Origin of the sequence: Xenophilus azovorans DSM 13620, from assembly GCF_000745855.1 — a bacterium.
Taxonomy (GTDB): Bacteria; Pseudomonadota; Gammaproteobacteria; order Burkholderiales; family Burkholderiaceae_C; genus Xenophilus; species Xenophilus azovorans.
The window spans coordinates 1-54795 of sequence record NZ_JQKD01000017.1; the positions used below are offsets into that span (position 1 = coordinate 1).

Annotated in this window: 58 protein-coding genes and 1 pseudogene (1 of these 59 only partly in view); 20 read left to right on the forward strand and 39 right to left on the reverse strand. The window is 67.7% G+C overall.

What is annotated here, in order from left to right; translation table 11 throughout:
* The 4 genes from Q392_RS32740 to Q392_RS34040 form a co-directional block, all read right to left on the reverse strand.
* A partial coding sequence (locus tag Q392_RS32740; protein ID WP_038206561.1) for a transposase occupies positions 1-269 on the reverse strand: 269 nt, incomplete at its 3' end.
* Between the two features lie 37 nt (positions 270-306).
* A complete protein-coding gene (locus tag Q392_RS31860) occupies positions 307-663 on the reverse strand; it encodes a CcdB family protein (protein ID WP_084216993.1) in 357 nt (118 codons plus the stop codon).
* A 2-nt stretch (positions 664-665) separates the two neighbouring features.
* Positions 666-935 (reverse strand): type II toxin-antitoxin system Phd/YefM family antitoxin, encoded by a 270-nt coding sequence (locus tag Q392_RS31275; protein ID WP_051953266.1) that lies wholly within the window; start codon positions 933-935, stop codon positions 666-668.
* Between the two features lie 243 nt (positions 936-1178).
* Positions 1179-1307 (reverse strand): hypothetical protein, encoded by a 129-nt coding sequence (locus Q392_RS34040; protein WP_281173405.1) that lies wholly within the window; start codon positions 1305-1307, stop codon positions 1179-1181.
* 58 nt (positions 1308-1365) lie between these two features.
* On the opposite strand from Q392_RS34040, the pseudogene Q392_RS10805 reads away from it, so the two are divergent.
* Positions 1366-1737: pseudogene (locus Q392_RS10805) on the forward strand (GTP-binding protein); the annotation flags it as partial.
* A gap of 80 nt (positions 1738-1817) precedes the next feature.
* On the opposite strand, the gene Q392_RS31865 reads toward Q392_RS10805, so the two are convergent.
* The 14 genes from Q392_RS31865 to Q392_RS10860 form a co-directional block, all read right to left on the reverse strand.
* The gene (locus Q392_RS31865) at positions 1818-2396 is read right to left on the reverse strand and encodes a class I SAM-dependent methyltransferase (RefSeq protein WP_281173407.1); all 579 of its coding nucleotides are present in this window, start codon (positions 2394-2396) and stop codon (positions 1818-1820) included.
* Between the two features lie 37 nt (positions 2397-2433).
* Positions 2434-3540, reverse strand: a complete 1107-nt coding sequence (locus tag Q392_RS10810; RefSeq protein ID WP_211260226.1) for a glycosyltransferase family 4 protein — start codon at positions 3538-3540, stop codon at positions 2434-2436.
* A 42-nt stretch (positions 3541-3582) separates the two neighbouring features.
* Positions 3583-4683, reverse strand: coding sequence for a UDP-galactopyranose mutase (gene glf, locus Q392_RS10815; protein ID WP_038206359.1), 1101 nt, complete (start codon positions 4681-4683; stop codon positions 3583-3585).
* A complete protein-coding gene (locus Q392_RS33875) occupies positions 4680-5588 on the reverse strand; it encodes a glycosyltransferase (protein ID WP_051953271.1) in 909 nt (302 codons plus the stop codon). The genes glf and Q392_RS33875 overlap by 4 nt, the downstream gene beginning before the upstream one ends.
* A gap of 32 nt (positions 5589-5620) precedes the next feature.
* The gene (locus Q392_RS31870; protein WP_084216995.1) at positions 5621-6628 is read right to left on the reverse strand and encodes a glycosyltransferase family 2 protein; all 1008 of its coding nucleotides are present in this window, start codon (positions 6626-6628) and stop codon (positions 5621-5623) included.
* Positions 6629-7621: a glycosyltransferase family 2 protein gene (locus Q392_RS31875; protein ID WP_084216996.1), complete on the reverse strand. Its 993-nt coding sequence runs from the start codon at positions 7619-7621 to the stop codon at positions 6629-6631.
* Between the two features lie 5 nt (positions 7622-7626).
* Positions 7627-8214: a class I SAM-dependent methyltransferase gene (locus Q392_RS31880; protein WP_211260228.1), complete on the reverse strand. Its 588-nt coding sequence runs from the start codon at positions 8212-8214 to the stop codon at positions 7627-7629.
* A gap of 56 nt (positions 8215-8270) precedes the next feature.
* Entirely contained in the window at positions 8271-9989 is a 1719-nt protein-coding gene (locus Q392_RS10830) for an ABC transporter ATP-binding protein (RefSeq protein WP_038206366.1), read from the reverse strand.
* 12 nt (positions 9990-10001) lie between these two features.
* Positions 10002-11309, reverse strand: coding sequence for a nucleotide sugar dehydrogenase (locus Q392_RS10835; RefSeq protein ID WP_038206579.1), 1308 nt, complete (start codon positions 11307-11309; stop codon positions 10002-10004).
* Positions 11310-11384: 75 nt separating this feature from the next.
* Positions 11385-12548: a glycosyltransferase gene (locus Q392_RS10840; RefSeq protein ID WP_245610694.1), complete on the reverse strand. Its 1164-nt coding sequence runs from the start codon at positions 12546-12548 to the stop codon at positions 11385-11387.
* 95 nt (positions 12549-12643) lie between these two features.
* Positions 12644-14596: an acyltransferase family protein gene (locus Q392_RS10845; RefSeq protein WP_084216998.1), complete on the reverse strand. Its 1953-nt coding sequence runs from the start codon at positions 14594-14596 to the stop codon at positions 12644-12646.
* 15 nt (positions 14597-14611) lie between these two features.
* Positions 14612-15487 (reverse strand): glycosyltransferase family 2 protein, encoded by an 876-nt coding sequence (locus tag Q392_RS10850; protein ID WP_038206372.1) that lies wholly within the window; start codon positions 15485-15487, stop codon positions 14612-14614.
* Positions 15484-17439: a hypothetical protein gene (locus Q392_RS10855; RefSeq protein WP_038206374.1), complete on the reverse strand. Its 1956-nt coding sequence runs from the start codon at positions 17437-17439 to the stop codon at positions 15484-15486. The genes Q392_RS10850 and Q392_RS10855 overlap by 4 nt, the downstream gene beginning before the upstream one ends.
* Before the next feature lie 118 nt (positions 17440-17557).
* On the reverse strand, positions 17558-18007 hold the full coding sequence (locus Q392_RS10860) for a pilin (protein WP_038206377.1): 450 nt from the start codon (positions 18005-18007) through the stop codon (positions 17558-17560).
* A gap of 311 nt (positions 18008-18318) precedes the next feature.
* On the opposite strand from Q392_RS10860, the gene Q392_RS10865 reads away from it, so the two are divergent.
* On the forward strand, positions 18319-18570 hold the full coding sequence (locus Q392_RS10865; RefSeq protein ID WP_038206381.1) for a hypothetical protein: 252 nt from the start codon (positions 18319-18321) through the stop codon (positions 18568-18570).
* Entirely contained in the window at positions 18567-18986 is a 420-nt protein-coding gene (locus Q392_RS10870; protein WP_038206391.1) for a TA system VapC family ribonuclease toxin, read from the forward strand. The genes Q392_RS10865 and Q392_RS10870 overlap by 4 nt, the downstream gene beginning before the upstream one ends.
* Positions 18987-19131: 145 nt before the next feature.
* On the opposite strand, the gene Q392_RS10875 is transcribed toward Q392_RS10870, so the two are convergent.
* The 11 genes from Q392_RS10875 to sucC form a co-directional block, all read right to left on the reverse strand.
* Positions 19132-20361 (reverse strand): type II toxin-antitoxin system HipA family toxin, encoded by a 1230-nt coding sequence (locus Q392_RS10875; protein ID WP_038206394.1) that lies wholly within the window; start codon positions 20359-20361, stop codon positions 19132-19134.
* Complete coding sequence (locus Q392_RS10880; protein ID WP_169748299.1) at positions 20358-20663, reverse strand: helix-turn-helix transcriptional regulator; 306 nt, start codon at positions 20661-20663, stop codon at positions 20358-20360. Before Q392_RS10880 ends, Q392_RS10875 begins: the two co-directional genes overlap by 4 nt.
* Positions 20664-20754: 91 nt before the next feature.
* Positions 20755-22050: a type II toxin-antitoxin system HipA family toxin gene (locus tag Q392_RS10885; protein ID WP_038206401.1), complete on the reverse strand. Its 1296-nt coding sequence runs from the start codon at positions 22048-22050 to the stop codon at positions 20755-20757.
* The gene (locus tag Q392_RS10890; RefSeq protein WP_245610695.1) at positions 22050-22379 is read right to left on the reverse strand and encodes a helix-turn-helix domain-containing protein; all 330 of its coding nucleotides are present in this window, start codon (positions 22377-22379) and stop codon (positions 22050-22052) included. The genes Q392_RS10885 and Q392_RS10890 overlap by 1 nt, the downstream gene beginning before the upstream one ends.
* A 103-nt stretch (positions 22380-22482) precedes the next feature.
* A complete protein-coding gene (locus Q392_RS10895; protein WP_038206404.1) occupies positions 22483-23298 on the reverse strand; it encodes an MBL fold metallo-hydrolase in 816 nt (271 codons plus the stop codon).
* Between the two features lie 40 nt (positions 23299-23338).
* Positions 23339-25603, reverse strand: a complete 2265-nt coding sequence (locus Q392_RS10900) for a CHASE2 domain-containing protein (protein ID WP_038206411.1) — start codon at positions 25601-25603, stop codon at positions 23339-23341.
* Positions 25604-25612: 9 nt separating this feature from the next.
* Positions 25613-26272, reverse strand: a complete 660-nt coding sequence (locus Q392_RS10905) for an FHA domain-containing protein (RefSeq protein ID WP_038206414.1) — start codon at positions 26270-26272, stop codon at positions 25613-25615.
* Between the two features lie 74 nt (positions 26273-26346).
* Positions 26347-27144, reverse strand: a complete 798-nt coding sequence (locus Q392_RS10910; protein WP_051953278.1) for a Stp1/IreP family PP2C-type Ser/Thr phosphatase — start codon at positions 27142-27144, stop codon at positions 26347-26349.
* A gap of 23 nt (positions 27145-27167) precedes the next feature.
* Positions 27168-27851, reverse strand: a complete 684-nt coding sequence (locus Q392_RS10915) for a TerC family protein (protein WP_038206429.1) — start codon at positions 27849-27851, stop codon at positions 27168-27170.
* A 107-nt stretch (positions 27852-27958) separates the two neighbouring features.
* Complete coding sequence (gene sucD / locus Q392_RS10920; RefSeq protein ID WP_038206431.1) at positions 27959-28852, reverse strand: succinate--CoA ligase subunit alpha; 894 nt, start codon at positions 28850-28852, stop codon at positions 27959-27961.
* Positions 28853-28865: 13 nt separating this feature from the next.
* Entirely contained in the window at positions 28866-30026 is a 1161-nt protein-coding gene (gene sucC, locus Q392_RS10925) for an ADP-forming succinate--CoA ligase subunit beta (RefSeq protein ID WP_038206432.1), read from the reverse strand.
* 195 nt (positions 30027-30221) lie between these two features.
* Here sucC and argC point away from each other — a divergent pair, with 195 nt between their 5' ends.
* A complete protein-coding gene (argC, locus tag Q392_RS10930; protein ID WP_038206433.1) occupies positions 30222-31145 on the forward strand; it encodes an N-acetyl-gamma-glutamyl-phosphate reductase in 924 nt (307 codons plus the stop codon).
* Between the two features lie 28 nt (positions 31146-31173).
* On the opposite strand, the gene Q392_RS10935 is transcribed toward argC, so the two are convergent.
* On the reverse strand, positions 31174-31488 hold the full coding sequence (locus Q392_RS10935; protein WP_038206435.1) for a hypothetical protein: 315 nt from the start codon (positions 31486-31488) through the stop codon (positions 31174-31176).
* Between the two features lie 228 nt (positions 31489-31716).
* Between Q392_RS10935 and Q392_RS10940 the strand changes: the two genes are divergently transcribed.
* Positions 31717-32154: a hypothetical protein gene (locus Q392_RS10940; protein ID WP_038206437.1), complete on the forward strand. Its 438-nt coding sequence runs from the start codon at positions 31717-31719 to the stop codon at positions 32152-32154.
* 18 nt (positions 32155-32172) lie between these two features.
* Here Q392_RS10940 and Q392_RS10945 read toward each other — a convergent pair whose 3' ends face one another.
* The 3 genes from Q392_RS10945 to recA form a co-directional block, all read right to left on the reverse strand.
* Entirely contained in the window at positions 32173-32898 is a 726-nt protein-coding gene (locus tag Q392_RS10945; RefSeq protein ID WP_038206439.1) for a hypothetical protein, read from the reverse strand.
* Between the two features lie 164 nt (positions 32899-33062).
* Positions 33063-33521 carry a recombination regulator RecX gene (gene recX, locus Q392_RS10950; protein ID WP_038206441.1) on the reverse strand — a complete coding sequence of 153 codons (459 nt, stop codon included), beginning with the start codon at positions 33519-33521 and terminating at the stop codon, positions 33063-33065.
* Between the two features lie 16 nt (positions 33522-33537).
* Positions 33538-34605, reverse strand: a complete 1068-nt coding sequence (recA, locus tag Q392_RS10955) for a recombinase RecA (protein WP_038206592.1) — start codon at positions 34603-34605, stop codon at positions 33538-33540.
* A 143-nt stretch (positions 34606-34748) separates the two neighbouring features.
* Here recA and Q392_RS10960 point away from each other — a divergent pair, with 143 nt between their 5' ends.
* The 3 genes from Q392_RS10960 to Q392_RS10970 are packed head-to-tail and all read left to right on the forward strand — an operon-like array spanning position 34749 to position 37543.
* Positions 34749-35219, forward strand: a complete 471-nt coding sequence (locus Q392_RS10960; RefSeq protein ID WP_038206442.1) for a MarR family winged helix-turn-helix transcriptional regulator — start codon at positions 34749-34751, stop codon at positions 35217-35219.
* Between the two features lie 34 nt (positions 35220-35253).
* On the forward strand, positions 35254-35934 hold the full coding sequence (locus Q392_RS10965; protein ID WP_038206445.1) for a response regulator: 681 nt from the start codon (positions 35254-35256) through the stop codon (positions 35932-35934).
* 46 nt (positions 35935-35980) lie between these two features.
* The gene (locus Q392_RS10970; protein ID WP_038206448.1) at positions 35981-37543 is read left to right on the forward strand and encodes a sensor histidine kinase; all 1563 of its coding nucleotides are present in this window, start codon (positions 35981-35983) and stop codon (positions 37541-37543) included.
* Positions 37544-37563: 20 nt separating this feature from the next.
* Here the strand turns inward: Q392_RS10970 and Q392_RS31285 are convergent, their stop codons facing one another.
* From Q392_RS31285 to Q392_RS10990, 5 genes are read right to left on the reverse strand one after another with little or no spacing between them, the layout of a single operon-like run.
* Positions 37564-37800, reverse strand: coding sequence for a hypothetical protein (locus tag Q392_RS31285; RefSeq protein ID WP_051953280.1), 237 nt, complete (start codon positions 37798-37800; stop codon positions 37564-37566).
* Positions 37801-37812: 12 nt separating this feature from the next.
* Positions 37813-38415: a Fic/DOC family protein gene (locus Q392_RS10980; RefSeq protein WP_245610696.1), complete on the reverse strand. Its 603-nt coding sequence runs from the start codon at positions 38413-38415 to the stop codon at positions 37813-37815.
* Complete coding sequence (locus Q392_RS31885; RefSeq protein ID WP_425425176.1) at positions 38412-38597, reverse strand: YhfG family protein; 186 nt, start codon at positions 38595-38597, stop codon at positions 38412-38414. Before Q392_RS31885 ends, Q392_RS10980 begins: the two co-directional genes overlap by 4 nt.
* A 29-nt stretch (positions 38598-38626) precedes the next feature.
* Positions 38627-39436 (reverse strand): biotin--[acetyl-CoA-carboxylase] ligase, encoded by an 810-nt coding sequence (locus Q392_RS10985; protein WP_051953282.1) that lies wholly within the window; start codon positions 39434-39436, stop codon positions 38627-38629.
* Positions 39433-40050: an SET domain-containing protein gene (locus tag Q392_RS10990; protein ID WP_038206451.1), complete on the reverse strand. Its 618-nt coding sequence runs from the start codon at positions 40048-40050 to the stop codon at positions 39433-39435. The genes Q392_RS10985 and Q392_RS10990 overlap by 4 nt, the downstream gene beginning before the upstream one ends.
* Before the next feature lie 103 nt (positions 40051-40153).
* On the opposite strand from Q392_RS10990, the gene Q392_RS10995 reads away from it, so the two are divergent.
* The 5 genes from Q392_RS10995 to Q392_RS32745 are packed head-to-tail and all read left to right on the forward strand — an operon-like array spanning position 40154 to position 45257.
* Positions 40154-43102, forward strand: a complete 2949-nt coding sequence (locus Q392_RS10995) for a DNA topoisomerase III (protein WP_038206454.1) — start codon at positions 40154-40156, stop codon at positions 43100-43102.
* A 55-nt stretch (positions 43103-43157) separates the two neighbouring features.
* Positions 43158-44231, forward strand: a complete 1074-nt coding sequence (locus tag Q392_RS11000) for a trypsin-like peptidase domain-containing protein (RefSeq protein WP_157007906.1) — start codon at positions 43158-43160, stop codon at positions 44229-44231.
* A gap of 55 nt (positions 44232-44286) precedes the next feature.
* Positions 44287-44523 carry a hypothetical protein gene (locus Q392_RS11005; RefSeq protein ID WP_038206455.1) on the forward strand — a complete coding sequence of 79 codons (237 nt, stop codon included), beginning with the start codon at positions 44287-44289 and terminating at the stop codon, positions 44521-44523.
* A gap of 51 nt (positions 44524-44574) precedes the next feature.
* Positions 44575-45078, forward strand: a complete 504-nt coding sequence (locus tag Q392_RS11010; protein WP_038206607.1) for a YbhB/YbcL family Raf kinase inhibitor-like protein — start codon at positions 44575-44577, stop codon at positions 45076-45078.
* The gene (locus tag Q392_RS32745; protein WP_157007908.1) at positions 45075-45257 is read left to right on the forward strand and encodes a hypothetical protein; all 183 of its coding nucleotides are present in this window, start codon (positions 45075-45077) and stop codon (positions 45255-45257) included. Before Q392_RS11010 ends, Q392_RS32745 begins: the two co-directional genes overlap by 4 nt.
* A gap of 25 nt (positions 45258-45282) precedes the next feature.
* Here Q392_RS32745 and Q392_RS11015 read toward each other — a convergent pair whose 3' ends face one another.
* Positions 45283-46173, reverse strand: coding sequence for a LysR substrate-binding domain-containing protein (locus Q392_RS11015; RefSeq protein WP_038206456.1), 891 nt, complete (start codon positions 46171-46173; stop codon positions 45283-45285).
* Between the two features lie 198 nt (positions 46174-46371).
* Between Q392_RS11015 and Q392_RS11020 the strand changes: the two genes are divergently transcribed.
* The 7 genes in view from Q392_RS11020 to Q392_RS11050 are tightly spaced (at most 51 nt apart) and all read left to right on the forward strand, a layout consistent with a single transcriptional unit that may run on beyond the window.
* Complete coding sequence (locus tag Q392_RS11020) at positions 46372-47940, forward strand: ABC transporter substrate-binding protein (protein ID WP_038206457.1); 1569 nt, start codon at positions 46372-46374, stop codon at positions 47938-47940.
* 10 nt (positions 47941-47950) lie between these two features.
* Positions 47951-48907 (forward strand): ABC transporter permease, encoded by a 957-nt coding sequence (locus Q392_RS11025; RefSeq protein ID WP_038206458.1) that lies wholly within the window; start codon positions 47951-47953, stop codon positions 48905-48907.
* A gap of 3 nt (positions 48908-48910) precedes the next feature.
* The gene (locus Q392_RS11030) at positions 48911-49756 is read left to right on the forward strand and encodes an ABC transporter permease (protein ID WP_051953287.1); all 846 of its coding nucleotides are present in this window, start codon (positions 48911-48913) and stop codon (positions 49754-49756) included.
* Positions 49753-51504 carry a dipeptide ABC transporter ATP-binding protein gene (locus Q392_RS11035; RefSeq protein WP_051953289.1) on the forward strand — a complete coding sequence of 584 codons (1752 nt, stop codon included), beginning with the start codon at positions 49753-49755 and terminating at the stop codon, positions 51502-51504. Before Q392_RS11030 ends, Q392_RS11035 begins: the two co-directional genes overlap by 4 nt.
* A complete protein-coding gene (locus Q392_RS11040; RefSeq protein WP_051953291.1) occupies positions 51501-52304 on the forward strand; it encodes a phosphodiesterase in 804 nt (267 codons plus the stop codon). Before Q392_RS11035 ends, Q392_RS11040 begins: the two co-directional genes overlap by 4 nt.
* Positions 52301-53560, forward strand: coding sequence for an alkaline phosphatase family protein (locus Q392_RS11045; RefSeq protein ID WP_038206459.1), 1260 nt, complete (start codon positions 52301-52303; stop codon positions 53558-53560). The genes Q392_RS11040 and Q392_RS11045 overlap by 4 nt, the downstream gene beginning before the upstream one ends.
* 51 nt (positions 53561-53611) lie before the next feature.
* On the forward strand, positions 53612-54795 hold the 5' portion of the coding sequence (locus Q392_RS11050; protein WP_038206461.1) for an alkaline phosphatase D family protein. Its footprint extends 424 nt past the window's final position; 1184 of the gene's 1608 nt are visible here — the first part of the coding sequence; it begins with the start codon at positions 53612-53614; its stop codon lies off the right edge, out of view.

A 54795-nucleotide genomic window follows, 5' to 3' on the forward strand; every position in this document is an offset into this window, starting at 1 on the left:
TGGACCGGCACAAAGGCTGGTGCAGCGCCCTCGGGCTCGACGGCTGCCGGCGCGGCCAGCACTACCGTCTTGCGTTCGTGCTTGCGCACCCAGGTGTTCAGCAGGTTGGCGTTGATGCCGCAGTCGCGCGCCAGCTTGGCCATCGAGATGCCTGGCCGACCGCAGGCCTCGATCAGTTCCTGCTTGGCCTGCGCGTCATAGACACACCGGCCATCGCGCTTGCGGCCAACGATCAGCCGCCCGGCCAACTCCGAAACCCACTCTGACATTACGTTCCCATCTACATGTACGTGGGCACGTAGGCTCTCAGGTCAGCGGGCTGGCGAGAAGGACGTGGTTAATTGCCCGCTTACGTTCATCCATCGCGTCGGCGATCTGCTGGCCTGACTCGGCCAGGGAGCCCACGCGGTCGCCCAGTTGATCCAGCGCCACCGACACCACATCCAGAGGGTGCAGCACCAGCGCCTCGCCCTCGATGGTGAAGACGGGATTCATGCGCGTGCCCGCCAGCGCCGCCGTGGCGCCGGGCATGGCCGCGCGGCGCACCAGCGGCACCACCACGCGGCGCCGATAACGGTCGAACTGGGCCGACTGGACGCTCACCACGAAGGGAATGGCCTCGCGCTGTGCGCCCTTGTTGCGATGCACGTCGAACTGGGCCATGCCTACAGTGTCGAGTGCTCGTCGGCGAAAGAGCCCAGCTCCGCATGCACCGCATTCCAGCCTTCCGCGCAGGCCTGGGCCCATTGCCGATGCTGCCGCTCCAGGGCGCCGCCCTGCGCGCTGCGCGCACGCTGCAGTTCGGCCATCTCCTGCGGGGAAATGACATAGGCGACCGTGCGCCCCCGCCGCGTGACCGACACCGATTCGCGCTGCACGGTATCCAGCAACTGGCCGAAGCGGTTCTGCGCTTCGACGGACGTCATGCTCAGCATGGGCCTTCCTTCCAGGATTTCTGAATTGGCTAAATTGTACAGTTTGAAGGGGCACCGTCGGCGGTGCTTCCGCCCCAGCGGATTCCTCGACACAGCCGGCACGGGTTCTGGGGGCAGGCCGCTCTTCCACGAACGGGAAGGCTGCCGCCAGCATGCCGTCGAGGATCCGCGCCGTCGGCGCATCGGCCTGGGCGGTCAGCAGGCCGGCCACGACGACGTCGGTATCGATGATGGCTGGCGCCTTCATCCGAGATGCGCCCGCACTTCCTTCTGCGCCAGTTCCACCGCGCCGGCTTCGCCCAGGCTGCTGCGCTTGCGCGCGCGCCGCACCAGGTCGCGCGGTTCGCTCAGGGTGATGGTCAGCCGGCTCATGATGGCGGGGGCAGGATGCGCCTTGATGCTTTGACGCCATAGCCATGTGATTGACCATCGCATGCTGGCCGACTCCCCGGACGCGGACATCGTCTTCGTCGAGAGCGGCGGCGACAACCTGGCCGCCACCTTCAGCCCCGAGCTCTCGGACCTGACCATCTACGTGATCGACGTCGCCGCCGGCGAGAAGATCCCGCGCAAGGGCGGCCCCGGCATCACCAAGAGCGACCTGTTCGTCATCAACAAGACCGACCTGGCCCCGCACGTGGGCGCCAGCCTGGAGGTGATGCGCGCCGACACCGAGCGCATGCGGCGCGGCAAGCCCTTCGTGATGACCAACCTCAAGACGCTGGCGGGGTTGGATGAGGTGGTGGCGCTGATCGAGCGGCAGGGGTTGCTGCGGGCGGATCAAAAGGCAGTCACCGCTTGACCGCGCGGGCGACATTGCCATCGCCCCAATCCACCCCATAGAACCAGCGTCGCACTACACAGAACGGGCGAAACAGCCGCTCATCGACCCAGGACAGCATGCGTGCAATGCCCGAGTTTGGCCTGAGCGTTGCGGATGCTACGCTCCTTAGCGCTCATGCTGTCGTAACTCTTGTCCTTGGCCACGATTCGATTCGAAACGCGACGTGTCAGTTCTGTGAGGGGAAAGCCATAGCTGATGATCCAAATCTCGCCGAAACCCGCCCGCTCCAGCAGTTCGTGCAGTTCTTTCTTCTCGTACCGACGCACATGCCCCACCAGTTCATCGGATCGCCCGAATTTGCGCTGATGCGCGGGCACTGAAAAGACAGCACGCCCTCCAGGACGCAAATAGGCCGCCCATTCGGTCAAGACAGCCAGGTCCGGTTCGATGTGTTCGAGCACTTCGAATGCGGCGAGATAGTCGAAGGATGCCGGCAGCAGTTCCGCCACCGAATCGAAAACCCGAACTCGATCACCGGCGAATGCCAGGTTGCGGCGCATCATGGCACGGCTGTCCTCACCCAGGTCCGATGCGGCACCTGTGTGCCCTCGCTCGAGCAGGAAGCGTGTCATGTAGCCGGTGCCCGCCCCATTTCCAGGAAGCGGCCGGGCAGCCAGTCGCCGATGAGGTCGTCAATGGCGCTTTCGCGAAGAATCAGTTTGGGTTGTTTGCCTGGCATCGTTCAGCGGCAGCGGGATCAGGTAGATGGCGCGCCATGTCTTCAACCAGCGCACGCCAGTCGCGAATGGGCAACGCCGGTTGCTCTGCACGATCGAGTTGGGCAAGCACTGCCTTCGCCAGCGCATCGGCATCGCCCGGTTTGAACAGCAGATTCGGATAGCCGGCAAACAGTTCGCCCGTCGCACCCACATTCGCCGCAATGAGGGGAAGCCGGCAGGCCAGCATTTCATACGCCTTCTGGGGAAAGCAGTACCGGCCGAACGGCGTGTCGAGCACAGAGATCACCCCCACGTCCAGTGCACAGAACAGTCGAGCCACTTGGTCGTGAGGCAGCATGCCCAAGTGATGCACACGATCTCCGACGGGCGGCTGACACTGCGGCTCCGTGGGGCCGGCCAAGACCAGATGCGCGTCGGGCCGCGCCGCCGCGATCTGCGGCCACGCGGCGTAAAGCGGCTCGATGCCCTTCTCCCGGTACAAGCCACCGGCCGTGCCGATCAGCCGGGCATCGGCCGGCAGCCCCAACGCAGCCCGACATGCCTGCCTGTCGCGCGGCTTGAAGACCGAAAGATCCACGCTGCTGGGCATGGCCAACACTGCGCCGCGCGGCCGGCATACGGCCTGTACGTGCTCACGCAGCAATGCGCTCGTGGTCGTCACCAGGTCGGCTCGCCGCACGCCCCAGCGCAACGCCGGCACGAAACCCGGGATGCGCGCCTGCCCGAAGCCTTCGAAGTTGTCGTAGAGGTCGGCGGCGTAAAAGCAACCCAGCCTGTGCGCCAGCCAGGCGCCTAGCGCCACATGCGGAATGTCGGACGCACCGATCAGCACGTCCGGTTTGAAAGCACGTAGCGCTGTCAATGCCTCCCAGCCATAGGCCGCCCTCGGCAGGCGCCCACGAGGCCGCAGGGCATGCGATTGCCAGCGTAGGCGACCGGGCATGGCCTCATGCGTCCACGCGCCATCTTCACGGCCCTGATAGTCCAAACACAGGCCCAGCACATCGTGCCCCAGCAAGGCCAGTTGATGAGGAATCTCGTACAGGCGTGCATAGCGATCAAGGACCACATCCTTGCTCATGTACCGGCGCTTGCACAGAAAGGCGATTCGCATCGGACCCGCTCAACGCCACGCCTCGATCAGCCGCCGCGCCGCCGCCAGCGATGCGGCCACCACCTGGTCCATGTTGTAGTAGCGGTACTCCGCCAGCCGCCCCACGAAGGTCACGCCCGGCTCCGCCTCTGCAAGCGCCTGATAGCGCTTGAACAGCGCCTCGTTCTCGTCGCTGGGAATGGGGTAATACGGATCACCCTCGGCCTGCGGGTACTCGCGCACGATGGACGTACCCGGATGCGGCTGGCCGGTCAGGTGCTTGAACTCCGTGATGCGCGTGTAGGCGTGGTCGTTGGGATAGTTGACGGTGCCCACGGGCTGGTACTGCTGCACGCCCGCCAGGTGCTCGTGCTCGAAGCGCAGCGAGCGGTAAGGCAGAGGGCCGTAGCAGTGGTTGAAGTAGGCGTCGATGGGCCCCGTGTAGACCACGTGGTCGAAACCGCCGCGCCCGCGTACGTCAGCGAAATCCACGCCCAGTTCGACCGTGATGTTGGGGTGATCGAGCATGCGCTCGAACATCTTCGTGTAGCCATGCAGCGGCATGGCCTGGAAGGTGTCGGTGAAATAGCGGTCATCGGTGTTGGTGCGCACCGGAATGCGCGCCGCCACGCCCGCTTTCAGCTGCGAGGGCTCCATGCCCCATTGCTTGCGCGTGTAGTTGAGGAAGAACTTCTCGTATAGATCGCGGCCCACGCTGTTGAGCACCACGTCTTCGCTCGTTCTCACCGGATCGCGCGGCTCGCGCACGCGCTCGAAGAAGGCCGCCGCACCAGCCTCGTCAAGTTGCAGGCCGTACAGTTGGTTGAGCGTGTCGCGGTTGATGGGAAAGGGATGGGGCTTGCCGTCCACCACGCCCAGCACGCGATGCTCATAGGGGCGCCATTCAGTGAAACGCGAAAGAAACGCCCACACCTTCTCGCTATTGGTGTGGAAGATGTGCGGCCCATAACGGTGCACCAGCACGGCGTGCGTGTCCGCTTCGTCGAAGGCATTGCCGGCGATGTGCGGGCGGCGGTCGATGATGTGGACCTTGCTGCCCGCGTCGGCCAGTTCGCGGGCGACCACGGAACCGGCGAAACCGGCGCCGACAATGAAGGTGCTTGAACTCACTGGATTCTCCAGAACGTGTGCCTCTTGCCACTGATGCCTAGCAGGCCGTCGATGAAGCCGGCGGTGAAGGCGTGCAGTTGGGCCAGCTTGCGCGGTTCCTTGAACAAAGCCGCAGCAAGGCGCACCAGCGAGCCTGGGATGGTTTGTGTAAACAGCCGCAGGCCGTAGTGCCTGCGGGCGATCAGCAGCCGATTGCGCGTGTCGTAATAGCGCTTCCACGGCGGCAGGGCTAGGCAGGTCAGGGTGCGGCCCAGCACCCGCATCTTGTACGGACGGGACTTGGGGTGCTCGATGCGGCTCCTGCCGGCGATCATCACTTTCGCGCCAGCATATTGCGCACGCACGCAATATTCCACGTCATCGGCGGCGATGAAGTAGCCGGCATCGGGCAAGCCGATACGCACCACCAGATCGCGGTGGATAAGAAAGCCCAGGAAAGGCAGGGATTGCACCTGGGCGCAGGCCGGCACATCATCCGGCCGACTCACTTCTCCCACCGGTGGATCGAGCACCGTGGTCAGCCACGAGGTTTCATCCCCGCACACCGCCAGCGAGCCATAGACCTGCATCGGATCGACCGCCACGCGGATCAGCTCTTTCAGCGCATCCGGGTGCGGTTCGGCGTCGTCGTCCATCATCCACACCCATTCGGCGCCGCTGTCGATGGCGTGCTTCAGGCCCGCGGCAAAGCCGCCCGCGCCACCTGTGTTCTCCGGCAGAACGAGCAGCTCCGCGCCAAGCTGATCCAGCCAGCCCTCGGCAGCCAGCATCTCGCGCGTGCCGTCGGTAGAGGCGTTATCCACGATAAGCAGTCGCGAAGGCTGCAAGGTCTGCGCGGCATGCGCCACCAGGGCCTTGCGCAGTAAATGCTGGCGGTTGTAGGTGACGATGATGGCGGTGACCATGCTGCTTCGGGCCTGGTTTCTATTCATGACGTTCACAATGCACGCCGATAATCGTATCCAGCAATCAGACTCTTAGCGCCACCCCAGCCAAGCGAAAGCCAGCGCTTAGGAAGCAGCAACCACAATAACAATCGTGGGTCGATATGATGAAAGCCGGGGTAGGTATACACCGGCTGCGGTGGGCGAACGCGCCGATTTATCTGTAATGCGCGATTGGCTATACCAGTCCAACGTAAGGGGCGAAAAGGGAAAGCTCGATGGACCAAATCCATCAGCGCTTCAGCAGTCAGGTCGGCCAAATGTTCATCCCAGCGCCCTTGCTGCTGCAATGTATTTTTTGCTTCAAGCAAGGCTTGGGCGGTGGCTTCGTGTATGAAGCCTGACGGTCGATTCAATGACTGGCGCTCGCCGGCATGCTGATACCACACGCCTACTACATGATTGAAACGCTTCCAATGACGATGTGCCGCAGTAACGTAGCGGATCAGCCAGACAATATCCTCGGATTGGCGTAGACCTACTGGCCATTGCAGGCCATGTAATGTTGCTGTCCTATATACCGGAGCAAAGGTAAGCTGAACCCGTTTTCGAGTTAGTGTGGCCTCGCAGGCCGTTTGCTCGTCGGGCTGAGAAAGTATGTCGAGCAACTCATTATTTTGATCACGAATTTCAGCATTGCCAGAGCAGAAATCCAGATTTTCATGCAGCACGAATTGGTACTGCGCCTTGGCCGCCTCCGGTATCAGGTAATCATCGTCATCCAGAAAGCGAAGCAATTGCCCGGTGGCATGCTCGATGCCAAGATTTCGAGCGTGATTGGCGTCTGCTTGTTCAGTTTGCAATACATGAATGGCTGCATTGCTAGGCAAGGGAATACTATTTGGCAAGACAAAGGAGCCTGCTTCAGATCCATTGACGACCACGATGATTTCCGTGAACAGCGATTCGTCATCGACAAAGGTGCTGACAATGGCGCGTCGCAACAGTTCCTGGCGCTTACCTGTGGCTGGGATGATGATGGAAATTTTTTGTCTTATCATTCAAAATTCCCACGCGTTCTTTATCCCTCGATTTACCAGACGCTGACGCTTCAAGTGATTCATCCAGCGTTTGGGAAGCATGAGGGATTCCATTGCCAGAGGAGGAAGGCATCTCCCCAATGGCTTGTTGTAGATGGCTATATCGGGGTAAGTGCCCGGAAAGCGTCCTTGAACCTTTTTTATAACGGGATACCAGTATCCTGGACTCATGAAGAACCCTGCGTGAATCAAGGACCACATCCCTTGCGCTGCAAACTGGGCTCTGTCGTCAGCGAGCCGATGGTTATGAGTTAAGTGCTCAATCGTTTCCCACAGAAGCCGTTCTTGGAGCTTTAGATGTTCACTCGGCCCAAATGCTGCCGAAATTTGAGAGGAAGAATGTTGTCTCCATGCGTATCCGCTTGCATCAATTTTCCCCCATCGCCAATCTCTTAGCTGACAGAGGTGATGCACCCAATGCGTATCTTGTCCAACATTAATTCCTTCATCAAACCAAAAATCACATATCGGTGGGCGAAGATATATGTGAAATGAAAATCCAGTTTGTCGTTGAGAGGAAAGCACGGCTGAAACGAAGTCGTCTGTAGATGCAAGATTCAACCTTTTGATGAGACGCCCATCATGCGCAACTAGATCTACCGGTGCCGAAGCGATTTCAAGCGATTCTTTCTCAGCAAGCTCTATTAGCTGAGTGGCACCTGCAAGCAGGTAATCGTCATCATCAAGGAACCATAGATACTTGCCTACGGCAAGTCGCTTCCCTTCATTTCTGGCGGCGTTGGCATGGGCCTTGGCTATCGGATGCCATTGCACGAGCTGGTCATGCTTGAACAACTCGGCCACCGCCTTCCACGACTCATCCGGCCCGTTCGGTACCACGATCACTTCCACATCTTCATCCGGCGTAGCCTGCAGGGCGCTTTTGATGGCGCGGGGCAGGAACTGGGGGCGGTTGTGGGTGGGGATGATGACGGAGAGCAGTGGGCTAGCCATGTTTCCTAACTGCAAAGATCCAATATGAAGAAGCGGTGATAAGGGTTTTCATGAACCCGATAGGTTGATATTTTGCAATTTTTCTGCGCATGGGATTTGATGGCATCCATGACGCGCGGAAGATCATATCCTTGCTTGCCTATCTCCCAATAGTGTTCCCCATCGAATACATGTTTTTGGGGCTTTTTGAAAGGATTTTTTATTATAAATTGGACCTTTCGTATGTAAGGCAGAGAGATGGTGTTGGGCCAGCAATATCCAGCTTCGGGAAGGCTGATAATGGCGATTTTTTTGGCCACCCGGCACATTTCCTGTAATGCCTTCATGCTGGTATCAAACGGCATGTGCTCAAGCACTTGAAAGGCACAAACGGCGTCAAATGAGTTGTCGGGCAAGGGGAGCGCGTCAGCGCTCCCGATGTAGTCTGGATTTAGCTCTGGGTCAAGGTCGAGTGTTTTAAAATTGAGACCGATATTGACCGCTATGTTTTTGAATATTCCGGGGCCGGGTCCAATTTCCAACACGGATTTTGGATTCTGCTTTAGCACTTCATCAAGTTGATGCCAGACGCTTGCCCAGCGGGCTTTCGTCATATATCGACTGAACTCGTAATGAGATCTTTCTACTTGTTTTTCCATACTTGGTGCTGTCAGCTTGTTTTGGCGATTGCCAGAATCCGGCTGCAAGCCTGAAGGCTTGCCTCCCGGTGCGCAATGACCACGATGGTCTTGCTGCCGGAAAGCGCCCGTATCGCCTCATTGACAGCCGACTCCGTCGCGCCATCCAACGCGCTCGTCGCCTCGTCCATGAACAACACGGGCGGATCGCGGTACAGCGCGCGGGCAATGCCGATGCGCTGGCGCTGCCCGCCGGAAAGGCGAATGCCGCGGTCGCCTACCGGGGTGCCGTAGCCCTGGGGCAGTTCGTTCATCACGAAATCGTGGATTTGCGCGGCGCGGGCGGCGCGTTGCACGGCCTGCATGTCGATCTGGTCCGGAGGGACGCCGAAGGCGATGTTGGCGGCCGCGCTGGCGTCGGCAATGTAAATGTGCTGCGGCACGTAGCCAATGGCGGCCCGCCAGGCTGGCAGGTTCTGCGCGGTGATGGTCTGGCCGTCCACGCTCAGGGTACCGGCCTGGGGCACTAGCAGGCCGAGCAGGATGTCCATCACCGTGCTTTTGCCGGCGCCGCTGGGGCCTTTGATGCCCACGCTGGTATTGACCGGGATGAGCAGGTTGAAGCCGTCGAGCACGGCTTTGCCGGGCGTGGAGGGGTAGGCGTAGCGGATGCCGCTCAGGCGGATTTCCTGCCGCGGCAGGATGGTCGGCTGTTTGGCAGGCGCGGCGACGGGCAGCGGCAGCGACATGTCACGGTGCAGGCTGTCCAGCGTGGCGCTGGCGAACTTGAGGCGGGCAAAACCCCGGTACATGATCTGTGCGGCGGGCAAGAGCCGATAGGCAGCAAAGCCGTAAAGGCCCAGCGCCGGCAGCACGTGGGCCACGTCGCCACTTTTGAGCAGCAGCGCCAGCGCAATGAGGATGAGGCCGGTGTAGCCGGTAGCTTCCACCAGGTAGAGGGGGGTCTGGCTCAGGGTTTCGCTGGCGGCCATGTGGCGCGCCTGCGTGCGCGAGGCCTGCTGGTAGCGCTGCTGGTACGCCGCTTCGGCGTGGGAGATCTTGATATCGCGGATGCCTTGGAGGGCTTCGTTGCAGGTCTGGTAGCGCTGGCGGTTGGCTTCCACCATTTCGGTGCCGATGCGCTTAAGGCGACGGCGCACCAGCAGGTAGATGAGGCCATACAGGCTGCCCACCACGGCCACGATGGCCAGCGCGGTTAACGGGTTGTAGGCGAACACCAGCGCCAGCATGGCCAGCACCATGATGCCCTGAACGATGACCTGTGACATGGGTTGGATCAGGTTGCCCATGACCATGTCCACTTCGGCCAGGATGGTTTTGGAAAGCTCCGCCGTGTTGCGGTGGATGAAGAATTCGTAAGGCTGGGCCAGATAGCGCGCCATTAGCCGGCTGCTGATGGAATGGCGCAGCAAATGCACGAAGCGGTTGAGCAGGTGCTGGGTGACGGTCTTGAAGGCGGAGGAGGCCAGCACCAGCACGATGGACGCAATGCCAAGCGCGATGATGAAGCTGCGCGTATCGGCAAAGCCCAGGCCGGTGTAGGCTGCCTGCAGCCAGGGGTTTTCCTGCACCACACCGGGCCGCGCCAGCACCGAGAGAAACGGCATGATGGAAACGACCCCCAGCGTTTCGGCCAGTGCCATCAGCAGCGCCAGCGCCAGCATGCCCGCCGCCTTGCGCTGCTCGGCGGGGGCGAAGAGTTGCCAGACTTTGCGGAGGGTGGAACGCATCGGGCGGGAGCTTTAGGCGGCGACCGTGTTGCCAGCCGCTGGCAGTCGCCCGCGCGTGTCCACAATCACCCGCGCATGCCGTTGCAGCAGCGCGTAGTCAAAGGCGTCGTGGTCCGTGGCCAGCACCAGGCAGTCGAAACCGGTCATGTTCTCGGGGGTGATAGGCTCGGAGCGCAGGTCGAACTCGTAGTCGCGCTTGCGCGGAAAGACGGGCACATGCGGATCGCTGTACGCCACATCGGCTCCCTTGGCGCGCAGCACATCCATGATCTCGACGGCGGGCGATTCGCGCGTGTCGTCGATGTTCTTTTTGTAGGCCAGCCCCAGCACCAGGATGCGGCTGCCCTTGATGGCCTTGCCGCGTTCGTTCAATGCATCAGCCACTTTACCCACGACCCACTGCGGCATGTGGTGGTTAATCTCGCCCGCAAGTTCGATGAATCGGGTGTTGACGCCGTACTCGCGCGCCTTCCAGGTCAGGTAGAACGGGTCGATGGGAATGCAGTGGCCACCTAACCCGGGACCGGGTTTGTACGGCACAAAGCCGAAGGGCTTGGTGGCGGCCGCACTGATGACTTCGTGAATGTCGATACCCATCCTGTCAGCCACGATCTTCATCTCGTTGACCAGGCCGATGTTCACCGCGCGGTGGATGTTTTCCAGCAACTTGGTCATCTCGGCCGCGCGGGTGGAACTGACAGGCACCAGTGTCTGGATGGCGTGGGCGTACAGCGCCTGGCCCAATTGCAGGCAAACGGGCGTGGTGCCGCCGATGACCTTGGGGATGTCCTTGGTGCCGTAGTCGGGGTTGCCGGGGTCTTCGCGCTCGGGCGAGAAGACCAGCGCGCAGTCGCGCCCCGGCTCCAGGCCACGTGCCCGCAGACGCGGCGCGATCACTTCATCGGTGGTGCCGGGCCAAGTGGTACTTTCCAGGCTCAGCAGCTGGCCCGGGCGCATGTGCGGCAGCAGCGCCTCGACCGTGTCGACGATGAAACTCAGGTCGGGCTGGCGATGCGCATCGAGCGGGGTGGGGACGCAGATGATGAGCGCATCGGCCTCCGCGGTGCGGGCGAAGTCCGCGGTCGCCTCGAAGCCCGCCGCTCGTACCCGGGCGATCTGCTGCGGCGTGATGCGCTCGATGTAGCTGCCGCCCTGGTTGAGCCGCTCGACCTTGGCACGGTCGATGTCGAAGCCGATCACCTTCAGGCCGACTTCGGCAAAGCGCAGAGCCAGGGGCAGGCCGACGTAGCCCAGACCATAGATGGCAACGACAGCCGCACGGCTTTCAAAGCGCGCGGCGAGTTGGTCAAGCGAAGACATGGACATTGAGCGTTACAAGATGTAGGCAGCCATGATGCCAGAGGGCGTGCAAGCGCCCAAGGGCTTTGTTGGCGTTCACTTGCCGGTAGGGCGGCGTATTTCCGCCTCTGCGCCGCAGGCTGTGCGCAACAGGTCGGCATAGCGCTCGGCGACTCTGTTCCAGTCGAGCAGATCGAGCGCCCGCAAGCGCACGCGCTCGGCAGCGGCATGCGCCGCCTGCGGGTCTGCCAAGCTGGCCAATATCCGCTGGGCCAGCGCATCGGTATCTCGGGGGTCGATCGTCAAGGCCTTCGTATCTGCGCCCAGCATGTCCTCCAAGCCGGCCACGTACCCGGCCACCACGGGGCAACCGCACGCCACGGCTTCCATCAACGCGACGGGCAAACCCTCCTGGTCACCGGAATCGGCACGCACGAATGGCGCCACGAAGAGGGCCGCACGCCGATAGAGCGCAGGTAGATCGGCCTGTGGCACGGCACCCAGGAATCTCACGGCATGGGCAATGCCCAGTCGCCGCGCCTGCTCCTCCAACGCCTGCGCCTCGGGGCCGAAGCCAGCCACTGTAAGAACCGTACCGGGCCGGTGCAGCAAGACCCGCGGCAAGGCCTCAGTGAGATGGCGCAAGCCCTTTTTCTCTACCAGCCGCCCCACGAACAGCAGTTCATCGGGTTGGCGCGCCACGGTCGCATCGGGTACGAATCGACCGACGACGTCCACGCCCATGGGCAACACGCGCACGCGAGAATGGTCAACGCCGAGCGCATCGACTTCCTTCAGCATGGCGGCGCTGACCACGCTCGCACCTGCGGACTGACGCAATACGCCGCGCTTCAGGGCGTCCAGCGCGGCGCCGCGAAGGGCATACAGATCCGCGCCGTGAGACGTCACCACGTAGGGCAAGCAGCGCCCTCGCAACCCGCGCAGGCCCGCAGCGATCAGCCCTTGCGGAATCAGCCAATGCGCATGCACTACATCGACATGGCGCCGGCGCACGATGCGCCATGCAGCCCAAGCCTGCATGAGTACGAAGCCGGGGACTAACGCCAACATCCAGGGGTGGCGCCGCAGGTTGCCCACGATGCCGCCGTCATTCACCAGGCGCTCCCAGCGCTCAGGGGCATATCGGTAGCGCACTACTTCCACACCGTCCATCACTTCGCGCGGGCGGGCACCAGCCGCATGGGGGCACACGACCGTCACGTCGAACCGCAGTGCCAATCGCTTGGTCAGTTCATGCACGAAACCCGGCTCTGGGTCACCTTGCCAGCGAGGGTAGGTGGACGCCAGAACCAGCAGTTTCGGGCGATGTCTCGGCACGGATGGCGCTTGAGTTTTCACTGTTCACGCTTCGGCGCCAGCGCGGGCGCCAAGTCCGCCTGCAGCCTCTCGGTCAGCGTGTCGACGAAAGCGCCATCCAGGTGCTGTTGATCCCGATAGACCAATCGGCCGCCCATTACCGACCTGCACAACCCTTGTGGGCACACAGCGTCGCCCATGTCCAGCACCTGAACATTTGGATAGGCAGAAGCCGCCTGCAGAATCCATGCGGCAACCTTTTCTCTCCGCTCATCGGTTATCGACGCGACACAGTGCCGGGCTTCATCGAACCGACGCATGGATTGGCTCTTGCCTCCCGCGCAGATCGCGCCATTGAATGGCAGCACGGGGGTGGATTGCAAAACGAAGACATGTTTGGCCGCCGGCGCTACCTGCCGAAGCAAGTTGCGCGTGCCGTCGATCCACCCTTCCTGCTGCAAGGGCGCGTTGTGACTGGAGCCCAATATGACGACGTCCGGCCGGTCATGCACGACCTGTTTCAGCGCGCGCCGCCGCCAGACATCGCATTCATCGAATGTGCGGCCCAACCGAGGGTAGTAGAAAGAGCTCTCCGCCATAGGGCACGAGGACTTCGTCAGCACAACGAGCCTCCACTCCGGATCGGCGAATATCCTCTGCATAGCAGGAAACCACTGCACGCCAATGCTGTCGCCAAGCAGATAAGCAGTTTGCTTGGCATGTGGATTGCCATAAATGCATGGCTGCAGCGTATCGCTGTGATACCAATCATCGCAGCCTTGGGCATACAGCCCTGGAAACTTGGTTCTGTATGGACTCTCCACGGTCGCAGACCTCTTTGCCGCATGCTCGCCCCACAGGAACATGGATGTGGCTGCGATGCACATTAGCGTCATGGCCACGACATTCATCGCACGCGGCCAACGTAGCATGAAATTCCGACGACGCAACGGTCGCTCGATCCAAAGATATGACAGCACAGCCAGGCCCAGAGATATGGCAACGGCTGCAGTCTTCCCCAACGCTCCATGGAAGGGCAGCACCAGCGGCGCCAGCGTCAAAAGCGGCCAATGCCACAGGTACCAGCCGTAAGAAACGCGGCCCACAGCCAGCATGGCCCTGTGGCGCAACACCCGCTTCACACCCTGGCCTTCGGTGCATGCGTGCTCACCACCCCAAAGCAGCAGCGCCGTACCCAGCGTAGGAAGCAGGGCCCAGAAGCTGGGATATGGCCTGTTCTTGTCCAGGATCCACACGCTGACCAGCAAAAGTCCAGCCCCCAAGCGAATCGCCCATGCACGAAACGAGGTTCTTGCTCCGTCGAGCAGTCCGTTGCCGTTACCCAGCAGGTAGGACATTCCGCCCACTGCAAACTGCCAAGCGCGGCTTGGCATCATGTAGAAGGACAGGCGTGCATTCAGGTACGTCACAAGCACTGTCGCAACCAGCCCAAGCCCCGCTATCAGAGCCAGCGACAGCAACACACGTCGAGTCCACCGTCGCTGAGGCAGCGTTCCCCAGAGCACGAGCGTCAGAAGCAGAGGCCATACCAAATAGAACTGCTCCTCCACGCCGAGCGACCATGTATGCAGAAAGACGCTTGGCTCCGCGTCAGCGCCGAAATAGTTGACACCAGCACTCACGAAATGGAAGTTGGCGAGCCAGAGCGCAGCTGATGCACCCGCTACTGCTTCCAGCATCTGCGCGTAGGGTGGCAAAACCCACCAGCAAAGCAGGCCCGTGCCCAGCAGCATCGCGAGCAACGCGGGCAACAGCCGACGAAACCTGCGGGCGTAGAAAGTTGCCAAGTCGATGTGCCCGGACACCTTCCACGTCTGTAACAGGAGTCCTGTCACCAAATATTCGGAGATGACAAAGAAGACGTCTACGCCGATAAAGCCACTCGAAAACCCGGGCACATCAGCATGAGCGGCCACCACCAAACCAACGGCAACCGCACGCAACCCTTCCACATCTGGGCGATACCTCATTGCCTGCCGCCCGATTCAACGCTCTTCAGAATCCTTGTACATCAACGCTGTAATCTGCTCGGAGATCAAACCGATCAGGAAGATGATGACCGCAGCGCTGAACATCAGCACGCTCATGTTGGTAAAGCGGCCGTAGGAAAAGTAGGTGTACGCATAGTTCAGCAAACCGGCCAAGAAAAACAACAGGCTGACGGGTGCAAAGAGTTTGACCGGCGAGAACAGCGTGCCGATCTTGAAGATGATCAGCAGAAACCGTGCGCCGTCGCGCCACAGACGGATATGACTGGTCGAACCTTGCGCACGCGGCAAGACTCGAATGGGCACATAGGCCACCGAGTAACCGGCCCGAAAGAAAGCCATCGTCGACGTGGTGGGATACGAGAACCCATTGGGCAGCAGATACAGGAACGCGCGGAACCGGTCTGCGCGCACGGCCCTGAAGCCGGAAGTGAGATCTTCCACCGTCTGCCCCACCATCCATGAGGCAAGACGGTTGTAGAAGCCATTGGCCAATCCGCGATGGAAACTGGCTTGCCCCGTCTTGCTGCGCGCACCCACGGCCATGTCATAGCCCTGTTCGATGCGCTCCAGCAATTCCAAGGCCTCCTGGGGCTGGTGCTGGCCATCGGCATCCATGAACACGAGCACCTTCCCCTTCGCTGCACGCGCTCCGGTTTTGATGGCAGCCCCATTGCCCTTCGAATAGGGATGCGACACCACCGTCGCGCCGGCGTCTCGCGCAGCCTCGGCAGTCGCGTCAGTGGAACCGTCGTCCACCACGATGATTTCCGAACCGGGAAACTGCGCGCGGATACCGCCCACAGTCTGCCCCACGGCAGCTTCTTCATTCTTGGCTGGCAGCACAAACGATATCTCGTCCGGCAGAATCATCTAGCACCCTCCTTTTCAGCCTCTTCAACTTCCATAGAGGCATGATCCAACTGCCGCTGGATATCCAGCATCGCACTACGCAGGCCACCCAATTGTTCTGTCCAGGCTTTTCGGACTATCTTGTTCGGCGCCTTGGCCAAGACCATATTCACCCACTCCAATGCCCGCTCCAACTCGCCATGCGAGAACAAGTTCAACGCGACGGCTTGGGCAATAGACAGTGACGGGAAATCAAGGAAGGCACGCTGTGCATAGGCTGCATACTGCTTCACATCTCCCTCTTCCATCTGCGTCAATGCCATTTCGTAATTCAGGTGATGGCGGACCGCCGGATTCCAGCGGATAGAAGCGTTGTCGAGCATGCGGCCCAGCAAGCCGATGTAGTCTAGCCGGCTGATGCCCGCGCACTCACCTTTTCTTATTGCATTGCCCATGGCAGCAATTCCGGTGGGGATGCCTCCTGGCCTCTTCGTCACAGGAATCATCGCTTGGATGGCTGCAAACCTTGTCTGCAGTTCGTGTGCGTCGGCCGAGGAACAGTGCTTTGGAAAGAACTGGATCGCCACGTCAATGGCATTATTGGTCTGGGCGAATTCGTCGCTGACTCTCAGCGCGGCTGCTCTGAATCCGAGACGGAGGTAGTCGTTGGCGAGGGCCTGCGTTGCGCGCGTGGACCCTGGGTTGTGAATGACCCACATTTCATTGGCCAGCATCGGTTGTCCCCAGAGGGATGTGATCTGTTGCAGAGCAAAGATCTGCACAGCCAGCACGGCACCTGACACGAGCAAGACCAACTTGCGTTTCTGCGCAAGAGCCCACAATGCCCCCCCGGCCGAAACGAGAAAGAAACACGGTCCCAGCGCTGCGAGATAGTTTCGGTGCTCGAAATACAGTTCGAGCGGGATCACGGTGGATTCGATCTGGTGGCAGGCGAAGAACCAGACGATGGCGAAGAGCAGGAACTTGCCCAGTCGCCGAATCGCGGCGTCATGGCCGTGGCGTATCAATGCCAGCCCCACAACAAGTAGAGCCAGCCAAGCGATCAGCGCGGCGTAGGGTTGCCACATGGTCCACCCATAGACCGCGTGGCCGTCGTGATACGGCCCCAGCAGTGCTGCGCGAGGCAGCAGGATTTGCCGCACGTATTCCCACGAGATCACAGCCTGCGTCGCCACATGCTCCACCATGCTGTAGCCGCGATAGTGGATGAAGCGGCCCTGAATGCCATCCCACACGGTGACCAAGTGGTAGGCCAATGCCACCGGCACCAGGAGCAAGGCCCCGAAGATCCACAGGCGCCATACGCGGTGCACGATGGACTTGCTGGGGGATCGCTCAAAGAAGAACAGCTCAATCAGGGCGACTAGGGCAGCCGTGATCGCTCCGTTCTCCTTGCCCAGTACGCTCAACAGCGTGCCGATGCCCACGCACAGACTGAGCCAGAAGATACCGGCGACTGAAGGCGTGCCGGTATATCTCGCGCGCAGCGCCACATAGGCGTACAGCGTGAATAGAGTGAAGAAGGCGGACACCTGCGTCATGCGCTGCACAGGCATCAGGATGCTGCTGGCATGAATGGGGAGCAGCATCCAGAGCGCCGCGGCCGCGGTAGCGAGCCAGACGCTTATGCTGGCTTGGCTAGGTACGCGCACGAAGAGTCGCCGCATCAATAGGAAGACCAGCATCCCATTGAAGCCATGCAGCAGCAGGTTCAGGCGCGAAACACCCCAGGGGTTGCCCGTCCAGTCGTCATAGTTCGCAACGAAGGTCAGCAGGGATAGGGGACGCCCGGACGGGCCTGCCACGCCGCCGAAGACGAAGTCCACTAGCCCGGCATGGGTGCTGACGCCCGCGAGGGTGCGTAGGTTGATGAGGTCATCGAACTGCCAAGTCATGCCGCGCGCTTGCGCGTAGAGTAGCCACGCCAAAGCGGCACAGGCAGTCAGTGGCATCAAACCTGCGAAAAGCAGAAGATTCGATCTCGTTTGCAAGCACTTACCCATCAAACTCATACAGGCAAAAAAAAGCCCGATTGCTCGGGCTTTCTCCACTGCTGTGCAGTTTTGGTGGTTAGCTACGGAAGGCCGACGGACGCCACTTGTTGTCGAAGGTGCAAGCACCAGTCCAGGTCACACTACCGCCAGCGTCGTGCGGCGTCAGAGAACACGATTGCCCGCTGATCTTCTGGTTTACCTTCTTGCCGTACGTAGCGGTGATAACACCGTCAGCACCAACCGCCACCGAGGTCACATAGGAACCGGTAATGGAGGCCGGGATAGCATGGACACCCGCGGAAGCGTTGCTGGTCGGGAAACGACCCTTGTCTGCCCAGAAATCGGTCACACCATTCTTTGCCCCGGACATGAGCGATTGGCCTTCCGAGACTTGAGTGCGGATCGTGTAATCCTGATAAGCAGGCAGCGCGATCGCCGCCAGAATACCGATGATCGCCACGACGATCATCAGTTCGATCAGGGTGAAGCCCTTTTGCACTTGACGTGCGATGGAACGACGGTTCATGAGGAAGTTACTCCAGGTTGGTTTGAACAAGCCCGGGAACTCCTCCCCGGTGCGCTTCTTCTCTGCAGTCGCCGTGCCAGTCCGTACCAGGCCCGTTTCGGGCCAAAAAGTTCACGTATCGGTTACACGTTGTGACACGACGTGTACGCCCCTGGAAAAAAGTCGCTGACAAATTTGTCAAAGCAAGCGGCAACGATGCCGGGAGTGTCATCCGCAGCACAGATGCCCGGTGGTGCGGAACGGCACGGTTCCACCGAAGTGCGTTCCGACACTTCGTTGACATCAAGATGAGAGCGCATCATGATGCAATCATGCGAACCACCATCGATCTGCCTGCGGACCTGCACCAGGTCGCCACCAGCCTCGCGCGCCACAACAGGCGCAGCCTGGGCCAAGTCGTGGCCGACCTGATGCGGCGCGGCCTGGAGGCGTCGGCCCCTCGCGGCGCGCAGGATCCGGCGGCGGCGTTCCGGATGGACGAGGACACGGGCCTGCCCGTCATCCTCGGCGCGAGCCGGCCCATGACGGATGACGACGTGCGCGCGCTGGAAGACGAGGCATGACGCGCCCGCAGCGCGAAGCCGCCGTGCTGCTGGACGGCAACGTCCTCGTCGCGCTGACCTATCCGCCCCACGTGCACCATCCGGCGGCAAGGCAGTGGTTTCTGCGGCAGGTGGGCGCGTTCGCCTCGTGCCCCATCACGCAGGGCACGCTGGTGCGGATGCTGCTGCACTTTCAGGCCGTGCCCGGCATCGAGGACGCCATGGGCGTGCTGCGCGGCCTGACGGGCCATCCACGCCACCGCTTCTGGCCGGATGCGCTGGATTACCTGCGGGTGGACATGAAGGGCGTGATGGGCCACAGGCAGGTGACCGACGCTTATCTGGTGGCGCTGGCGAAGAAGAACGATGGCAGGCTGGCGACCTTCGACCAGGGGATGGCGGCGCTGCATCCGGAGACGGTCGAGCTGATCGCGTGAGCGGTGCCAGGGCCGGCGTGCCCGCTGCTGCGGGAATGCGTTCAACGATATCAACCGTTCACGCTGAACCTGTCGAAGCGCCGCGCGTGGCTTCGACAGACTCAGCCCGAACGGTCCTTGTCAATCGAACGCCCATCCGCATGAGTCAGGCGCGGCGCATCCAGGCCAGGGATTCGCGCCACGCATCTTCCATCTGCCGCAGCAACGCTGGCGCGATGGCGGCGTGCGGCTCGGCCAGGGCGCGCGCCATGGCTTCGGCGGTGCGGTCGATCACCCGGCCGGGATGATGCAGGCCGCAGACCTGGCGCCCGAAGGCTTCCAGTTCGGCGCGGGCGGGATAGCTGCGCGCAGGCGAGCGCTCGCCGCTGCGGCCGCCGCGCCAGAGCTTGAGCGCCATGGTGCGGTCCACGGTCTCGACGCCGCCGGGGCGCTCGTAGGGGTAGATGACGGTGGTCACCTGGTCGTAGACGGGGCTGGGCCAGACGCGCTCGTCGTCGTAGAGCACGGCGAAGTTCTTCAGGTGGGCGTCGCCGTTGCGCAGCAGCACGGCCAGCACGAGCTGCTCGTAGAACTGCCTCAGCGCTGCGGCAGGCTCGGTGCACACGAGGCGATAGGCGTGGGCCACGTCTTCGTAGCTGCCGATGTATTTGCGGCTGGAAAGGCGCTCGCGCACGCGCAGTTGCATGACGGCGGCGATGTCCTCGAAGCCGAGGCGGCTGCCGTCGGGGCGGATGTCGAACCGGTCGATCACGAGGAGCCGGCCGTCGGCTGAGAGATCGGCCGGCGGCACGGGTAGGCCGGCATGGCGGGCGGCGGAAAGGCAGAGCCATTCGTTGGCGCTCAGCCCGAGATAGCGCGGACCTTCGGCCTTGACGATGACGCTGGGGCCCGGCACGGCGGCCTTGTCGGCCACGGGCACCATGATCTTGGGCTGCATGCCGGCCAGGCCGGAGCCGGTGCCGAGGTAGTCGCCGACGAGCTGCTCGAACAGGGCCTCGCTGCGGCGGCCGGCCAGCAGGTCGGCGCGGGCGATGCCGGCGGGCACGGGCGGCAGGGGCTGGCCGGGCACCTGGCAGGCCACGCGGCCGATGGCACCATCGCCCATGAGGGCGAGGAGGTGCATCTTGGTGACGGGAAACTTGCCGAAGTGCGCGAGGATGCGTTCGAACAGGTAGCCCTCGGGCAGGTTCATGTCGAGCGCGGCGAAGAGGTCGCCGTCCTGGAAGGCGCGCTCGCTCACGGGCAGGCCCAGGCCGACGATGTGGCGTGCGCCGGCTTCGTAGACGAGGGTGTAGACGGAGCGTTTGCTCAGTTCGGCCTGACGCTCGCCGCCCACGAGCAGGTGCAGGTCGCGCAGTTTCTCCGGCAGGGTCATGGGTTGCCGTCGCCGGGGTCGTCGTCCTCGGAAGCGTGCAGGTGGGCGAAGGTCTGCGCGAGGTCGCTGGCACGCAGGGGGCCGGTGGGGGCGGCATCCAGCCTCAAGGCGAGCCCCAAGGGAGGCAGGATGGCCAGCAGGGAGCGCAGCGAGACGTCCTGCCCCGCCTCCAGCCGGTAGACGGGCATGCGCGACAGCCCGGCACGCTTGCCGAGTTCGGCCTGCGAGAGCTTTCTATCCCGTCGGGCCTGGCGCACGCGTTGGGCGATGTCTGCCAGCGCCAGCGGCGAATTGCTATTCATCCATAGCATTCTGCTTTCATTCTGCAGAAATGCAATGTTTTCGTAGCAATCGCGTCCACTTCGGTTTTTCATTCATATGGGCGCAGGCTGCTCACCGCCCCAGCAGCGCAGCGGCCGCCTTCATCTGGTCATGCTCGAAGGCGGGTGCGAATTCGCTCAACTCGGCCGGCGACAGGCCAACCTCGGAATCGAGTGCCGCGCGCCGCCAGTCCGCCACCGCGGCATGCACCTCACCCAGAACGGCCAGGGCCTGCTTCGGGCTCAGCGAGAAATAGGCTGCGCGGGCCAGCAGCATCTGCACGTCGGTGATCGGACCGTCCTGCTCGGACAGCCAGGTTTTCGATTCCCGCTCCTTGTCTGGAAAGGGGTTGATGTCGAAGGCCGGGGCCAGCCGCCACAACCCGTGCCTGACATGCAGAAAGCCGTGGTTCTGCAGGTGGTCGTCCACGTTGGTGATCAGGAGGTTGAACACCAGGCGGCGCCAGAGTTGGCGTACGTCGCGGGTGGGCGATTCGCCGTGGGCGCGGATGGCGTCGGCGATCTCCGTGTAGCTGCGGTCTTCCTCGCGGGAAGCCTGCAGCAGGGATGCGGCCGACTGGTAGGGAATGCGGCCCTCGGCGCCATCGCGGTCGAAGCGGCGAATGACGGCCACCGGCGTGCCCGCCAGGGACACGGCTCGCGCAGTCGCGGCGTCGATGCCCGCCCGGGCGGCCAGCTTCAGCGCAAGGACTTCACCGCGGGTGACGCTGCGCGTGTCGCCGACACTTGGAAACTTGCCGATGGCGAGCCAGCCGTCTTCATCTACCACGGTGCACTTGGGCCGCATGCCGCCGAGCGAAGTGCCCTTGCCTTGCAGGTAGCGCAAGTCTTCGGCCGTCTCCTGTCCGCGCTCGACGGCGCGGCTGGCCTGGTAGATGCGCTCCAGCTCGATCAGCGGGGGCGTGCTGCGCCGGCCCTCGAACGTCGTGCGGTGCCATGGTCCGTCCGGGTCCCGCAAGCGCAACGCGCCAACGCGGCTGAAATCGTCGACCGCAAGCAGGTAGTCCAGTTCGCAGAGGGCGGGCAGCCGTGGATCCGCCTTGCGCAGTCTGGCGTGGTCGCGCGCGATGACGCGCCGACCCCAGGCGTCCGGCGCTGTATCGGCGATGGCGCCGTGAAACACCGAGTCGTGCGGCGATGCCGCCTTGTGCGGCTGATGGCCCGGCAGCAGTCGCAGATCGGCAGAGACATTGAAGCGTGCCTGCTGGGCCAGCCAGTCCGCGTCGTAGGCGAAGGCGCAGTGCTCGCGGCGGCCTTGCCGGGCATAGGCAAGCGAGCCGACCAGCATCCCTGCCTTGCCGATGCAGACCTGGACCTGGCGGCGAACCACTGGCGCAGCGCCGGCCATCACAGCGCCCCCGAACGGCCATCGCGCTTGCTGCTGCGCACGCGCTTGGGCACCTGCTCATCCATCAGCATCAGGCCAATGTCGTCCTGGGGCGTGTCCAGCAGCTTCTCCAGGGCCTGGATTTCGCCGAAGACGTGCAGGGCGCGGGCATAGAAGTGGATGGGCACCCGCATGTCGCCTTTTTCCATGCGGCGCACGGTGGACACGGATGCACCCATGCGTTCGGCCAGCGAGGCCTGGGAGATATGGCGGCGCCGACGCGCCAGGGAGATGTCGCCGCCGAGCTTGCGGACGGCTCGCTCCACCGGCAGGGGGACGAGGGTATTCACATTGAAGTCTCCCATCAGGGCGACAACACCCGTTAAAAACTCCGTTGAGAGTGATTATAGGGTGCTGCGTCGGGGCTGCCCCTCCGCGCCGCCTCGAGGGCAATCAGAGCGTCAGCACCTCATCCGCCCGCAGCCACTGGATGACCCGGTCATCCTTGTGGGCCGGCCGCCGCAGCGTGGCGGTGCCGGCCAGGCGGTTGATCTGGCTCATGATCTCCTCCGTCTCGGCCGGCTTGGTGTGGGTGATGTAGATGGGGTAGTCGCTGTGGGGGGAGATGTGCGCCAGCTCGGCCGCCAGCGACGAGGGCGACAGGTGCAGGCTGCGCTGGGCCAGGGCCATTTCGCGGTCGCTGAAGGCGGTCTCGATGACGAGGGCGGCGACGTCCAGGGCGTTCACGCGCTCCCAGAAGGGAGCGTTGCGCTCGGTGTCGCCGCTGTAGACCCAGTGCCGGCCGCCGGCGGCGGGGCGCACGGCGAAGCCGCAGGCGGGCACGGTGTGCACGGCGGGCAGGACCTCGATGTCCTTCAGGCTGCGGCTGCCCAGGCGCAGGGTCTGGCCGACGGCGAAGTCGTGAAAGCTGACGAAAGGCGCTTCCTGGCTGGGGATGCGGCCGAAATCGGGCCAGATGACGTTGTTGAAGACATGGGCGCGCAGGGCCTCGATGGTGGCGCGCAGGGCGTGCACGCGCAACGGGCCGCGGCGGCGGCTGGCCACGGCGTCGATCATCAGCGGCAGGGCGGCGACGTGGTCGAGGTGCGAATGGGTGAGCACGACGTCGTCGATGCCGGCCATTTCGTCCAGGGTGAGGTCGCCCACGCCGGTGCCGGCATCGACGAGCAGGTCGCCGTCGACCAGGAAGGAGGTGGTGCGGCACCCCTTGGCAATGGCGCCGGAGCACCCCAGTACGCGGACCTGCATGAAAGTGTGTGGACGGGTGTGGCGGGGGCGGGAAGGGGCTTCACTTGCGCTCGAAGCGGGTGGCCCCGTCCCAGTCGGTGTCGGGAGGCTGCAAGCGGATGGAGGCTAAGCGGTCAGCATAAGCCCGGTAAAGGACTTTTTTCTCATGCGCCGCGCGCAGGGGGCGCAGCAGTTCCTCGGCCTCGCTCCAGCGGCGCGCCTCGTAGGCGTGCAGCACGGCCTGCCACTGGCGCAGTTCGTCGGCCAGGGCGGGAGCAGCAGCGGCAGCGCCCGGGGCCAGGGGGGTGAAGATGCCGACGCCGCGCTCCTTGCCCTTGACCTTGACGCGGTCGAGCTCCTGCCACAAGTAAGCGCCAGCCAGTTCACGGGTGCGCTCGCCGGCCACGATCTCGACGCCGTAGTGCTCGCCCAGACCTTCCAGGCGCGCGGCGAGGTTGACCGCGTCGCCGATGACGGTGTAGCTGCGGCGCCGGGCGGAGCCCATGTCGCCCACGCTCATGACGCCGGTGTTCAGGCCGATGCCGACGCTGATGCCGGGCAGGCCGGCGGCACGGTGCTCGGCGTCGAGGGCCTGCACGGCGGCGGCCATCTCCAGCGCCGCGGCCACGGCCAGGGCAGCGTGGTCGGGCTGCTCGACGGGGGCGCCCCAGAAGGCCATGACGCAGTCGCCCATGTACTTGTCGACGGTGCCGTCATGGCGGCCGATGACTTCGGTGAGCCGGCTGAAGACGCGGTTGAGCAGGGCCTGCAACTCGGCCGGCGCCATGTGCTCGGCCATGGAGGTGAAGCCGCGCATGTCGCAGAAGAGCACGGTGAGTTCCTTGCTCTCGGCGTGCATGCCGTAGCGGCCCGGGTTGCTCAGCATGCGGGTGACGAGCTGGGGCGGCACGTAGGTGCCGAACAGCCGGGCCAGGCCGCGCCGGGCGCGCGCCTCGACGAAGTAGCCCCAGGCCATGTTGAGGGTGAAGGCCAGGGCGATCATGGCCAGCGCCGCGGCCTGCGGCATCACCAGCCCGTGGCGCAGGTGCAGCAGGTGGCTGGCGCCGAGCACGGCGGCGGCGGCCAGCGCAGCCAGGCCGGCGGCGGGCAGCGCGGGCAGCAGGGTCAGGCCCACGGCCAGGCCGGCGCCCAGCAGCAGGACGAGCGCGGCCTCGTAGCCGTGCACATCGGCCGGCACGGAAAGGAAGCGCCGGTCCAGCAGGCCGGAGACGACGCTGGCGTGGATCTCGACGCCGGGGTAGCCGGCGCCGACCGGCGTGGTGCGCAGGTCCTGCAGGCCGGGGGCGGAGGCGCCGACGAGCGCGATGCGGCCGGCCAGTTCGCCCGGCGCCAGCCGACCGTCCAGCACGTCGGCGGCAGAGACGTAGCGGAAGGCGCCGCCGCGCGGGCCGGCCGCGCCGCGGTAGGGCACGAGCATGCTGGCGCTCGGGTCGACGGGCAACGCGAGGGCGTCGCCCGCCGCCGGGGCGAGCACGAGCGATGCGAGCCGCGCGCCGGAAGCGCCGGCCGAGAAGCGCAGCACCGGCGCCGGCGCCTGCACGGCGCGCCGGTAGACGGCCAGGGCGAGCGATTCGTAGTAGCCGGCTGCGCCGCCGGCGCCGGCGTAGCGCGCCAGCATCGGCACGGCGCGCACGACGCCGTCGTCGTCTTCGTCGACGAAGAAGTTGAGAAAACCGGCCGGCGCCGCCTCGGCCAGCACGGGGATGCTGGCGCCGAAGCTGTGCCAGCGGGCGATGCCGGCCGCTTCCTGTGCATCGGCCTGCGGAGGCAGCACGGGCACGGGCAGCCGCCCGGCCGACGGTGCGGCGCCGGCGGGCGTGAAATAGAAGCCCAGCACCGCGGGCGGGCCGGCCAGCGCGCGGGCGAAGGCAGCGTCGTGGTCCTGCGCGGCGGCCAGGCGGTCGATCTCGGTGCGCAGGCCGGCATCGGCTGCGGCGGCCGGCAGCGTGCGCAGTTCGCGCAGCAGTTCCTCGCCGGCCTTGCGGTCGGGCTCGGTGAACATGATGTCGAAGCCGAGGGCGGCCACGCGCTGGCGGCCGGTGAGTTCGGTGGCCAGGCGGGCCAGCAGGTCGCGGCGCCAGGGCCACTGGCCGACGCGCTGGAGGCTGGCGTCGTCGATGTCGACGATGACGATGCGCGGGTCGGGCGTGCCGGGCATGGTGGCGCGCACGCGCGCGTCGTAAATCCAGGCGTCGAGCCGGTCCAGCAGGGGCAGGCGCCACACGCCGGCCACGTGCAGCAGCGCCAGCAGGACGGGGACCAGGGTGGCCGCCACGCGCGGCCCGTGGCCGGCCAGCAGCCTCATCGGCAGGCGTCAGCCGTGGACGAACTGCATGCGCGTGCCGCCCAGTTCGAGCACGTCGCCGTCCTGCAGGGCGACGGCTTCGGTGCCGAGCGCCTCGCCGTTGAGCGTGGTGCCGCCGTCGACGGGCGCGACGACGTAGCCGTGCAGGCGCCGGGTGATGGCGGCCACCGCCACGCCGGGCTTGCCGATGGTGGTGACGACCTTCTGCAGCGAGACCTCGCGCCCGGCGCCGGAGCCGCTGAGCACGCGGATGACGGCCTGGGCGCCGAGGCCGCCCAGCGGCATGGGCGCGGTGACGCCGACCGACAGCGGGACGGGCGCGGTGGCCGGCACCAGGCCGGCGGCTGCCGGCCGGGGCGGCTCGGCGCCGGCCGGGCCGCCGTTGACGGCCAGGTAGCGGATCTTGTACTTGCCGACCTCGATGACGTCGTTGTGCTCCAGGGCCTGCCTGCGGATGGCGCGCGCGTTGACGTAGGTGCCGTTGGTGCTGTTGAGGTCTTCGAGGTAGACATCGTTGCCGATCATGTGCAGCACGGCGTGCTCGCCGCTGACGGCGAGATTGTCGATGACGATGTCGTTGTACGGCCGACGGCCGAGCGTGGTGCGCTCCTTGGCGAGCGACACCTCCTTGAGGACGACTCCGTCAATGGCAACCACCAGTTTCGGCATGGCCGATCTCCTGAACGCGAGATTGTTGTTCTGCGCCACCCCGGCGTGGGGGGAGTCCGTCCACTCACGGCGCGCTACGCTGCCAATGCCACCGGGTTGGCGCGGGCCAGCACGACGGAGACGTTGTCCCGGCCTCCATTTTCATTGGCTATTGAAACCAAAAGTGTTGCTTTCTGGGCCAACGCGATATCTTGTAACAAAAGTGTGAAAAGCTGCGCGTCCGGAACCATCTCGCTCAGGCCGTCGGAGCACAGCAGGAAAAGGTCGTCGGGCTCGGCCGGGTGCTCGTTCATCTCCAGCTCGACCTGCGGCTCGATGCCGAGGGCGCGGGTGACGAGGTTGCGGTGCGGCGACACGGCGGCCTGCTCGGGGGTGATGGCGCCCGCGTCGAGTTGCGCCTGCAGCAGCGAGTGGTCGCGGGTGAGCAGCTGGAGCTGCCCGCGCCGCAGCCGGTAGCAGCGCGAGTCGCCGATGTGGCCGACCAGCACCCGCCCCGGGCCGAAGGCGGCGACCACCAGGGTGGTGCCCATGCCGCGCAGCTGCTCGTTGCCGGCGCTGGCCTCGTAGATCGCGCGGTTGGCCTCGTCGGTGCTGGCCTGCAGGGCGCGCCGCATGGTGCGCACCGGCGCCGCGTGGCCGGCATGCGCCAGCCAGCGGCCGAAGCTGGCCTGCAGCAGCGCGATGGCCATGCCGCTGGCCACCTCGCCGCCGTTGTAGCCGCCCATGCCGTCGGCCAGCACGGCCAGGCCGAGGGCCGGGTCGAAGGCGATGGCGTCTTCGTTGTTGGCCCTCACTTTCCCCGCATCCGTCAGCGCCGCGAATTCCCAGGCGAGGGGCACAGGGCGGGCGGGCGCATCGGCGGCAGGGGGCATGGAGCGGACAGGGTATCAGGCGCTCAGGCAGGAGACGCGGATGATCGCCGATTCATCCACTTGCCGACCAGCACCACGAGCACGGCGCCGGCGGCGGCGGCGGCATGCAGCAGCCAGGGCTGGGCCGCGACCACCTCGTGCAGCGAGACGTCGCTGGCGATGGTCTCGCCGCCCACCCAGCCGATGAGGGCGGCGCCGAGCATGACGATGATGGGGAAGCGCTCCATCAGCTTGATCATGAGCGTGCTGCCGAAGACCACCAGCGGGATGCTGATGGCCAGGCCCAGCACCAGCAGCACCATGCTGCCCTGCGCGGCAGCGGCGACGGCGATGACGTTGTCCAGGCTCATGACCAGGTCGGCAATCAGGATGGTGCGCACGGCCGCCATCATGCCGCCGACTTCCTTGCCCTCGCCGCCTTCCTCGTCCTCGTCGCCCAGCAGCTGCACGCCGATCCACAGCAGCAGCAGGCCGCCGACGATCTCCAGGTAGGGCAGCGCGAGCAGCTTGGCCGCGACGATGGTGAGCACCACCCGCAGCACCACGGCCGCGCCGGAGCCGAACAGGATGGCCTTCTTCTGCTGCTCGGGCGGCAGGGCGCGGGCGGCCAGGGCGATGACGACGGCGTTGTCGCCGGACAGGATGATGTTGATCCAGACGATCTTGACCAGACCGATCCAGAAGTCGGCGCTTTGCAGCAATTCCATGTTGATATCTCCACGTTGTTATGAATGGAAAGGGCGCCCGCAACGGTCATCGCGGGCGCCCTTTCGTTTATGTGGCTTGAGGTGTTTCGCGTCGTGTGCGACGCGGATCAGATCAGCGACTTGAGCAGCTTGCCCATCTCCGACGGGTTGCGCGTGACCTTGAAGCCGCACTCTTCCATGATGGCGAGCTTGGCATCGGCCGTGTCGGCGCCGCCGCTGATGAGCGCGCCGGCGTGGCCCATGCGCTTGCCCGGAGGCGCGGTGACGCCGGCGATGAAGCCGACCACGGGCTTCTTCATGTTGTCCTTGCACCAGCGGGCGGCGTCGGCCTCGTCGGGGCCGCCGATCTCGCCGATCATGATGACGGCGTCGGTCTCGGGGTCGTCGTTGAAGGCCTGCATCACGTCGATGTGCTTCAGGCCGTTGATCGGGTCGCCGCCGATGCCCACGGCGCTCGACTGGCCGATGCCCAGCTCGGTGAGCTGCGCCACGGCTTCATAGGTCAGCGTGCCGGAGCGGCTGACCACGCCGACGCGGCCCTTCTTGTGGATGTGGCCGGGCATGATGCCGATCTTGATCTCGTCGGGCGTGATCAGGCCGGGGCAGTTGGGGCCGAGCAGCAGCGTCTTCTTGCCGCCCTTGGCTTCCTTGGCCTTCATCCGGTTGCGCACTTCGAGCATGTCCTTGACCGGGATGCCTTCGGTGATGCAGATGGCCAGGTCCAGGTCGGCTTCCACCGCTTCCCAGATGGCGGCGGCGGCGCCGGCCGGCGGCACGTAGATCACGCTCACGGTGGCGCCCGTCTGCTGGGCGGCTTCCTTCACCGACGCGTAGATCGGGATGTTGAAGATCGACTCGCCGGCCTTCTTCGGGTTCACGCCGGCCACGAAGCAGTTCTTGCCGTTGGCGTATTCCTGGCACTTCTCGGTGTGGAACTGGCCGGTCTTGCCCGTGATGCCCTGGGTGATGACCTTGGTGTCCTTGTTGATGTAGATCGACATGGCTTGCGGTTCCTTACTTGACGGCTTCGACGATCTTGGTGGCCGCTTCGGCCATGGTGTCGGCACTGATGATGGGCAGGCCCGACTCGGCCAGCATCTTCTTGCCCAGTTCCTCGTTGGTGCCCTTCATGCGCACGACCAGCGGCACCGACAGCTGCACCGCCTTGCTCGCGGTGATGACGCCGGTGGCGATGGTGTCGCACTTCATGATGCCGCCGAAGATGTTGACCAGGATGCCCTTGACCTTGGGGTTCTTGAGCATGATCTTGAAGGCCTCGGTCACCTTCTCGGGGGTGGCGCCGCCGCCCACGTCGAGGAAGTTGGCCGGCTCGCCGCCGAACAGCTTGATGGTGTCCATGGTCGCCATCGCCAGGCCGGCGCCGTTGACCAGGCAGCCGATGTTGCCGTCCAGGCTGATGTAGGCCAGGTCGAACTTGCTGGCCTCGATCTCGGCCGGGTCCTCTTCATCCAGGTCGCGCAGGGCGACGATCTCCGGATGGCGGAACAGCGCGTTGGCGTCGAAGTTGAACTTGGCGTCCAGCGCGATGATGTTGCCCTTGCTGTCGCGGTTGAGCGGGTTGATCTCGACCAGCGAGGCGTCCGTCTCCATGTAGCAGGTGTAGAGCTTCTTGCACACGTCGACGAACTGCGCCTCGGAGTCGGCCGGCAGGGCGATGCCCTTGGCCAGTTCCTTGCCCTGCGCGTCGGTGAAGCCGACCAGCGGATCGACGAAGACCTTGACGATCTTCTCGGGCGTGCTGTGGGCCACTTCCTCGATGTCCATGCCGCCTTCGCTGGAGGCGATGAAGGCCACCTTCTGCGTGGCGCGGTCGGTCACGACGGAGAGGTAGTACTCCTTCTGGATGTCGGCGCCTTCCTCGATGTACAGGCGGCGCACCTTCTGGCCCTCGGGGCCGGTCTGGTGCGTGACCAGCTGCATGCCGAGGATGTCGGTGGCGCGGGCCTTGACGTCGTCGATGGTCTTGGCGACCTTGACGCCGCCGCCCTTGCCACGGCCGCCGGCATGGATCTGCGCCTTGACGACCCACACCGGTCCGCCGAGCTTCTGGGCGGCCTCGACGGCCTCCTGCACGGTGAAGGCGGGGATGCCGCGGGGCACAGGCACGCCGAACTTGGCAAGGATTTCCTTGCCCTGGTACTCGTGAATCTTCATGGAAGGAGTCTCTCGAAACGGAGTTGGAAGTGCTGTTGTCCGCGGGCGACGGCAGCCTGCCGGCTGGGGCGGCGGAGCAATCATCGACTGTATCATGGGGAGCCGCGCGCCCTCTGGGCCGCCCATGTGGTCAATACGTAGTTTCCGCGTGTCGCGCGGACACCGCACCCTTCCCCGAGTCAGAGGCTTCGCACCATGCCCAAGGTCTTCATCGACGGCGAGGCCGGCACCACCGGCCTGCAGATCCGCGAGCGGCTCGCGCTGATGCCGCAGATCGAACTCGTGAGCATCGCGCCCGAGTTGCGCAAGGACGCCTCCGCCAAGCGCGACCTGATGGCCGGCGTCGATCTGGTCATCCTGTGCCTGCACGACGACGCGGCGCGCGAGTCGGTGGCGCTGATCGACGGGCTGGGTGAGCGCAGGCCGCGCATCATCGATGCCTCCACCGCGCACCGCGTGGCGCCGGGCTGGGTCTACGGCTTTCCCGAACTGGCGGCCGGCCAGGCCGAGGCGGTGCAGGCCGCCGACCGGGTGGCCAACCCCGGCTGCTACGCCACCGGCGCCATCGCCATCGTGCGGCCGCTGGTCGACGCCGGGCTGCTGCCGGCGGACCTGCCCATCGCGCTGCCCTCGGTGAGCGGCTACTCGGGCGGCGGGCGCACCATGATCGAGGCCTACGAGGCCGGCGCCGCGCCGCCGTTCGAGACCTACGCGCTGGGGCTGAAGCACAAGCACATCCCCGAGATCATGAACTACACCGGCCTGGCGACGCGGCCGGTGTTCATTCCCTCGGTGGGCAATTTCCGGCAGGGCATGCTGGTCAACCTGCCGCTGCATCTCGATGCGCTGCCCGGCAAACCGCAGGCGGCCGACCTGCACGACGCGCTGGCCGCGCACTACGCGAAGAGCAACACCCCGGCGCAGTACGTGAAGGTGCTGCCGCCCACGGAGGACGGCAAGCTCGACCCGCTGGCGCTGAACGACACCAACACGCTGGAGATCCGCGTCTTTCCGAACGAGGACCACCGGCATGCCGTGGTGATCGCCCGCCTGGACAACCTGGGCAAGGGCGCGAGCGGCGCGGCGGTGCAGAACCTGGAACTGATGCTGGGCCTCTGAGGCCCGCCGCGCCGCGGCGGCCGTTCGGTCAGTACGCCATGCTGCGCGCCAGCGCCAGCATGGCGATCGACGTCAGGGCCGTCCCGCCGATCTGCAGCAGCCGGCCGAGCAGCCGCCGCGGCCTCTCTGCCGCCAGGGGGCCTGTACGGCCGGCGCGCCCCAGGACAGCCAGGGCCCATGGATCGCGCGCCGTCAGCCGCAGGCCCCAGCGGTTCATCAGCCAGCCCGCCGCCACCGTCAGCGCACAGCCGGCCGCCCCGAGATCCCGCATCAGGCCATAGAACCCGTCGAGGCGGCGCCAGGCCGACAGGGACAAGAGCAGCAGGCAGTCCCAGGCTTCCATGGGCGGATCGCTGGCGGGACAGGTCAGCCGCGGCGCCTCGCCGGCACAGCGCCTGCGGCAGCCGGCGCGCCATGTCCCGGCAGGCGTTCACTCCACCCTGAACCCATGCTCCCTTTCTCTGCCTTCCCTGGCTGGCGCCCGAGGCGCGCGCAGATTCTGGGAGTCACTGAACCGAAAGTCAATTTTTGACGACTGACTTTCAGTGGCAATACCGGAACCATCGCCGGGATGACTGCCGCCCAGGAACGCGATGCCTTCAGCCGGCGCCTGCGCGCCTCGCTGGACCGCGCGGGCTGGAGGATGCTGGGCGCCACCGCGCTGGCGCGCGAGTTCAACCGGCGCAGCGCAGGCCAGCCGGTGACGGCGCACGCGACCCGCAAGTGGCTGCAGGGCGAGGCGATCCCGGCGCAGGACAACCTGCAGGCCCTGGCGCACTGGCTCGAAGTGTCGGCGCAATGGCTGCGCTTCGGCGAGCCGCAGCCGCTCGCGCCCAGCGGCGCCGCACCGCCACCCACGGCCTCGGAAGCGCTGCCGGTGCCTTATGGACCGGAGCGCGCGGCCCGGCTGGCGGCCGACTTCGCGCGGCTGAGCGCCGAGCAGCAGCGCGTCATCGAGGAGCTGATCGGCGTCCTGCTGAAGAAGCACGCAGCGCCGGAAGGCGGCTAGCGCCTTTCAGCGGCCGGTTCAGGCGGTCAGCCACAGGCCCACGGCCAGCAGCACCGCATGCGCCGCCAGGGCGAGCAGCAGCGGTCGGCGCGACGGCTCGGCCATGTCGTGCAGGGCCTCGCCCACGCGGCGCCCGATCAGGGCCCGCAGCGCCGGGTCCTGCCCCGCCTCGGCGGCCGATGTATCCGCTGCGGCGCGCCCGGCCTGCCAATCGGCCAGCAGGTCCGACAGCGGCAGCCGCGCGATGAGGAAGCCGGCCAGCATGCGCGGCATCCGGCCCTGGCCGAGCACTGGTGCCAATTGCTGGCTCAGGGCGTCCACCGACAGCCAGTCGGCCGTGCGCTGCAGGGCGCCGTGCGTGCGCGGCATGGCCTCGATGCGGCCGGCGATGGCGTCTGCGGCCCGCGCGGCCACCGCGTCGCCGTGCGCCGACACCACCCGCTGCAGCGCGCGGCCCCGTGCGTAGGCGATGCCGATGTGTGCGTACACCCCGATGAACAGAACCAGCAGCAGCGCCACCAGCGTCGGCGGCGAGAACAGCAGCGCCACCACCGCGCCCGCACCGCCGGCCCGGGCCGCCGGCATGCCGGGGCCGCTCAGCCGGGTGAGATAGAAGAAGAACGCCCCGCCGCCCAGGAGGAAGGCGAGGGCCAGGCCCTGGACGGTGTGCCAGACGAAGGTGGCACCCGCCCGGGCGCCGGTGCGCCATGCCGATGCGGGCGCGGCGGTCGTGTCGCGGGCCATGCGCCGTCAGCCGTGGCGGCGTTGCGCGGCGCGGATGCGCCGGGCCGACGAGCCGGGCGCCGCGCCCGCCCGCTTCCTGCAGAACTTGTCCATGTCGTCCTCCCTGCCCGCTTGTTGAAAACGGCCGGGAGTATAGGAAGCAGGGCACGGCCTGCCGCCGGAGTTCAGGCCACGTCGTCCGGATCGTGCCGCAGCACCCGCGCCACCACGGCGCCGGCGAAGCCCCGCCCCATCAGGAAGCGGGCCTGGCGCGCGCGCTCGGCCGCGTCGCGCGGCAGCACGCCGCCGAAGCGCCGCTGCCAGACCTGCCGGGCACGCTCGAACTCCGTGGCCTGGAGTCCGTCCACCGCCTCGGCGACGGCCTGGGTACCGATGCCCTTGGCCTGCAGTTCCTGCCGCACCCGGGCCGCGCCCAGGCGGGCGGCGCGCTGGTGCAGCACCGACTGCACGACGCGCCCCTCGTCGATGAAGCCGCGCGCCTGCAGCTCGTCGAGCGCCTGGGCCAGCGTGCCGGGCTCGTCCTCGTGCACCGCGAGCTTGCGCTCCAGCTCGGCGCGCGAGTGCTCGCGCTGGCTCAGCAGGCGCAGCGCGCGGCCCTTGAGCGACGGTGCCTGGAAGCCCATCGGCCCGCAGCGGGACTCAGGCTTCCTCGCCCGCCGCCGCGCCGGCCGGCCGCAGCGGGATGCCCAGCGATTCCCGCACCTTGTTCTCAATTTCCAACGCCAGATCCGGGTTCTCGCGCAGGAACTCGCGCGCGTTGTCGCGGCCCTGGCCGATCTTCTCGCCGTTGTAGGCGTACCAGGCGCCGGACTTGTCGACGATGCGGGCGTTGACGCCCATGTCGATGATCTCGCCCTCGCGGCTGATGCCCTCGCCGAAGAGGATGTCGAACTCGGCCGTCTTGAACGGCGGCGAGACCTTGTTCTTCACCACCTTCACCTTGGTTTCGTTGCCGATCGCCTCGTCGCCCTTCTTGATGGTGCCGATGCGGCGGATGTCCAGGCGCACGGAGGCGTAGAACTTCAGCGCGTTGCCGCCGGTGGTGGTCTCGGGGCTGCCGAACATCACGCCGATCTTCATGCGGATCTGGTTGATGAAGATGACCATGCAGTTGGTCTTCTTGATCGTCGCCGTGAGCTTGCGCAGCGCCTGGCTCATCAGGCGCGCCTGCAGGCCGGGCAGCGAGTCGCCCATCTCGCCCTCGATTTCGGCCTTGGGCGTGAGCGCGGCGACCGAGTCGATCACGATCAGGTCCACGGCGCCGGAGCGCACCAGCGAGTCGGTGATTTCGAGGGCCTGCTCGCCGGTGTCGGGCTGGCTGATGAGCAGGTCCTGCAGGTTCACGCCGAGCTTCTGGGCGTACTGCGTGTCCAGCGCGTGCTCGGCGTCGACGAAGGCGCAGGTGCCGCCCTGCTTCTGCATGTTGGCGATCACCTGCAGCGTGAGCGTGGTCTTGCCGGAGCTTTCCGGGCCGTAGATCTCGACCACCCGGCCGCGCGGCAGGCCGCCGACGCCCAGCGCGATGTCCAGGCCCAGCGAGCCGGTGGAGACGGTCTGGATGTCCTCGATGGCCTCGCCCTCGCCCAGGCGCATGATCGTGCCCTTGCCGAACTGCTTCTCGATCTGGGCCAGCGCGGCCTGCAGGGCCTTGGCCTTCTCGCTGTCTGCACCACTGGCCACCTTGGCTCCCTTGACGACGGCATCCATGAACATCTCCTTGAAGAACAACGGGTTGAAACTCGGACTGCACCCGCTGTGGTTGATGACAGGCTGGATGCTTGACCAGTAGTGTAGGGGTCGATACTTTTTCGTAAAGCCTGTTTTTGGTCAGTCTGACTTACTATCGAGACATGCAGGACGATCAGGACGCCTGGCGCCAGACCCACCTGGGCCGGCTGCTGGGCGAGGCGATGCGGCGCTTCGACGCGCGCGTGCTCGAGCTGATGGCGCACGACGCGGAGGTGCCGCTGGCGCTGTCGAACCTGGCGGCGCGCCAGCAGGTGAGCGCGGCGCACATCCACATCACCCGGCACCTGGCGCGCGGCGGCTCGCGCCTGACGGAACTGGCCGAGGCGGCGGGCATGAGCAAGCAGGCGATGGGCGCGCTGGTGGACCAGTGCGAGGCCTGGGGCCTGGTCACGCGCGGACCCGACCCGCTGGACGCGCGGGCGCGGCGCGTGGTCTTCACCGCCGACGGACTGGCCTGGCTGGAGGCCTTCCGCCGCTCGGTGGCGCAGGCCGAGGCGGAGTTCCGCGCCGGCGTGGGCGAGGAGGTCGCCACCGTGGTTGCCCTCGGACTGGAAGCGTATTGCGGCTCCTAGAATTTTCGGCATCCTCACCGCCAGCGAGCCTTCCATGCGCATCCTCATCGCCGAAGACGATCACGTGCTGGCCGATGGCCTGCTGCGCACGCTGCGCAGCTCCGGCGCGGCGGTGGACCACGTGGCCAGCGGCGCCGAGGCCGACGCCGCCCTGCTGGCCACCGACGAGTTCGACCTGCTGATCCTCGACCTGGGCCTGCCGCGCCTGCACGGGCTGGAGGTGCTCAAGCGCCTGCGCGGGCGCGGCTCGGCGCTGCCGGTGCTGATCCTCACCGCCGCCGACAGCGTGGAGGAGCGGGTGCAGGGCCTGGACTTCGGCGCCGACGACTACATGGCCAAGCCCTTCTCGCTGCAGGAGCTGGAGGCGCGGGTGCGCGCCCTCACCCGCCGCGGCATGGGCGCCACCAGCAGCACCATCAAGCACGGCCCGCTGGTGTACGACCAGGCCGGGCGCGTGGCCAGCATCGACGGGCGCATGGTGGAGTTGTCGGCGCGCGAGCTGGGCCTGCTCGAGGTGCTGCTGCAGCGCGCCGGGCGCCTGGTCAGCAAGGACCAGTTGGTCGAGCGCCTGTGCGAGTGGGGCGAGGAAGTGAGCCTGAACGCCATCGAGGTCTACATCCACCGCCTGCGCAAGAAGATCGAGAAGGGCCCCATCCGCATCGCCACGGTGCGCGGGCTGGGCTACTGCCTCGAAAAGATCCCCGCCTCGCCTTGAACCCCGACACGGCCGCCCACCCCGCCCCCCGGGCCGGGGCCCGCCCATGAAGCTCTTCCAGCGCGCGCAGAACTCGCTGTTCGGCGAGATCCTCGACTCCCTGCTGGCGCCGGCGCTGCTGATCGTGCTGCTGTCCATCGGCGTGACCTGGCTGGTGGCCCGCGGCATCGCCAACGCGCCCTACGACCGGGCGCTGGCGCACGGCGTGCGCGTGCTGGCGCAGGAGGCGGTGACGGCGCAGCAGCAGGAGCGCGCCTTCGCGCCCACGCCGGCGCTGATGGCGCTGCTGCGCGGCAGCGAGCACGACCAGGCCTGGTACCAGGTGGTCGACGAGGCCGGCCGCCACGTCGCCGGCCATGCCGACCTGCCGCCGCCGCTGAGCGACGCCGCGGCGCCCGGCACCGTCTACATCACCGACGGCCTGCTGGGCGGCCAGGAGGTGCGCATCGCCCAGCTGCGGGTGCCCCTGGGCCGCCCCGGGCAGCCGGCCTTCAACGGGCCGCCGCGCATCGTGCTGGGCGAGGGCAACGCGCCGGAGCCGCTGCCCGCCACCGAGCCGCCGCGCCCCGACGACGGCGCCGGCCCCGCCGCCGGCAAGGGCCGCGCGCTGGTGGTGCAGCTGGCCGAGACGCGCCGCCGCCAGGCCGTGCATGCGGGCGAGATCACCACCGGCGTGCTGCTGCCGCAGTTCGCGCTGCTGCCGCTGGCGGTGATGCTGCTGTGGATCGCGCTGGCGCGCGGCATCAAGCCGCTGTCGGTGGTGGAGGAGCGCATCCGCGAGCGCCGCCCCGACGACCTGAGCCCCATCGACGAGACCACCGTGCCGCTGGAGGTGGCGCCGCTGGTGTCGGCGCTGAACGTGCTGCTGGGCAAGCTGGCCGACTCCATCAACACGCAGAAGCGCTTCCTGGCCGATGCCGCGCACCAGCTCAAGACGCCGCTGGCCGGGCTGCGCATGCAGGCCGACCTGGCGCTGCGTGAGGCGGCCGACGCGCAGGCGCTCAAGCAGTCGCTCAAGCAGATCGGGCGCTCCAGCATCCGCGCCACCCACACCGTCAACCAGCTGCTGGCGCTGGCGCGTGCCGAGGGCGGCAGCGGCGCGCTGGCGCGCCAGCCCTGCGACATGGCGCGCCTGACCATGGAGGTGGTGCGCGAGGCGGTCCCCCGCGCCATGGACCGCGCGCTGGACCTGGGCTACGACGGCGCCGAGCCCGGCACCCGCGGCGTGGAGGTGCTGGGCAACGCCACGCTGCTGCGCGAGCTGATCCGCAACCTGCTGGACAACGCCATCAACTACACGCCCTCCAGCCCCGAGCGGCAGGGCGTGATCACCGCGCGCGTGCTGGCCGACCCCTTCGGCCACGTGCTGCTGCTGCAGGTGGAGGACACCGGCCCGGGCATCGCGGAGGCCGAGCGCGACCTGGTGTTCGAGCCCTTCTACCGCGTGCTGGGCAACGAGGCCGACGGCTCCGGCCTGGGCCTGCCGATCGTGCGCGAGATCGCCGGCCAGCACCGCGCCACCATCACGCTGGAGGACGCGCATCCGGGCATGCAGCCGCCGGGCACGCGGGTGACGGTGCGCTTCGATACCTCGCAGGAAACGGCGTAGGGCGCCGAGGCGCCGCCCGGCTACTGCGGCGCGACGGGCGCGGGCGGTGCCGGGGCGGCCTCGGGCGCGGCGACAGGCGCAGGCGGGGCCGGCACGTCCGGCGCGCCCGGGCGGCCGAGCTGCAGCACCTCCGGCCGCACCTGCTGCTGCAGGCGATGCGGCTCGCGCTCCTGCGCCGCCGGGTCGTCGCCGCGCGACCACCACCAGTAGCCCAGGTTGGCGAGGACCAGCACGGCGAGCAGCAGGCGCAGCAGCATGGGGGCGGATTGTCACTCCGACAGAGGGGCGCCGATGCAGCGGTCGAAGACGGCTTCCATGCGCTCGTAGTCGCACACCACGGCGTCCACGTTGGCCTGCAGCCAAGCTTCGGGCCTCACCTGCCACCAGTCGATCGCATGACCCGCATTGATCACGATCTGCTCGAACAGCAGGCGCAGGGCGCGCCCGTTGCCTTCCCGGAAAGGATGGACCATGTTCAGATCGCCATAGGCGACGGCACATTCCCGGACCAGCGCCGGCCGCGCCAGACCTTCCAGCCAGTTCTTGCCGGCCAATGCGCCGAATATCTTGGCGGCCTCCACCGCGATGCGGGATACATGGCAGAACCGCGTTCCCGATTTGGAGATATCCACCGTCCGCAATTCGCCCGCCCAGTCGTAGACGTCCCCGAACAGCTGGCGATGCAAGGCCTGGAGGGCGTGCAGATCATAGGGTGGCGGTGCGAACTCGATCCTGCTTGCAGCAATGGAAGACAACGCCCGTTCGGCCGCCGCCAACGCGGCTTCGTCCTGCAGGCCCAGGCGGTTGCGCAGCACGCCGGACTGCGGATCGCAGTAGGGATCGGGGCCCGTACCGTACTTGTCCAGGATCAATCCTTGGCGCGCCGCCGAACGCCCGCCTGCTTCAGCACCGCCTCGCGCGTGGGAAGCGGACGCTGACCATCGGCAGGCGTTGTGTCAAAGCCCTCCAGTCGCAGGCTGGCCGCGTAGTTGGACCGCCTCATTCGGGCGAAATGCGCCTTCTTGGATTGCAGGTCGAGAGAAGCTTTCATCATTCGGCACCCGATGACGAGGATGGTCCATTCTAGGAAGTCGGGCCGCCTGCCGGCGGCATGCCGCGCGGCCGGGCGCTCACCTCGGCGCTGGTCACGGCCTGCACGCCGGCGGCCGTGCGCACGAGCAGCTCGCCGCCCGCGCCCACGCCTTCGCACAGGCCGGCGGTGCCGTCGCTGAGCACCACCTCGCGCCCGCGCAGCGCGTCGCGGACCGCGAAGCGGGGCGCCACCGGCGCGAAGCCCGCGCGCTCGAAGCGCAGCACCTCGGCCACCAGCACGGGCGCGATGCGCGCCAGCACGGCGTCCGGCCCGGCACCCGGCCACCACTCGCGCACGGCGGCCGGCGCCGTGCGCAGGCCCTCGGCCGGCCGCCCGGCCAGGTTCAGGCCGATGCCGATGACGACCTGCCGCGCGGTACCGGCGGGGGCGCCCCCCGGCGCGCCGGCCGTCTCGATGAGGATGCCGCCGAGCTTGCGGTCCTGGCGCCACAGGTCGTTGGGCCACTTCAGCTGCACGCGGGCGGCGCCGTCGGCGTCCAGCGACTCGGCCACGCTCACGCCCACGGCCAGCGACAGGCCGGACCAGTCGGCCGGCGCCAGCGGCAGGGACAGCGAGAAGGTGAGCGAATCGCCGGGGGCGCTGTCCCAGCCGCGCCCGACGCGGCCGCGGCCGGCCGTCTGGCGCGCGGCGACCAGCAGCACCGGCGAGGTGTCGCCGGCGCGCGCGCGGCCCATGAGTTCGGTGTTGGTGGAGGCGATCTCGTCCACCCGCTCCACCGCCAGGCCGGGCAGCAGCGCCGCCAGTTGCGCGGACAGCGAGGACAGGGCCGCCGCGCTCACCCGGCAGCCTCTGCCTTGCGGGCCTTCTTCCCGTCCTTCTTCCCGTCCTTCTTCCCGGCCTTTTTCTTCTTGTCCTTGGCCTTGGCCTTCTTCTTTTTCTTCTTCTTCTTCTTTTTCGCGCCGTCCTCGTCGTCGTCCTTCGGCGCGAGCAGCGTGCCGCGGCAGGCGGCAGCGCCGCACCAGCAGGGGAACTCGGCCAGCAGCTTGGGCGTGTAGGGCTCGTCGATGATCAGGCCGTAGTCGTAGCTCAGCTCCTCGCCGGCCTCGATGTTGCGCAGCGCCTTGATGAACACGCGCCCGCCGTCCTCGTCGGCGATGCAGTTCGGGTCGCAGGAGTGGTTGATCCAGCGCGCCGCGTTGCCCTTGACGCCGCCGTCGATCACACGCTCGTCGTCGATGTGGAAGTAGAAGGTGTGGTTGGGCTGCGCCGGGTCGTGCGGGTGGCGGCGCAGGGCTTCCTTCCAGGAGATCACCTCGCCCTTGTATTCGATGACGCGCTCGCCCTCGGCGATGGGCTGCACGGCGAACACGCCGTTGCCGTGCACGGCCGAGCGCCGCGTCTGGATGCGCCGGGCGGGCGAAGCCGACGGCGAGGTGGGGGATTTGCTGGGCATCGCCGAGTTCTGATAGCTTGAATACAGGCACCTGCGCGCACGCACGTGCGTATGTGTGTGCGCGTGCATGCGCGCGAGAGGCGCGAGTATAGAGAGACCCCTGATGACGAAGACTTTGGTGATTGCTGAGAAGCCGTCGGTGGCGCAGGACATCGTGCGCGCGCTCACGCCGGTGAGCGGCAAGTTCGACAAGCACGACGAGCATTTCGAGAACGAGCGGTACGTGGTGACCAGCGCCGTGGGCCACCTGGTGGAGATCCAGGCGCCGGAGCAGTACGACGTCAAGCGCGGCAAGTGGAGCTTCACGCACCTGCCGGTGATCCCGCCGCACTTCGACCTGAAGCCGGTGGACAAGACCAAGACCCGCCTGAACGCGGTGGTGCGGCAGGCCAAGCGCAAGGACGTGACCGAGCTGGTGAACGCCTGCGACGCCGGGCGCGAGGGCGAGCTGATCTTCCGCCTGATCGAGCAGTACGCCGGCGGCGGCAAGCCGCTGGGCAAGCCGGTGCGCCGCCTGTGGCTGCAGTCGATGACGCCGCAGGCCATCCGCGACGGCTTCGCGCAGTTGCGCAGCGAGCAGCAGATGCAGGGCCTGGCCGACGCGGCGCGCTCGCGCTCGGAGGCCGACTGGCTGGTGGGCATCAACGGCACGCGGGCGATGACGGCCTTCAACTCGCGCGACGGCGGCTTCTTCCTCACCACCGTGGGGCGCGTGCAGACGCCCACGCTGTCGATCGTGGTGGAGCGCGAGGAGCAGATCCGCAAGTTCGTCAGCCGCGACTACTGGGAGATCCACGGCAGCTTCCTGGCCGAGGCCGGCAGCTACCCGGGCAAGTGGTTCGACCCGGCCTGGAAGAAGGCCAACGCACCCCTCCTGCCCAGCGGCGACCCGGACCCCGAATGGCGCGCCGACCGCGTGTGGAGCGAAGCCGAGGCGCGCACCATCGCCGACGCGGCGCGCGGCCGGCCGGCCACCGTCACCGAGGAAAGCAAGCCCACCACGCAGGCCTCGCCGCTGCTGTTCGACCTGACCTCGCTGCAGCGCGAGGCCAACAGCCGCTTCGGCTTCTCGGCCAAGACCACGCTCGCGCTGGCGCAGTCGCTCTATGAGCGCCACAAGGCGCTGACCTACCCGCGGACCGATTCGCGCGCGCTGCCCGAGGACTACCTGCCGGTGGTCAAGCAGACGATGGGCATGCTGGCCACGAGCGGCATGAAGCACCTGGCGCCCTTCGCGCAGCAGGCGATCGACGGCAACTACGTCAAGCCGACGAAGCGCGTGTTCGACAACGCCAAGGTGTCGGACCACTTCGCCATCATCCCGACGCTGCAGGCGCCCAGCGGCCTGTCGGACGCCGAGCAGAAGCTGTACGACTTCGTGGTGCGGCGCTTCCTCTCGGTGTTCTTCCCGAGCGCGGAATTCCAGGTGACGACGCGCATCTCCACCGTGGAGCGCGAGGGCAAGAAGTACGCCTTCCGCTCCGACGGCAAGGTGCTGGTCAAGCCGGGCTGGATGGCCATCTACGGCAAGGAGGCCGTGAGCGAGGACGACGAGAAGGACGGCAAGAACCTGGTGCCCGTCAAGCCCGGCGAGCAGGTGCTGGCCGAGTCCGTCGAGCCCAAGGGCCTGCGCACGCGCCCGCCGGCGCGCTATTCCGAAGCCACGCTGCTGGGCGCGATGGAAGGCGCCGGCAAGTTCGTGGAAGACGACGAGCTGCGCGAGGCGATGCAGGAGAAGGGCCTGGGCACGCCGGCCACGCGCGCGGCCATCATCGAAGGCCTCTTGACCGAGAAGTACATGCTGCGCGAGGGCCGCGAGCTGATCCCCACCGCCAAGGCCTTCCAGCTCATGACGCTGCTGCGCGGGCTGCAGGTGGAGGAACTCTCCAGGCCCGAACTGACCGGCGAGTGGGAATACAAGCTCGCGCAGATGGAGAAGGGGCAGCTCAGCCGCGCCGCCTTCATGCGCGAGATCGCCGAGATGACGCAGCACATCGTCAAGAAGGCCAAGGAGTACGACCGCGACACCGTGCCCGGCGACTACGCGACGCTGGCGGCGCCCTGCCCCAACTGCGGCGGCATCGTGAAGGAGAACTACCGCCGCTACGCCTGCACCGGCAAGAGCGGCAGCGGCACGGACGCGTGCGGCTTCTCCTTCACCAAGTCGCCGGCCGGCCGCACCTTCGAGATCGCCGAGGCGGAGCAGTTGGTGGCGACCAAGCACATCGGCCCGCTGGAAGGCTTCCGCTCCAAGGCCGGCTGGCCCTTCGTGGCCGAGATCGACCTGGCCTGGAACGAGGAGGACAAGAACTACAAGCTGGAGTTCGACTTCGGCGACGACAAGGACGACCCGGCCGCGACCGGCGAGATCATCGACTTCGGCGGCCAGCCGAACTACGGGCCGTGCCCCAAGTGCGGCGGCGGCGTGTACGAGCTGGGCGCCAACTACGTGTGCGAGCACTCGGTGCCCACGCCGAAGCACGCCACGCCGAGCTGCGACTTCAAGACCGGCAAGGTGATCCTGCAGCAGCCGGTGGACGAGGCGCAGATCCGCAAGCTGCTGGCCGAGGGCAAGACCGACCTGCTCGACAAGTTCGTCAGCATGCGCACGAGGCGCGCCTTCAAGGCCTTCCTGGCGTGGAACAAGGACGAGGGCAAGGTGACCTTCGAGTTCGAGCCGCGCGAATCCAAGTTCCCGCCGCGCAAGACCTTCGCCCGCGCCGCGCCTGCGGCGGCGAAGAAGGCCGCTGCAAAGAAGGCACCGGCCGCCAAGGCCGCCGCGAAAGCGCCCGCCGCCAAGAAGGCGCCGCGCAAGGCGGCCGCCGGCTCGGGCCTGAAGCCCAGCGCGGCGCTGGCGGCCGTGATCGGCGACGAGCCGGTGCTGCGCACCGAGGCCACCAAGAAGCTGTGGGACTACATCAAGGCCCACGGCCTGCAGGACCCCGCGGACAAGCGCAGCATCCGCGCCGACGCCAGGCTGCAGGCGGTGTTCGACAAGCCCAGCGCCACGATGTTCGAGCTGGCCGGCATCCTGGGCCGGCACCTGAGCTGAGGCCGCCCCGCGGCCGGTACGTCTCTTTACAGCGCCGCCCTGCGATCCCCGCATCATGGGCGGCATGGATCTGGCGACGGCAAGGGCCTTGAAGGAACAGGTGGCGCGGGAGATCGTGCGCCCGCGCCTGGCCGAGCTGTGGCTGGCGACGCGCGCGGTGCGCGCCGTCGGCGTGCGGCGGCTGACGCAGGCGCGGCCCGGCGTGGCGCTGGGCCTGGCCCGCGGCCCCGAGCCCGGCACCTACGTGCTGGCGGTGCGTCTGCAGCGGCGCACGGCCGCGCTGGACGAGACATTGCAGGCCGGCATCCAGCGCGTCGCCGGCCCGGCCGTGCAGATCGACTACATCGGCACCGTGTTCAAGGGCGCCCGCGCGGCACGGCGGGCGCCGCCCGGCGCGGCCGCGGCGACGCGGCCGTGGTACCAGCAGCGCCAGCGGCCGCTGCGCATCGGCTGCTCCTGCGGCCACGTCAACGTCACGGCCGGCACGCTGGGCGCCTTCGGCACGCACGGCGCGAGCGGGCAGGCGGTGATCCTGAGCAACAACCACGTGCTGGCCAACGAGAACAAGGCCCGCCAGGGCGACCCGATCCTGCAGCCCGGCGCCTACGACGGCGGCAGGCGGGGCAGCGACGCGGTGGCGCATCTGCTGGACCACGTGGCCCTGCTGCCGGGCATGAACAACGAGGTCGATGCGGCGATCGCCGCCCTGCAGCCCGACGTGCCCTTCGAGCCCACGCTGCTGACCGACGCGCCGGCCGCCTGGGCCGGCCTGCGCGAGACGCCGGTCGAGCCGGGCGAGCCCGTGTTCAAGCTCGGGCGCACCACCGGCCTGACGCGCGGCGTGGTCAGCGCCATCGAGGTGGACGACGTGGTGGTGAGCTACGAGCGCGGCGAACTGGGCTTCGACCGCCAGACGGAGATCAGCAGCGCCGAGCAAGGGCGTCCCTTCAGCTCGGGCGGCGACAGCGGCTCGGTGATATTCGACATGCAGGGGCGGGCGTTCGGGCTGCTGTTTGCAGGCAGCGACCAGGGGGGCCACAATGATTTGGGCGTCACCTACGCCAACGACCTGCGGCGCGTGGCCGAACTGCTCGGCGTGAAGCTGAGCGGCCCGGCCGGCGCGCACTGAAGACCGCAGCGCACCGCTGCCGGCGCATCTTCTTTTCTTTCCCCGAGGACGGAGCATGCAGACCACCATGGAACAAGCGCGCAAGGCCAAGCCCAAGGCCGTGGCCGCGGCGTCGGCATGCTCGCCCGTGGTCGGCGCCGGGCTGTGCAAGATCGGCGGCTCCTACGCCGTGAAGGTCAACCTGCGCGAGCCGTCGGCGTCGGTCGCCGGCCTGCCGGCCCGCATCGACGGCGTGCAGGTGATCTACGAGGTGGTCGGCCCCGTGCTGCTGCGGTCCGCCGCCTCCTCCTGAGCGGCCCGCGGCCGTGCGCTACCCTTGATGCCCACCGGAGAAATGCAGACCATGAGCAGCTTCACCCTTCACAGCCCCGACATCGCCGCCGACGGCACCATCGACAAGCGCTTCGAGTTCGACGGCTTCGGCTGCAGCGGCGAGAACAAGTCGCCCGCGCTGCAGTGGAGCGGCGCGCCGGCGGGCACGAAGAGCTTCGCCGTCAGCGTGTACGACCCGGACGCGCCCACCGGCTCCGGCTTCTGGCACTGGATGGTGGTGGACATCCCCGCATCGGTGACGGAACTGAAGGCCGATGCCGGCGCCGCCGGCGGCGCCAGGCTGCCGGCCGGCGCCTCGCACATCCGCATCGATTACGGCGTGTCGGCCTTCGGCGGCATGTGCCCGCCGCCGGGCGACAAGCCGCACCGCTACGTCTTCACCGTGTACGCGCTGGGCGTCGAGAAGCTGGAGCTGCCGCCCGACCCGACGGCCGCGCTGGCCGGCTTCATGATCAACGCCAACCTGCTGGGCAAGGCCGGCTTCACGGCGCACTACGGGCGGCCGGCGGCATGAGCGGGCTTTTGCAGCGGATCTGCGCGGCCCTGTGCGTGCTGGGCCTGGCAGCCCTCGCCTCGGGATGCGCCAGCCCGGCCGGCGGCGACGGCGCGCCGGCCGCCACGCGCAGCGGCGTGGAAGTCTTCGGCACCATCGACGCCGGCGTCAGCAGCGTGAAGAACAAGTCGGGCCGATAGGCGCGACGCAACACCGGCCGTGCCGTCAGGCGCGCGCGCGGCCCTTGCGCTTCTGGATGTCGGGCTCGAGCGTGTCGAAGAAGGCCCGCACCATGCGCATCTCGCGTCGCTCGGCCAGGCACAGCACATGCGTGTAGGTGCGGATCTGCGCGTCGCGGATGCGCACCATGTGCAGGCCGGGGCCCGGCACGTACTCGACCAGTGACACCGCGGCGATGCCCAGGCCCTGGGCGACCGCCTCGCGGATGATCTCCCGGCTGCTGATCTCCATCACGACCTCGGTCTTCACGCGGGCCTTGGCCAGTGCGGATTCGAGCGCCTTGCGCGTGGTGGAGCCCTGCTCGCGCAGGATCATCCGCTCACCCTCCAGTTCCGCGATGCCGATGTCCCGCCGCTGCGCGAAGCGGTGCGTGCCGGCGGTGAAGATCACCACGGGGTGCTCGCTGAAGGGCACGGAGACGAAGCGGTCGTCGCGCACGAACTGCGCGAGGACGCCCACGTCGGCGCGGTAGTCCAGCAGCCGGTCGAGCACGTCCTGCGAGTTCCCCGTGCTCACCGACACCTTGACCCCCGGGTATTGGCGGCTGAAGCCGCCGAGCATCCGCGTGACGTGATGCGGCCCCACGGCGGCCACGCGCAGGTGGCCGCTGCGCAGCTCGCCCGCGTTGCCCAGCAGCTGCACGGCATCGGCCTCCAGGCTGAACATCTGCTGCGACAGCTGCATGAGCTGCTCGCCCAGCTCGGTGAGCTGCACGGAGCGCCCCCGCCGGTGGAAGAGCTCGATGTTGTACGTCTCCTCCAGCAGGCGGACCTGCGTCGTGATGGTGGGCTGGCTCACGTGGAGGAGTTCGGCCGCGGAGGTGAAGCCTCCGGTGCGCGCGACGGCGTGGAACGAGCGCAGTTGGGTGAGCCGCATATGGGATTTGCCTTGCGTAGTATCCCGGACAAACTATTCATTCAGTATATGTGAAGGCATCACAAATTCAATTTGCTCAATGGATACCGCCCTCCAATAATTTGCTCGCATACAAGGCATGGAAAGCCCTCGGGAGGGCGTTTCGCGCGATCTGCAGGACGCCCGGACATGTGCTGACATATCTAACAGGAGACCACGATGAGGCAGAACCAGAGCATGCCGATGGACGCCATGCGCCGCAGGCTGCTGATGGGCGCGGGCGCCACCACCGCGCTGACGCTGGGCGATCTTCTGGGCCCCGCGGCGGCCCAGACCGCAGCGCCCAGGCGTGGCGGCAAGTTCGTCTACACCAACACCTACCCCAACAACCGGATGGGCGATGCGCGCAACGGCCGCCATCCGCAGCACTGGCTGGACCTGAACAACCGCAGCGCCTACAACGCGCTCACCTGGGTGGACGAAAACCTCGAGGTGCAGCCCGAGCTGGCCACCGCGTGGGAGCCGAGCGACGACCTCAAGGTGTGGGACATCACGCTGCGCGAAGGCGTGACCTTCCACGACGGCCGCGAGATGACGGCCGACGACGTCGTGTCCTCGTACAGGTTCCACCAGGCCTCGACGGGCTACGCCAAGCAGATCGTGGGCGTGGAGAAGGTCGGCCGCAAGGTGCGCATGACGCTGGACGCACCGAACAGCGAGTTCCCGTACATCCTGGCCGAGTACCACCTGATGATCATGCCGGCCGCCGAGAAGGAGACGATCGGCCTCGCCGGCATCGGCACCGGGCCGTTCAAGATCGTGAGCCTGGACCCCAAGCGCCGCATCATCCTGGAACGCCACGAGACGTACTGGCGCCAGGGCTTCCCTTACCTCGACCGGCTCGAGGTGGTGAGCTCGCCGGGCCGCATGGAAGGCGCGCTCAACGGCTTCCGCGGCGGCCTGTTCGACGCGGTGATCGGCGTCGACCCCGGCCTGCTGCCCGACCTGGAGCGCACGCCCGACCTCAAGTACAACCTGTCGAGCAGCGGCGACCAGGCGATCATGATCATCCCCAAGCACGAGGGCACGCCGCTCAACGACAAGCGCGTGCGGCAGGCCCTCGCGCTGGCGATCGACCGCGAGAAGATCGTGCGCATCGTCTACGGCAAGAACGCCGGCTGGGTGGGCAACGATTCGCACCTGACCCCCGCGAACGCCTCGTTCACGCCGCTGCCGCGCATCCACGACGTGGCGCGGGCGCGGGCGCTGCTGGCCGAGGCCGGCCATCCCAACGGCATCACGCTGCCCACCTTCTACTTCGCCGCCACCTGGCCCGAGGTGCCGCGCATCTTCCAGGTGCTGGCCGAATCGGTGAAGGAGGCGGGCATCACGCTGCCGATCGAGCAACGCCCCAGCGACGGCTACCGCAAGTGGCGCGTGGAGGACGTCGAGAAGACGCGCAAGCACCGCTTCGCCTACACGCCCGCAGGCCCGCGCAACCCGGGCGTGAGCCTGTACCGCATGCGGCCGGACAACAACGAGAGCGGCTACTGGAGCGGCCCGGGCTGCGACGAGTACATGGCGCTCTACCAGAAGTCGCTCGCCGAGTCCTCCGGCGACAAGCGCCGCGCGATCTACGTGCGCATGCAGGAGATCCTGCGCGACGAGGTGCCGGCCATCAGCCCGGCGGGGCGGCGCAACCTCGTGATCCACAAGCCCAACGTGCACGGCCTGCGCAACCACTCGCAGTTCTGGTCGATGCGCTTCGACGAAGTCTGGAAGTCGTGAGCGGCCGGACATGCTCCTGACCCTGCTGCGGCGCGCGGGCCTGTACGCGCTGACCCTGCTGCTGGCCTCGATGCTGGTCTTCGTGGCCACCGAGGTGCTGCCCGGCGATGCGCTGGAGGTCAGCCTCACGGCCGACGAGATCGCGCTCATGAACCCGGAGGACCTCGAGCGCAAGCGGCGCGACCTGGGCCTGGACCGGCCGGCGCCGGTGCGCTACCTCGAATGGCTCGGCGGCGCCCTGCGCGGCGACTTCGGCAAGACCATCCTCGGGGACACGCCCGTCATCGACATCATCCGCGAGCCGCTGAAGAACTCGCTGCTGCTCGGCGCCGTCACCGCGCTGGTGGCGATACCGCTGTCGCTGCTGCTGGGTATCGTCGCCGCGTACTGGCGCGGGCGGCTGCCCGACACGCTGGCCTCGATGGGCGCGGTCATCGGCTACTCCATCCCCGAGTTCGCGTCGGGCAACCTGCTGGTGCTGCTGTTCGCGATCTGGGTGCCGCTGTTCCCCGCGGTGATCCTGGCCTTCGCCGACGCGCCGCCCGCCACCCTGCTGGCGGTGTCGGTGCTGCCCGTGGCGACCATCGTGTTCGGCTCGATCGCGCACCTCGTGCAACTCATCCGCACCGGCCTCATCGAGGCGCTGTCGAGCGACTATGTCGAACGCGCCCGCTTCACGGGCCTGGGCGAGCTGCGCCTGATCCTGCGCCATGCGCTGCCCGCCTCGGTGATCCCGGCGCTGAACTCGGCCGCGCTCTACGTGGCCGGGCTGCTCAGCGGCATGGTGGTGGTGGAGAAGGTCTTCGCCTATCCCGGCCTCGGCATGATCCTGCTGCAGGCCGTGGACAAGCGCGAGGTGCCCACGGTGCAGGCCGTCAGCCTGCTGGCCGCGCTGGCCGTCGTCACGATGAACCTGCTGGCCGACCTCGCCGTGGTGGCCCTCGACCCCCGTGCAAGGAGCCGCTGAACCATGATGATCAAGCTGGACCGCCATGCGCTGCTGCGTCCCGTCGCCGTCGTCGGCATCGGGCTCGTCGTGGTGCACCTGGCGCTCGCGCTGGCCGCGCCCTGGCTCGCGCCGTACGACCCGATGGCGCTCAACGGCGGCCGCGCCGAGCCGCCGAGCGCGGAGTTCTGGCTCGGCACCGACGTGCTCGGCCGCGACTATCTTTCGCGCCTGCTGTGGGGCGGCCGCACCGCGCTGCTCGCCACCTTCACGGGCGTGGTCGCGGCCGTCGCCTTCGGCAGCATCGCCGGGGTGACCGCCGCCTACGTGGGCGGCCTGTTCGACGACATCGTGATGCGCATCGTCGACCTCAAGCTCGCCCTGCCGGGCATCCTGTTCGTGGCGCTGTTCGCGGTGGGCTTCGGCGAGTCGCTGCCGGTGCTGATCGTGCTCATCGGCATGGTGTACTTCCCCGGCGTGATCCGCATCGTCCGCGCGCAGGCGCTCACGCAGGTGAACCTCGGCTACGTGAAGGCGGCGCAGCTGCGCGGCGAGAGCACGCTGTCGATCATCCTGCGCGAGCTCTACCCCAACACGCTGGACGTGGTCTACGTCGAGTTCGCGATCCGCATGTCGCACGCCATCCTGCTGCTGAGCTCGCTGTCGTTCCTCGGCATGGGCATCTCGCCGCCCACGCCCGACTGGGGCCTGATGGTGGCCGAGGGCGTCAGCCAGCTCGCCTACGCGCCGTGGCTCGTGCTGGCGCCGGCCGTCTTCATCGCGACGCTGGTCATCGGCCTGAACTTCGGCGCCGAGGCGCTGGCCCGGGCGCTCGGACTGGACGCCACGCGCGGGCAGGACGCGGCATGACGGCAGCACTCGACGTCCTGAAGGAAGAGGCGACCGCCATGAAGCACCCGGCGGCCACCCCGCTGAAGCAGCGCCAGCCCGTCGCGCAGCGCGCCGACGGGCGGCTCGAAGTCCGCGGGCTGGACATCGGCTACCGGCGCAGCGACGGCCGCGTGACGCGCGCCGTGCGCGGCGTCCACTTCACGGTCGAGGCCGGCACCAGCCTGGGCATCGTCGGCGAGAGCGGCTCCGGCAAGTCGACGCTGGCGCGCGCGCTGCTGGGCCATTGCCGGCCCGGCGGCGTGATCACCGCCGGCTCGGTGCGCATCGCCGGCGAGGACATCCTGCGGCTGGACGAGGCCGGCCGGCGCCGGCTGCGCGGCCGCCACATCGCCTTCGTGCCGCAGAACCCGCTGAGTTCGCTCACGCCCCACATGCGCATCGGCGACCAGGTCGACGAGGCGGTGCGGCACCTGCGCGGCTGCGGGGCGGCCGAGGCGCGCGCGCGCACGCTCGAACTCTTCGAGGCCACGCGCCTGCCCGACCCGGCGGCCCTCTGCGCACGCTATCCGCACGAGCTTTCCGGCGGCCAGCGCCAGCGCGTGGTGATCGCCACCGCCCTGGCCGGCGACCCGGGGCTGCTGGTGCTCGACGAACCGACGACGGCCCTGGACAAGACCACCGAGGTGCAGGTGCTGGAACTCGTGCGCACGCTGCGCCACCGCTTCAACACCTCGCTCATCTACGTGAGCCACGACCTCGGCGTGATCTCGCGCATGTGCGAGCGGGTGCTGGTGATGTACGAGGGCGAGGTGGTCGAGGACGGCGAGGCCGCCGCGATCTTCGGCGCGCCCGCGCACGCCTACACGCGCCAGCTCATCGCCGCGATCCCGCGCATCGACGCCGAGCCGCCTGCGCGCGCGGCGCCGGCATCGCCCCGGGACGGCGCCGCGATGGTGGCCGCCGACGGGCTGGCCTTCTCCTACCGCGCACGCCGCCGGCACTGGCCGGGCCGCCCCGCGGCACCGGACCGCCCGGCCCTGGCCGGCCTGTCCTTCTCGATCGCCCGGGGCGAGACGCTGGGCCTGGTCGGCGAATCCGGCAGCGGCAAGTCGACCGCGGCCGCGCTGGTCGCGGGGCTGATGGCGCCGTCGGGCGGCACGCTGGACTTCGACGGCGCGCCCCTGGCGCCCCTGGCGACGCAACGCCCGCTGGCGCTGCGGCGCCGCATCCAGATCGTGTTCCAGGACCCGCTGTCCTCGCTCAATCCGCGCCAGCGCATCGCGACCATCCTCGAGCGCCCGCTGGCGATGTTCACGCAGCTGCGCGGCGCGGCGGCGCGCGAGCGCGCCGAGGCGCTGATGCACGCGATGCACCTGGACCCGGCCCTGCTCGAGTGCTACCCGCGCCAGCTCTCCGGCGGCCAGCAGCAGCGCGTGGCCATCGCCCGGGCCTTCGCCGCCGAGCCCGACCTGATCGTCTGCGACGAGATCACCTCGGCGCTCGACGTCTCGGTGCAGGCCCAGGTGCTGGACCTGCTGCTGGAGCTGCAGCGCAAGACCGGGACCGCCTACCTCTTCATCAGCCACGACCTCGGCGTGGTCCGCCGCATGGCCGACCGCGTGATCGTGCTGCGCCGGGGCGAGGTGTGCGAGTCGGGCCCGACCGACGCGGTGTTCCGCGCGCCGCGCAGCGACTACACGCGCCTGCTGCTCGAATCCACCGCCCTGCATTCGGTGGCCGCGCGACCCCACGGAAGCCCCGCATGATCAAGCTGATCCACATCACCGACCCGCACCTCGTCGCGCCCGGCGAGATCCTGCACGGCCTGGACCCGCACGCCCGGCTCGTCGCCTGCATCGGCGACGTCCTCGCGCACCATGCCGACGCGGCCTGCGCCGTGATCACGGGCGACCTCGCGCACCGCGGCGAGGCGCCGGCCTACGCGGCCCTGCGCGCGCAGGTCGACCGGCTGCCCTTCCCCTGCTTCCCGCTGCTCGGCAACCATGACCTGCGCGCGCCGTACGCCGCGGCGTTTCCCGATGCGCCGGACGACGGCGGCGGCTTCGTGCAAGGCCGCCTGGACGTGGGGGACGCGTCCCTGCTCATGCTCGACACGCTCGACGAGGGACGCAACGGCGGCCTGTACTGCGAGCGGCGCCGCGCCTGGCTGGAGCGGCAGCTGGAGCAGACGTCGCAGCGCGCCGTCTACCTGTTCATGCACCACCCGCCGTTCGACATCGGCATACCGTGCCTGGACCGCATCGGCCTGTCCGACCCCGAAGCCTTCGCGCGGCTGACCGCCGGCCGCCCGAACCTGCGCCACCTGTTCTTCGGCCACGTCCACCGGCCCGTGTGCGGAAGCTGGCGGGGCATTCCCTTCTCGACCATGCGCGGGCTGAACCACCAGGTGCCCTTCGACCTGCACACGGTCTCGCCGGTGCCCAAGAGCCACGAGCCGCCCGCCTATGCCGTCGTCTTTCTCGAGGCGGACCAGGTCACGGTGCACTTCCACGACTACCTCGACCGCTCGACGCTGCCCGAACGCGCGGGCAAGGCGATGCCATGACGCCGGGCCGCCGCGCGGTCGTCGTGGTCTGCGACAGCCTGGCCGCGGACCTGGTGCGGCCCGAGACGGCGCCGGCCCTGTCGGCGCTGCGCGCCGCGGGTGCGGACTTCGCGCAGGCGCGCAGCGTGTTCCCCTCCACCACCCGGACCAGCTCCGCATCGATGGCCACCGGCTGCCTGCCCGCCGCGCACGGGCTGCTGGGCAACACCATGGTGATCGACGAGGGCCTCGGGCTGGTGCGGCTGTCGGTGGGCAAGCCGGACTTCCTGGACAGGCTGCGCCGCGCGACCGGCCGCACGCTCGCCCGGCCCACCTGGGCGCAGCGGCTGGCGGGCCGCGGCGGATCGATCGTGATGTCCAACGTGTCGCCGGGCGCGGCCTACCTGCAGGACCCGGAGGGCTTCGGCCACGTCTACCACCGCAGCGGCTCCTTCGGCCCCGGGCGCAGGCCGCTGGACGACGGCCTGGCGATCGAGGTCGGCGCGGCGGGCGACGCGGCGATGACCGACCGCTTCTGCCGCGAGGTGCTGCGCGCGCGTGCGCCGGCGCTGGCCGTGCTGTGGCTGTCCGAGCCGGACCACACCGCGCACCGCACGGCGCTGGGCTCGCCCGCGCACCGGGCCATGATCGCGCACGCCGACGCCTGCGTGGAGCAGGTGCGGCGCACGGTCGACGCGCTGGACCCGCGCGGTGAGGACATCCTGCTGGTCGCCTGTTCCGACCACGGCATGGAGACCGTGGCACGGCAGATCGACCTCGACGCGCTGCTGGCGGACGCGGGCTGGAAGGACGCACCCGATTCGCCGGACGTGGTCGTGGCGCCCAACGGCACCGCGGCGCTGCTGTACTTCGCCGCCGCCGCGCGCCCGCGCATCCCCCGGCTCGCGCGATGGCTGCAGGCGCAGGACTTCGCTGGCCGCGTGTTCTGGGGCGACGCGCTGGCCGAGGTCGGCCTGCCCGCAGGCGGCCCGCTCGGCATCGCGCTGGCGCTGCGCGCGGACGACGCCGCCAACGCGCACGGCGTGCCGGGGCGCAGCGTCTCGGTCAGCAGCCCGTTCAGCGACACCTCGGCGCCCGGCTGCGCCCAGCACGGCGGCCTCGGGCCCAACGAGCAGCATCCCTTCCTCTGCCTGCGGGGCGGCGGGTTCCGCCCCGGCAGACGCCACCAGCGCGTGTCGCTCATCGACATCGCGCCGACCGTGCTGCGCCATCTCGGCGCCGCCGCCGACGGCATGCAGGGGCGCGGGCTGCAGTAGGCGCGCCGCGCGGGCGCGCCCTGCCTTCCATCCGCTTCGAGGAGCCGACCCATGCACCGCCGTGACCTCGCCCGCCTCGTCACCGCCGCCGCGGCCGCCACCGCGCTGCCGCGCTGGAGCTGGTCCGCCACGCTGCGCCAGCGCGACCTGTTCGCCCTGGGCGTCGCCAGCGGCGCCCCCCGGCCCGACGGCTTCGTGCTCTGGACGCGGCTGATCGACGGCCCGGTGCCCGGCACGGTGCCGGCCGACGCGCCGCGCGGCCGGCTGCCCGAGGCGTTGACCGTGCGATGGGAAGTGGCCGAGGACGACGGCTTCCGCCGGATCGTGCGGACAGGCCAGGCCCCCGCGCTCGCGGCGCTCGGCCACGCGGTGCACGTGGAGGTGGCGGGGCTGATGCCCGGCCGGTGGTACTTCTACCGCTTCATGCACGGCGATGCGGCCACGCCGCCTGCGAGAACCCGCACGGCGCCCGCCGCGGGCGCGATGCCCGACCGCCTGCGCTTCGCCTTCGCATCCTGCCAGCGCTGGGAGCAGGGCCTCTACGCGGGCTATCGCCACATGTCCGGCGAGGACCTCGACCTCGTGCTGTTCCTGGGCGACTACATCTACGAGTACGCGATGCCGGCCAAACCGCCGAAGCATGCGCTGGCGCGCACGCACAGCCTGCCCGCCGCGCAGACGCTGGCCGACTACCGCGACCGCTACGCGCTGTACCGGACCGACCCGCACCTGCAGGCCGCACACCGCGCCTGTCCCTGGATCGTCACCTGGGACGACCACGAGGTGCAGAACGACTATGCGGGCCTGTCCGGCAGCGGCGCGGCGGATGCCTTCCTCGCGCGCCGCGCCGCCGGCTACCAGGCCTTCTACGAGAACATGCCGCTGCGCTCGTCGGTGCTCGCGCACGGCCTGGCCGGCCTGGGCACGCACGACGCGCTTCGCATCCACGGCGGCCACGCCTGGGGCCGCCTGCTGCGCCTGCACCTGCTCGACACGCGGCAGTACCGCGACCGGCAGGCCTGCCGCACGCCGGGCGGCAAGCTGCAGGGCGCGCTGTCGCCGCGGGACTGCCCCGAACTGGCCGACCCCGCGCGCTCGATGCTCGGCATGGCGCAGGAGCGCTGGCTGGGCCAGGGACTGGCGCAGGACGCGGCGCCGCAAGGCGTGCAGTGGAGCGTGCTGGCGCAGCAGACCATCTTCGCGCAGCGCAACTACAGGCCGTCGCCCGAGGAGAG

Bases quoted from the DNA above. Each gene is read 5' to 3' on its own strand.
- Q392_RS31860 (WP_084216993.1), bottom strand. From the start codon at position 663: ATGGCCCAGTTCGACGTGCATCGCAACAAGGGCGCACAGCGCGAGGCC.
- Q392_RS31275 (WP_051953266.1), bottom strand. From the start codon at position 935: ATGCTGAGCATGACGTCCGTCGAAGCGCAGAACCGCTTCGGCCAGTTG.
- Q392_RS34040 (WP_281173405.1), bottom strand. From the start codon at position 1,307: ATGAGCCGGCTGACCATCACCCTGAGCGAACCGCGCGACCTGGTGCGG.
- Q392_RS10810 (WP_211260226.1), bottom strand. From the start codon at position 3,540: ATGAGCAAGGATGTGGTCCTTGATCGCTATGCACGCCTGTACGAGATT.
- Q392_RS33875 (WP_051953271.1), bottom strand. From the start codon at position 5,588: ATGGTCACCGCCATCATCGTCACCTACAACCGCCAGCATTTACTGCGC.
- Q392_RS31870 (WP_084216995.1), bottom strand. From the start codon at position 6,628: ATGATAAGACAAAAAATTTCCATCATCATCCCAGCCACAGGTAAGCGC.
- Q392_RS31875 (WP_084216996.1), bottom strand. From the start codon at position 7,621: ATGGCTAGCCCACTGCTCTCCGTCATCATCCCCACCCACAACCGCCCC.
- Q392_RS31880 (WP_211260228.1), bottom strand. From the start codon at position 8,214: ATGACGAAAGCCCGCTGGGCAAGCGTCTGGCATCAACTTGATGAAGTG.
- Q392_RS10830 (WP_038206366.1), bottom strand. From the start codon at position 9,989: ATGCGTTCCACCCTCCGCAAAGTCTGGCAACTCTTCGCCCCCGCCGAG.
- Q392_RS10835 (WP_038206579.1), bottom strand. From the start codon at position 11,309: ATGTCTTCGCTTGACCAACTCGCCGCGCGCTTTGAAAGCCGTGCGGCT.
- Q392_RS10845 (WP_084216998.1), bottom strand. From the start codon at position 14,596: ATGAGGTATCGCCCAGATGTGGAAGGGTTGCGTGCGGTTGCCGTTGGT.
- Q392_RS10850 (WP_038206372.1), bottom strand. From the start codon at position 15,487: ATGATTCTGCCGGACGAGATATCGTTTGTGCTGCCAGCCAAGAATGAA.
- Q392_RS10855 (WP_038206374.1), bottom strand. From the start codon at position 17,439: ATGCCACTGACTGCCTGTGCCGCTTTGGCGTGGCTACTCTACGCGCAA.
- Q392_RS10860 (WP_038206377.1), bottom strand. From the start codon at position 18,007: ATGAACCGTCGTTCCATCGCACGTCAAGTGCAAAAGGGCTTCACCCTG.
- Q392_RS10865 (WP_038206381.1), top strand. From the start codon at position 18,319: ATGCGAACCACCATCGATCTGCCTGCGGACCTGCACCAGGTCGCCACC.
- Q392_RS10870 (WP_038206391.1), top strand. From the start codon at position 18,567: ATGACGCGCCCGCAGCGCGAAGCCGCCGTGCTGCTGGACGGCAACGTC.
- Q392_RS10875 (WP_038206394.1), bottom strand. From the start codon at position 20,361: ATGACCCTGCCGGAGAAACTGCGCGACCTGCACCTGCTCGTGGGCGGC.
- Q392_RS10880 (WP_169748299.1), bottom strand. From the start codon at position 20,663: ATGAATAGCAATTCGCCGCTGGCGCTGGCAGACATCGCCCAACGCGTG.
- Q392_RS10885 (WP_038206401.1), bottom strand. From the start codon at position 22,050: ATGGCCGGCGCTGCGCCAGTGGTTCGCCGCCAGGTCCAGGTCTGCATC.
- Q392_RS10895 (WP_038206404.1), bottom strand. From the start codon at position 23,298: ATGCAGGTCCGCGTACTGGGGTGCTCCGGCGCCATTGCCAAGGGGTGC.
- Q392_RS10900 (WP_038206411.1), bottom strand. From the start codon at position 25,603: ATGAGGCTGCTGGCCGGCCACGGGCCGCGCGTGGCGGCCACCCTGGTC.
- Q392_RS10905 (WP_038206414.1), bottom strand. From the start codon at position 26,272: ATGCCGAAACTGGTGGTTGCCATTGACGGAGTCGTCCTCAAGGAGGTG.
- Q392_RS10910 (WP_051953278.1), bottom strand. From the start codon at position 27,144: ATGCCCCCTGCCGCCGATGCGCCCGCCCGCCCTGTGCCCCTCGCCTGG.
- Q392_RS10915 (WP_038206429.1), bottom strand. From the start codon at position 27,851: ATGGAATTGCTGCAAAGCGCCGACTTCTGGATCGGTCTGGTCAAGATC.
- sucD (WP_038206431.1), bottom strand. From the start codon at position 28,852: ATGTCGATCTACATCAACAAGGACACCAAGGTCATCACCCAGGGCATC.
- sucC (WP_038206432.1), bottom strand. From the start codon at position 30,026: ATGAAGATTCACGAGTACCAGGGCAAGGAAATCCTTGCCAAGTTCGGC.
- argC (WP_038206433.1), top strand. From the start codon at position 30,222: ATGCCCAAGGTCTTCATCGACGGCGAGGCCGGCACCACCGGCCTGCAG.
- Q392_RS10935 (WP_038206435.1), bottom strand. From the start codon at position 31,488: ATGGAAGCCTGGGACTGCCTGCTGCTCTTGTCCCTGTCGGCCTGGCGC.
- Q392_RS10940 (WP_038206437.1), top strand. From the start codon at position 31,717: ATGACTGCCGCCCAGGAACGCGATGCCTTCAGCCGGCGCCTGCGCGCC.
- Q392_RS10945 (WP_038206439.1), bottom strand. From the start codon at position 32,898: ATGGCCCGCGACACGACCGCCGCGCCCGCATCGGCATGGCGCACCGGC.
- recX (WP_038206441.1), bottom strand. From the start codon at position 33,521: ATGGGCTTCCAGGCACCGTCGCTCAAGGGCCGCGCGCTGCGCCTGCTG.
- recA (WP_038206592.1), bottom strand. From the start codon at position 34,605: ATGGATGCCGTCGTCAAGGGAGCCAAGGTGGCCAGTGGTGCAGACAGC.
- Q392_RS10960 (WP_038206442.1), top strand. From the start codon at position 34,749: ATGCAGGACGATCAGGACGCCTGGCGCCAGACCCACCTGGGCCGGCTG.
- Q392_RS10965 (WP_038206445.1), top strand. From the start codon at position 35,254: ATGCGCATCCTCATCGCCGAAGACGATCACGTGCTGGCCGATGGCCTG.
- Q392_RS10970 (WP_038206448.1), top strand. From the start codon at position 35,981: ATGAAGCTCTTCCAGCGCGCGCAGAACTCGCTGTTCGGCGAGATCCTC.
- Q392_RS31285 (WP_051953280.1), bottom strand. From the start codon at position 37,800: ATGCTGCTGCGCCTGCTGCTCGCCGTGCTGGTCCTCGCCAACCTGGGC.
- Q392_RS31885 (WP_425425176.1), bottom strand. From the start codon at position 38,597: ATGATGAAAGCTTCTCTCGACCTGCAATCCAAGAAGGCGCATTTCGCC.
- Q392_RS10990 (WP_038206451.1), bottom strand. From the start codon at position 40,050: ATGCCCAGCAAATCCCCCACCTCGCCGTCGGCTTCGCCCGCCCGGCGC.
- Q392_RS10995 (WP_038206454.1), top strand. From the start codon at position 40,154: ATGACGAAGACTTTGGTGATTGCTGAGAAGCCGTCGGTGGCGCAGGAC.
- Q392_RS11000 (WP_157007906.1), top strand. From the start codon at position 43,158: ATGGGCGGCATGGATCTGGCGACGGCAAGGGCCTTGAAGGAACAGGTG.
- Q392_RS11005 (WP_038206455.1), top strand. From the start codon at position 44,287: ATGCAGACCACCATGGAACAAGCGCGCAAGGCCAAGCCCAAGGCCGTG.
- Q392_RS11010 (WP_038206607.1), top strand. From the start codon at position 44,575: ATGAGCAGCTTCACCCTTCACAGCCCCGACATCGCCGCCGACGGCACC.
- Q392_RS32745 (WP_157007908.1), top strand. From the start codon at position 45,075: ATGAGCGGGCTTTTGCAGCGGATCTGCGCGGCCCTGTGCGTGCTGGGC.
- Q392_RS11015 (WP_038206456.1), bottom strand. From the start codon at position 46,173: ATGCGGCTCACCCAACTGCGCTCGTTCCACGCCGTCGCGCGCACCGGA.
- Q392_RS11020 (WP_038206457.1), top strand. From the start codon at position 46,372: ATGAGGCAGAACCAGAGCATGCCGATGGACGCCATGCGCCGCAGGCTG.
- Q392_RS11025 (WP_038206458.1), top strand. From the start codon at position 47,951: ATGCTCCTGACCCTGCTGCGGCGCGCGGGCCTGTACGCGCTGACCCTG.
- Q392_RS11030 (WP_051953287.1), top strand. From the start codon at position 48,911: ATGATGATCAAGCTGGACCGCCATGCGCTGCTGCGTCCCGTCGCCGTC.
- Q392_RS11035 (WP_051953289.1), top strand. From the start codon at position 49,753: ATGACGGCAGCACTCGACGTCCTGAAGGAAGAGGCGACCGCCATGAAG.
- Q392_RS11040 (WP_051953291.1), top strand. From the start codon at position 51,501: ATGATCAAGCTGATCCACATCACCGACCCGCACCTCGTCGCGCCCGGC.
- Q392_RS11045 (WP_038206459.1), top strand. From the start codon at position 52,301: ATGACGCCGGGCCGCCGCGCGGTCGTCGTGGTCTGCGACAGCCTGGCC.